Genomic DNA, 57671 nt, shown 5'->3' on the forward strand with positions numbered 1-57671 from the left:
GACACTAAGGAAGAAAGGTATAAAATCTGTCCTAAATTAAAGAAAGAATATTTAGCTTTAGTAGAATAATAAAAACAAACTTTTTAACTTAAAAAGTACACTTTATGGCACATAATGAAGAATATAGCCTGTTTGAAGATGTGTGTAGTTTCGTTGACGATGCTGCACAACATATGAAATTACATCCAGGACTATTAGAACAAATCAAGCAATGCAACAGTATTTACAAATTCCACTTCCCCATCCGATTGGAAGATGGCTCTTATCAAGTGGTGAAAGGCTACCGAGTGCAACACTCTCATCATAAGCTTCCAACTAAAGGTGGTATTCGATTTAGTGAGATGGTAAATGAACAAGAAGTAATGGGCTTGTCAGCATTGATGACTTACAAATGTGCGATGGTAAATATTCCATTTGGTGGAGCCAAAGGAGGAGTAAACATTGATCCCTTACAATATAATGCTGGGCAGCTTGAAAAAATCACAAGGAGATATACTTCTGAATTGATCAAAAAGAAATTTATCGGACCTGCTATTGACGTACCAGCTCCTGATTATGGAACTGGCGCAAGAGAAATGGCCTGGATAGTAGATACTTACGAAGCATTCAACCCTGAAGCTATTAATGCTAAAGCTTGTGTGACTGGTAAGCCGCTTTCCCAACACGGAATTGAAGGAAGAACAGAAGCTACTGGTATGGGGGTATATATCGGAATCAGAGAAGCAGTAAGTGTTGAGGATGATATGAAAGAGTTAGGCTTAAAAACAGGTCTGAAAGATAAGAAAATCATTATTCAAGGATTGGGTAATGTTGGATTCTATACTGCTAAATATTTAAAAGAAGCAGGTGCCAAAGTTATAGGAATTGCAGAATGGAATGGCGGTATTTGGGATGAGGAAGGAATAGATATTGAATCCTTAAAAAATTATCAATCAGCAAATAAAACTTTTGATGGCTATGGTAAAGGAAAGTTTATTGAAAATTCTGTTGAGATAATGGAATACCCTTGCGATATCCTAATTCCAGCAGCTTTAGAAAACCAAATTACTAGCGAAAACGCTCCAAGAATTCAAGCTAAAATAATTGGTGAGGCTGCTAATGGTCCAATTACTAAAGAAGCTGAAAAAATACTACTAGATAAAGATATTTTGGTCATACCTGATATGTATTTAAATGCAGGTGGTGTGACAGTTTCTTATTTTGAGTGGTTGAAAAACCTATCAAGAGTTTCATTTGGTAAATTGGAGAAACGCTATGACATGGAAAAATATAAGTTCTTGGTAGATAGCATTGAAAATGCTACAGGCGATGCCTTTAATCAAGAACAAAGAGACTCAATCATTAGAGGAGCAAGCGAGCGTGATTTAGTAAATTCAGGTTTGGAAGAAACCATGGTAACTGCCTATCATGATATGAATCAAAAAAGAAAAGATAAAAAAATCAAAAGCTTAAGAACTGCTGCTTTCATTTTAGCAATTGATAGAATAGCGGTTAGTTATACTGATATGGGAATATTCCCTTGATCAATCATCTTTAAAATCTGTCAGGTTAAAGTGAACCTGACAGATTTTTTTAGGATTTTCCTTCTTGGTCCAAACGGACGCTTGAACTAGTAGCAGACTCTTTCTAAAGCATTTTTCATATTATCCAACCGACACCCCTATAATCCCCTCCAGGAGATAATTATCACAGATTTTATTCAGTAGTAAATAATATGTTTCATCACTATTGTTTACAAGGAAAAACAAAAGGCTCGAAATAATCAATTTAGCAAACAGAAGGATTTCTATGGACTTTCCTTGTCAGCTGGGGAGAATAAATGGGCCTTATTTCATCCCAGGTTGTTTTATTTCATAGCCAGTTTTCTCCTTTTCTTCTTTTACCATTTCTTTCACATCTTCTAGCAGTTTTTTAGCATCGTAGATAATACCGTCTTTAATGGTGTATTTCACTCCTCCAGCTCTAATTACCTCATTATCTTCTGTCAATTTAATAGCGCCCGTTCCATAAAGCACCTTCAGATTTTCTAATGGGTTTTCCTCTACAATGACAAAATCAGCCATTTTACCAATCTCAACTGTCCCTATTTTATCTTCCATTCCTAATGCTTCTGCACCATTCAAAGTAGCCGACATCATAATTTCTAAAGGATGAAAACCCGCTTCTCTCAATAATTCCATTTCACGGATATAAGCAAATCCATATAGCTGGAAAATAAAGCCCGAATCGGAACCAGTGGTGACTCTTCCTCCTCTGTTTTTGTATTCGTTTACAAATGTCATCCACAATTGATAATTTTTTCGCCAGCTGGTTTCTTCCTCTGTACCCCAATAATGCCAATATGATCCATGCGATATTTTGCTGGGTTGATAGAATTCCCATAGCGATGGTAGCGTATATTCATCATGCCATTCCGCTCGACTGGTTCGCATCAAATCACGACTGGCTTCATAAATATTAAAGGTAGGATCCAAGGTCAAATCAAGTTCCAATAATTCATTCATTACCTCATTCCATTTATCAGAATAGGGCGGTGCAGCCTGCTCCCATAATTTTCCTGCTTCGGAAAAACGGTCTTGTTCATTTCTGTAATTATAATCTAGTTTGTAATGTTGAACTGTTCTGTCCGTGAATAAAGCTTCTGGTAATCCATACCAATGTTCCATGGTGGTCAAGCCTGCTTTAGCTGAGTTCAAAACATTCCAACGCGCTACATCCATTTGTGCATGATGCATAGCAGAACGTAATCCTAAACTTTTATTTTCTTCTAATGCGGCTTGCATGATTTCAGGTCTTGCTCCAAAAAACTTAATTCCATCAGACCCCTTTTCAGCATTTTCCTGCACCCATTTTCTGGCCATTTCAACAGTACTTATGGGCGATTTACTTCCTTGCCCGAATTCGGTATAAGCCACAATTCTTGGAGCTGTAATTTTATTTTTAGCAGATTTTGCTTTGTGCTCCAAAACCCAATCTATCCCATTTCCTGAATATGGATCTCTTATAGTGGTAATTCCATGACCCATCCATAATTTAAAAACATATTCAGCAGGAGTTCCCTGAGCTTCTCCACCAATATGGCCGTGCATATCAATAAAGCCAGGCATTAAGTACATACCAGAAGCATCTAATTCTTTGCCCCCCTTTTGTAATTCTGGTCTTTTATCTTCATTTATTTCCACACCAGGATAGCCCACAGTCTTAATTTCAACAATCTTATTTTGCTCCACTACTATATCTACAGGACCAACAGGAGGAGCACCATTTCCATTTATTAAGGTGACGCCCCTGATAATTAGTTGAGGCCATGGGCCTTCTCCTTCTGTTCTTTCAGGAGCATCTTTAATTTGTGCCAAAATTGGAAATTGAATCAGTACAATGAATAACGATAAAATTAGCTTTCTCATAAATATCTCTTTTTCTAAGAATTCTAATATAGGAAAGTTTAAATGAAGAAGAGGTCGCTATTTGAAGAGTGGATATTTTAATCGATGGAAGTTTACTGTCCTCATTATAAAATCCATTTTCCAATATAGAAAATCAAAAAACAAGCTTCCAACGAAAAGCCCATCGCCAACCTAATTCGTAATTTTTAATTTCTGCTAATTGTAAAATCTCTTTCCATTCTTGTTTGGTGAATGCTCTCCAAACTGAAAGACAAGCATCATTTTGCACCATAGGAGATTTGCTGAAAAGCCGAGTAATCCATTTTATAGAATAGTAAGCAAAGTGATGCCTATGCAGGTCATTAATGATTACTTTATCGGATTGATCACGAAACTGTTTTAACAATTTGATAAGATCATTTTGGGGGAAATGATGAAGGAAAAGTGTGCATGTCAATACATTAAACTTTCTGTTTTTAAAGGTCTCTGAAAAAATATTTTCAGCATGAAAAAATATTTCAGGATAGTCTTTGCAATGCTCCTCTGCATAAGAAATCACATTAGGATTAGCATCAAAACCATGTAATTGAACTTTAATTTTTTGAGTTCTACACCATCTAGCAATTTTCAAAAGCATTTCTCCGCTCCCACAGCCTAAGTCTGCAATTTTCCATTCTTTGTTAGGCTGTGATCTGAAAATTTCTTTAACTGCCTTCAGGGTTATCGCATTCCCTCCTAACCAATGATTGATAATATCCAATTCTTTTAAAGCACGATAAAGAGAAGGGCTATCATCAGATAAATCATCCATGATTTCTTCTTCTTCCGAACGATAGGATAGATCAACTTTTTTCATAATTCCACTCGCTCTAAGAGCATGCTTTCCATGGTCAAGCCTGGTCCAAAGGCAAAGCTTAAGACTTTATCATTTGGTTGGATTTTATCCCTCATCTCATCCAAAACAAAAAGAACAGTGGGCGATGACATATTCCCAAACTCCCGTAAGACTTTATACGCAGAATCATTTATTTCAGCAGGTAATTTCAACCCTTTTTCTACAGCTTGCAATATCCTTTTCCCGCCAGGATGTATGGCAAAATGGTTAATGTCTTTTATGGTTAATTGCAGTTTTTCCATTAGTTCTTCACCTAATTTAGCAATATTTTGAGCAATTACCTCAGGAACATAACTACTTAGCCTCATCTCAAAACCTAAATTTCCGATATTCCAAGCCATCTCCTGCTCAGAATTACCTTCCACTATACTTCTAAAAGCTTTTATTTCCAATGCTTGTTCCGTTTTTTCATTACTAACCACTACAGATGAAGCCCCATCTCCAAAAAGAGTGTTTGCTAATATATTATCTTCTGAAAAAGTAGATTGAAAATGAATGGTGCATAATTCCACACAAACGATCAAAACCTTTGAGTCCTTCTCAGAGCGGGCTATATGATGAGCTGTTTTTAATGCATTAAAGGCAGCAAAGCATCCCATGAATTGAATGGAAGTCCGTTCAATATTTGGATTCAATCCTGCATTTTTAATTAATTGAATATCAAGTCCAGGTGCAAACATACCTGTGCAACTCACGGTAATTAAATGTGTGAATTCATTCGCATTGTACTTTTTAAAAACTTTCTCTAAGCTTTTTTGTGCCAAGGGCAGAGCATGTTTTGCAAATAATTGCATTCGGTCTGCTGTATTAGGTAGCGATTTTCCATTATCTAATTGGGGATAAAATAACCAATCTTTATCATCTGAAAATTGATAATCTGGAATTACGGTATGTCTTTTTTGTATGCCTGACATCCTAAAAACAGCTTTTAACTTTCGGCTATTCTCTTCGTTTAATTGCATGGCTTTCTGCATAAAGCCCGCTATATCATTTTGAGTAATGTTTAATTCTGGATTGGCAGGAGAAATCAGGTTGATGTATGGCATAGATAGCATTTGATTGTTTATATTAACCGAAATATTTGACTTTTGTTACCATGAAAAAAGCTGTTCACATCCTTAGGCATTTAAGGATTCCTTTTTCTTTCTTTCTATTGCCCGTATATATCTTCGCTTTAGGAATCAGCCCAAATATTGCAGGGGACAGAATTCTCTTAACATTCGTAATATTGCATTTTTTCATCTACCCAGCTAGTAATGCTTATAATTCCTATTTTGATAAAGATGAAGGTAGTATTGGCTTGATAAAAACGCCACCTCCTGTTACCACCGGATTATATTATACAAGTTTGATCTTCGATTTCATAGGCTTTGCTTTGGCATGGCTAATAAGTATGGAGTTTGCACTTCTAGTCTTTATTTACGGATTGGCTTCGAAGGCTTATAGCCACCCTGGTGTTCGTCTTAAAAAGTATCCTTGGTTAGGTTGGATGGTTGCTGGCTTTTTCCAAGGAGTATTTACTTTTTATATGGCTTATGTGGGTATAAATGATTTCGGATGGGAAATAGCTTTGAAATGGAAAGTCATTTTACCTGGTTTATTAACTTCCGCATTTTTATGGGGCTCTTTCCCAATGACACAGATCTACCAGCATAATGAAGATGATAAAAGAGGAGATTATACCCTCTCTCTATTATTAGGTATAAAAGGTACGTTCTTATTTACTTTGGTTACTTTTCTTCTAGCTACCTTAGGCTTTGAGTATTATTTTCTGAATTACCACACTGAAAAAATGGCCATTGCCTTTTTATTATTCATGGCACCTACCGTTCTCTATTTCTTAATTTGGTTTGCGATTGTACACAGAAATGAAAAACATGCTAATTTCGGATGGACTATGGGATTAAATCTTATTTCTGCAATTTGCCTAAATGCATTTTTCATTTATTTCTTTTTGCAGACCAGCCATTTGTATCAGTTGAATATGTGAATAAAGATTTTAAGATAATTGAAAGCCGATCATTTTAATTCGAAAATACAATAAAGCCTAATTGTAAATTAAGACCCAAGAAAAATGTAGGCTGCCAAGATGTAAATTCAATACCTGGCTGAATAGCCAAGTCAAAGTTCAATCTTTTAAAGAAGCTTCTTTGCAATCCATAGGATAACATTAAATCTAATACAGCAGGACTATTTCCGATTCTGTCTGAATTACTATAAAAAAAACTTTGATGGTAAAACCTTGCGGTAAATCCCACATAGTTTGCGGAATTGTAATTGATATTTTTATCCATTGCTGCCCTTTTATCTAAGTTATGATAAAACCTAGGTTGTACAGAGATTTGGGGTGTTAAAACATACCATGGACTTACACCATATATTGCTTGGGAAGTTGTCCCACCGCCACCAAAAACCCGTAGCCCAATGATGTTATATAGTGAAATATGATGGCCCAATTTCTTTTCATAAGATATTCCTATACCGTTTGGCGAGCCTATCTCAAACTTTATTAAATTCTCACTCACAGTAGCGGACTCTCCTTTTATAAGTGCTGCGGGTTTGTCTTGAGCTTTTAAATCAATTGTACTAATCAAACTAATAGCAAATAATATGATTGAATATCTCTTCATTTTAAAAAATTAATAGTTATAAAAATGCTGGTTCGTTTTACACTCTAAAGATGATAAAAATTAACTTAATCATTAAGAGAAAAGTTAAATTTCTAAACTTATACCATTCTCTCCGTATACTATGAGATAACTATAAACACAAAATTATGAACATATTAGTAATTGGAGCCAACGGTAAAATTGGACAGAAAATAGTCAATAAAATTCATAGTAATTCACCGCATGATGCCATCGCAATGGTGAGAAAGGAATCACAAAAAGATCAATTTGAAAAGAAAGGAATCAAAACAGTTATAGGTGATCTGGAAAAAGATTTCAGTCACGCTTATGAAGGAAATAATGCAGTAATTTTCACCGCTGGAAGTGGTGGCCATACAGGTGATGATAAAACCAAAGCGATTGATCAACAAGGTGCAATCAAAGCAATTGATCTAGCTGTTCAACATAAATATATTCGCTTTATGATGGTGAGTGCTTTTGGTGCTGACTTTAATCCATCTGAATGGCCTGAAAAAATGGCAAGTTATTATAATGCCAAATCAGCAGCAGATGATTATTTGCAACAGACTGGTTTAAATTATACGATTTTTAAACCTGGGGCATTAACTGATGATGAACCAAAAGGTAAAGTTGATTTTGGTGAAAGAACTGATGAAAGAACTGGTTCCATTCCGCGTTGGGATGTAGCTGATGTATTAGTAAAATGCTTAGAAGCCGAAAATACTTATCGTAAATCACTTGAATTACTTTCGGGTCCGCATAGAATTGAAGAAGCGATAGAAAACGTTAAATAATTAATTATAACTTTTCCAAAGCTCACAACTTTGGAAAAGTTTTTTACTTATGGCAGAATACCTCCCTCATCATTTAAAGGTGATAAATTTGCTATTTACCTTTTCTTTTTCTCGTTGAGAGGTCTTTGCATCTCCACGTCTCTCGATTAAAATGCGGGACAGGTTTTGCGAGAGTTACCTCAAGCTTTTGGCTTGCATAGGTTTTCGGCTTTGCTGAAATGAAGGAACTAACTCAGAACCTCATGCAAAATTCGAAGTGATTTAATTTCTTTAAAGGAATGACTGTGGATTTGATAGAAATGAATTAAAATTTTTAGCAATTGCTGTCTTTGTTCTCCATTGATTTTCAAATCATATGTTATATCATTTGCTAATAACTCCTCCAATTTCACCAATTCATCTGGTCTTAATTTAATCTGATGATAATGCGAAACTTCATCCAGAATTTCAACGGCACCAGATGGCTTGAATCCTAAATAAGTAGATAGCTGAGCTAGAAACTGTAAATGAAAATTGATATAATCCTCTTCCTTTTGGTCAAAATAAGTGAGGCTATCATGAATAAAACCGAACATCATAGGATTATCCTCTTCCTCCCCACGTAGAATATGATTTAGAAACTCCGCTAAGAAAATACCAATTGAAGATTTAATAATTTCATAAGGAATAGAGCGATAAGGCGGATTCACTTTAATTTCCGACATGCGGTTGATGCTGCTATTGGTCTTTTTATAAACCACTAAATCAAGCAAAGTTAAAGGCTGGAAAATAGCCATTTTATGTTTGGCTTTTGCCTTACGGACGCCATTTTCAATATAGGATTGTATACCGAATTTTTCTGTATATACCTGAATGATGAGCGAGCTTTCACCATATTTTACATGTCCGAGTACTATGCCTTTGGTCTTGTGAAGCATTTAGTTTCCTTTAATTCTATTGCAAATTAAGATGAATTTTGAGATTAAAGTGATAGTCTAAATATATGAGGATTTATTTAGTCCAAACAAACTCAGCTAAACTCTTAGCTCGCCTTAAATCAAGGAGAGACCATGAAATTTTTCGCTAAAGCGAAAAAGCTTTTGCTTTTTTTGTTTCCTTTTGTGGTTAAAAATTAAGCTTGTTAAAATATACTACTGGTAGCAAATTTCCACCACAAAAGAAATAGAAGAACACAATAGAAAATAACCAAGGTTATTTTTCGTCATCCAATATACGTTTCAATCAAGGAAGTAAAGCAAATTTAGTTTGGTAAGTTTCCGTCCCATCTGGGTTGATAGAAAAAACCAAATACACACCACTTTTAGCTCTGAAGCCTGAATAATTCCCTAAATCCCATGAAAATGTTCCACCATTAGCTTTCCCTTTATGAATAAGGTTTCCTGCTATGTCGGTTATCATCACTTCATTGTTATAAGCCAAACCTCGGATAGTAACCGTATTATCAGCTGATAGCCTTACTGGGTTTGGAAATACCTCCACATCAGTATGGAATGCACCCGCGCGGGTGGCATCCGTTCGGTATGAAAGAAATTGAGATGATGAACTTATGAAAAGCTCTCCATTTAAAGGATTGACCACCATTTGCTGAATATCATTATTCACAATTGGGCTATTTGATCTTCTCAAATGCAGGATATTTCGTTCTGTATCTTCATCAAAAAGCCATAAGCCATCTCGGGTACTCATCCATTTTCTATTACCTCCATCTATGGTTATATGATTAACAGGAATTCCATCGAAAAGGAAAAAGCCTTCAAATATCGGTTGGGAAGCATCCACATTTTCATCTTGCAATACACCTTGAAAGCGATTAAAAAAAGCAACTCCACTTTCAGTAGCAATCCATAACTGCCCACTTAAACCCATTGCCAAATCCTTAATTTGATTATTCGGCAGATTCCCATTTCCCAATACGGTGTTCAGCCTTCTTTCTTCACCGCTCTCAGGATTGAAAACAAAAATGCCTGAATTAGTGGCAAGATAATGGTCTCCATTTGGGACAATCAAATAATCATTAATTCTATTTTTGGCTGGCAAATTCATTTCTAAAACATCACCAGTATCAGGATTGAAAAGAGCGTATAAATTATTCTCTGTTTTTACCAATGCCCAATAACTAGCTTGCGGACTTTCCGCTAAGCTGACCCATTCCGTAATGATTGAATCTCCCAAATTTAGTGAGCTGATGTTTTCTGTGTCCCAACTAAATAACCCTTCTGCCTCACTAAGGAAAATACCATTTCCGGAAATGAGGTCTAAAGCAACATCCCTGAAAAGTGGTAAGTCTTTTCCTTCAGTGTCTTTTCCAGTATATGCCCATTTGCCATTTTCAAAATATGAAAAGCCTCCTGTACTTTCTGCTAAATGAAAAGTAAATTGTTCTAATTGATGGAGACTTTGGGTTTTACCTTTTGTTCCTTGAGGTGTTAAAGTTTCAGTTGCTCCATCCTGATAGCGGATTAAGCCTGAGGTTTCTTCAGCAAGGAAAAACTGACCCCCGAAAAAATTAAAATCATGGATTTGATTTGTTTCTGTAACAGTAAAAGCAAATTCAAATTTGCTCTCTTTTAACTGGAAAATCTGATTAGTTAAAGATAAATAAAGCTCATTATTTACCACTTTTAATTGCTGAATAGAAGCATCTGTTCCATAAATACTTTCCCAATTATCATTTTGTATTTGATAAACGCTGTCATTTTCCGCCCAACCATAAAGGTTTCCCTCATAAAAAACTGTTTTCAAAAGTGATGTTCCTTCATTATCAATGGAATCTCTATTCCAATTTTGAAAATCCTTTAGGTTTATATTTCCCGATAAATCACCAGTCAATAATCCTTGGGCTGTACTCAGATAAAGTTTCTCGTCATGGGTACTAATATCATTTATTTTGATTGTTTCACCATTCACTGCCAAATCAAGAAAGGCATTTATTAATTCGTTTTCTTTGGAATTGTACAAAACCACTCCAAAATCTGTAGCCAGATAAATAATATCAGATACTAATACTGCTCCATTAATCATTTTATCTCCTCTCAGATCGGATTCATAAATTTCTCTGAAAGTGGTGATGCTTAAATCTTCATCCATTACATCCATTAAACCATCTTCATAGCCAATTAATAGTAAATCATTCGTCACTTTCAGCATGCTGATGTTGACACTGCTTAAACCATCTGTAGTACTTAAAGTATTCAGACTTCCATCTTCGGTGTCGAAATAAAAAAGTCCGTTACTAGTAGCGCAGAAGACTTTACCATCAAAAACAGCCGTTATTTCAGCAGTAGAGTAATCCGCATGATTTCTCCAACTGCCCATTGGAATATCCTGAGCAGAGATACTCCATGAAAAGAAAATAAGTAATAAATAAGAGATTGATTTGAGCATGGTTCTTCTAATGCATTGAATTATGTTGTCAAATATAAGGATTAGTGGTTAAGTTATTGCGCCCGCTAACCCCCAAAAGGGACTCCACGGATTTACATAAGTAGAAAATAATAAATTTTACCTCTATTATATTTCATTTTTATATCAAAAATTCAATCGAATGATACAATATCAAATTAAAAAACTGAAGAAACTCAGTGCGCATTCCCCTTTTGGGAGTTAGGGGGCATTAAAACACTTCCTACACCTCGGTTCATATTTATCTTTCTCACCTAGCATAACTTTTTGCTTTTCTTCGCTAAGGCGGTAGGAGTAAGAGGCAATTCCTCCACATTTCACGCAGATGGCGTGAACTTTGGTCACGTATTCTGCCGTTGCCATCAATTCAGGCATGGAGCCAAATGCTTTTCCACTAAAATCCATATCCAAACCTGCTATGATGACTCTTTTACCTTGATTTGCCAATGTATTCACAACCTTCACTATCTCCGCATCAAAAAATTGGGCTTCATCAATCCCAACTACTTCTGAATTTCCAGAGAACAATAATATATCTTCTGCAAAATCAACTGGAGTGGAGCGAATTTTAGTTTTATTATGGGAAACTACTTCTGATTCATCATAGCGGGTATCAATTTTAGGCTTGAAGATTTCTATTTTTTGTTTGGCAATAAGTGCACGATTAAGCCTTCGGATAAGCTCCTCCGTTTTCCCGCTAAACATAGAACCACAAATCAGTTCTATCCAACCTTTCCCCTTACCGCCTTCTTCTCTTCCTATATGTGGTTCTACAAACATGTTTTATAATTTGCTTTTACGTTGTCTTAAATATATTACTGGTCCGTTTGTCACCGACCAAGGATGAGAATTTGAAGTCTCATCCTTGCTAGAAACCCTAAAAATAACCAAGGTTATTTTCTTTTATGTTCTCTCTCTTGTCTCTTTTCCCGATAAATACGAGACAAGTCGTAGTGAGAAATTGCTACCGATTGTAAAGATTACAAACTTTGCTTTTTAACCACAAAAGATTCAAAAGAAAACAAAAGGCTTTTCGCTGTAGCGAAAAACTTGGTACTGTCATATGTCATAACTAAATAGCATTCACCTTCACACTTTAGATATTGTACCCTAAAGGAAGATGGCATTTTAGTCCGAATATTCCATATGCGGAAATTTATTTCGTTCCGCTACTTTTATTTTTATATCACCCAAAACTACCGCCTGACAAGCCAATCTTTCATTGTCCGCCAATCTTTTCTGATTTCTAAACCTTTCTTCAGCAGCCGTTAATTCCCCCAAGTTTTCCATTCCCTCCTCCACTATCATTTTGCAAGTGGTGCACCTTCCTTTTTTTCCACAGGCATGCATCCAATCGATAAAGTTTTCGTGTATAATCTCTAACGCTCTTTTTTCTGTGCTATTAGTGATTATCTTGCGTTCATAAAGGTTGGATATCTCAATTTCAGGCATAAGAATAAATTGCAAAAAAAGTAAATTAAATAATGGAGAGCAAATTAAATCATCAGGCAATTGATGCTTACAGCAAAGCACTAGCAAAACAACTGAGTCAATCTTTCTTCAGTAATTCATCTCACATCAGCGGAAAGGAAATTTTAGAGCTGAGCCCCAACAAACAAATTAATTTGATGGTGCTCAAAAATCTTTTCAGAAAATGGAAAAAAGAGAATGCAAAATTGCAAAGCCCTTATTTCGATTACCATAGCGATGAGGTGAAAAAAGCCATGAAAGATTTCATGAATACGCTCTCTCGTCATATTTATGTTAAAAAAGAACATTTTGAACCTATATTAAAGGAATCAATCAAAGATAGCGTTTTGTTAGCTTTCTCTCCCTATGATTTCTATTCAAAGGAAATAAACCAAAGAGATGACAGCCGCTTGCGCTTATCCGATTTAAAAGATTTGAAAAAATACATCAAATTCAATGATTTTCTATTGGATGGATTAATTGAGAATTTTGAAGCACATAAAGAAAAAGTAGTTTTTAATGATGCTGCTTTTGAGATGTTCAATGAAGTTTGCAGTAATTCTGAAGAACAACCAGCCGATATTCAACCTCTTTTAGCTGAATTTTCTAAAACTTTACCACTTTCTTTAGCGGATATTTATTTGGAAGAAGAAAAAGTGGAAGCAGGTATGTTGAATGACTCTCTTCAAAGCAAAGAAAAACAAACACTTGCCGATAAGCTTTCCAAAAGTGGCGGAAAAAGCATGATGAAAATGCTGACCCTCAACCAGCGTTTTATGTTTGTCAACGAATTATTTGAAGGCAATCAAAATCAATTTCTATCTGCGGTGGAACAAATTGATGGAATGGACAACTATAAAGAAGCTTCCTCCCATGTCAAAAAATCCTTTGCCGATAAATATAGTTGGGATATGGAAACAGAAGAAGTACAGGAGTTTATGGAGTTGGTGGAGAAGCGGTTTGGTCAATAATTGGCTTGGTAAGAGGTACGAGCTGGGAGGCTCCCCAGCACTATGAGCTTGCACCAGCGGCATTTGATTTATACTAATGCCTGACATAGTACTTTAGTAATTTGTTACCTAAAAATAAATAGAATCCGCCAGAGGCGGTAGTAGTTTCCACTTGTGAGACGCTAGCGGAAGAAAATTATTTTCTATCTCCATCCTCTGGATGGTGATAAATACTTGCGCCTATGGCGCTGGATCGAAAGACTGCAAAGTTTCTTTGTCTCCAATCACCTCGTCAAAACTTGCATCCTATGCGCATCCAGCTTTATCAACACAAATAGCAAGATAGTAAATGACCATAACGAAGAACCTCCATAACTAAAAAACGGTAATGGAATACCAGCTACGGGAAAGAGCCCAATCGTCATACCGATATTAATTCCGAAGTGGAAAAAGAAGATGCCTGCCACGGCATAGCCGTATATTCGGGCGAAATTTGATTTTTGTCTTTCTGCTACTACAATTATTCTAACCATGAGCACCAAAAACAAAATAATTAAGACAAAGCTTCCTGCCCATCCGTGTTCTTCTCCTATGGTGCAGAAAATAAAATCAGTGCTTTGTTCGGGTACGAAGTCAAATTTGGTTTGCGTTCCTTCCAAAAAGCCTTTACCAAAAGTGCCTCCTGAACCAATGGCAATTTTAGATTGTGTCACATTCCAGCCATAGCCCAATGGGTCAGCATCTGGGTTGACTAATGCTTTCAACCGGTTTTGCTGGTGAGGCTTCAATACATCTGAAATCACATAATCCACACTTTGAATTACGCCAATTACTAAAACAGCTGCCAAAATGGTAATCCCTATGTTTTTAAGGCGTTTATTGTTAATCACCACTATAATAGTAGCCAATACAATAACTCCTATTGTCAAATAAATTTGGTCTACTAGCAATGTCAAAATGAAAATCAATGCAGCCGACAAGCCTGTAATCACATAAAAAGAAGGGAGCCCTTCTCTGTAATACACCAAAATGAAGCTGATAAAAACTAAGGCTGTTCCTGCATCTCCCTGCATTATGATTAAGCCCATAGGAACCAAAACAAACAGAGAAGATTTAATTTGACCTTTAATTCTATCAAGGCGGACATTATTACTACTAAAATACTTAGCTACAGCCAAGGCAGTTGCAAATTTAGCAAATTCTGAAGGTTGAAGCCGAACAGGTCCTAATACAAACCAGGATTGATTTCCAGCTATTTCAGTACCGATAATTAACACCAAGACTAATAAAACCAGGACCACAGCATAAATGTAATAGGCAAAGGAATCAAAGAACTTATAGTCGAGTATCATGATGGCTATGATGATCACTAAAGAACCTGCAATCCAAATTAATTGCTTACCCGAGTTGAGGTCAAAACTGAAAATATTTTGTTCTTGTTCTGCATCATAGACCACAGCATAGATATTGAGCCATCCTAAAATAACCAGTATAAAAAATACGGCTATCAACAACCAATCTACCCTATTCCAAATGCCATCCTGTCTTCTCATAAATTATTCAAATACGCTTTGGTCATCACATAATTTTCTACCCAAGCTCTGTTGGATGCTACTTCACCTTTTATGTATTTCTCAATCAATAATCCGGTGATGGCAGCAGCAACTCCTCCTCCCCATCCCGCATTTTCTACATAGACAGAAATCGCAATTTGAGGGTTTTCTTTGGGTGCAAAAGCCATAAAAGCAGAGTGATCAAAGCTATTTTTGTTTTGTACAGTTCCTGTCTTTCCTGCTATTTCAATATCTTTAACTCTTGCTACCCTAGCAGTACCATCTACAATTTCACCCATCGCATCCACCACTGTTGTGAAGTGAACAGAATCAATCCCAGTATCTAGTCTATCATACTGTAGTTTATAGTAAGAATCGGGTGTTTCAATTCCTTTTACCATATGTGGGCGAACATAAAACCCTCTATTTGCTAAAATAGAAGCTAAATTGGCTACTTGTAATGGTGTAGTCAATAATTCTCCTTCTCCTATACTTAAAGAATATATGGTATAGAAATTCCAATGGTCTTTTTGATAGTAATAATCATAGTAAGTAGGCCCAGGTACCATGCCTGAGCTTTCATTTGGAATATCGATTCCTAATTTTCGCCCAAAGCCAAGATCACTTAAATAATTATTCCAAGTAGTTAAGCCCACCCTTGCATCTTTATTCATGCCTTCCACTTTTCCTTGCTGAATAATTCTTTTGAACGTTTGATAGAAATATGGATTGCAGGAATATTTAATAGCACCATGCAAATCTTCATTGGTATGGGAACCATGGCAATTAATAATACCTCTATTGCATACTATTCGGGTGGAAGGCACAACTACTCCCTCTTGCAATGCGATTAGAGATTGAACCAATTTAAAAACAGAACCTGGGCGATATTGCGCCATAATTGGCCTGTTAAAAAGTGGCTTTAAAGTATCTTTATTCAGCTTACTGAAATTTTTACTATAATTTCTTCCTGCTAACAGATTGGGATCATAAGACGGGCTATTGACAAAAGCTAAGATCTCTCCTGTTGAAGGTTCAATGGCAACTATACTACCAACCTTATCATCCATCAGGTATTCAGCATATTTCTGCAAATCCAAATCGATGGTGGAAACCAAATTATTTCCAGGAACTGAAAGTGTATCAAATTTACCATCATTAAAGGAACCTTTTTCAATTCCTCTAACATTCACTAACTTATATTTTACTCCTCTTTTTCCTCTAAGTTCTTCTTCATAAGCCGCTTCAATTCCTGAGATTCCGATAAAATCACCTTGTTTATAATAATTGGTAGTATCTCTTTCCAATTGTCTTTTACTTACCTCACCTATATACCCAAGTCCGTTTGCTAAAACAGGCTCAGGATATTTTCGAACAGTACGGGCAACAGGATAAAATCCTTGATATTCTACTAAGCGAGTTTGAATTTTAGCAAATTCTTCATTGCTCAATTGTGGATAAAAAAGGGATTGTTTGATGTAGGAATATCCTTTAGCCTTTTGGATTTTCGCTTCAAATTCCTCTTTAGTGATATCCAACAAGTTACAAAAAGCAGTAGTATCCTGAACCTCCACTTCTTTTGGCACTACCATAATATCATAAACCGGAGTGTTATGAACAATGATTTTATTGTTTCTATCCAGAATCAATCCTCTGTAAGGATATTGCACCACCTTATTAATCACATTATTTTCAGCCGCTAGTTTATAACGACTTTCCATTACCTGAATAGAAAATAATTTCGCCAGGAAAATAATTCCCACCAAAACGATTAAAAATTGAATGATGTACTTCCTGTTTTCTATCATGAAAACCTCCCTTTAGAATAAAATAGATATTGTATAATCACCAACACCAATACGGTCAATAAAGTGCTCATCAACACTTTAGAAATCACATAAAAAAACATATGAAATCCACCTGCTTCTATAAAGAATACTACTGCTAAATGTAAAAACAGTAAGGGAAGTGAATATGCCAAAAACCATGATAAGCTTAGGTCTTTAATGGCCGGGCTATCAACATTTTCATATCCACCTCTTGGAGTAATTGCATTCAACCATATAGGGCGTAGAAAGGCAATCAACGTCATGGCTGCCATATGAGTTCCTAAACTATTATAAAAAATGTCAATGATTAGCCCTGTGAAAAAAGCTAAGAGCAAAAGGTAGTTACGAGAAATTCCCAAAGGAAGCAAAAGCAAAAATCCTACATATACAAAACAGAAAGCACGGTTGTACAACACAAAATTTTGTGCAAACATAATTTGAGATGCCACAAAAAGCACCCAAATCAAAATCTGTTTGAAATTATTACTACTGTTCATATTCTGTTTGCAGTTCCTGTTCCAAAGAATCTTTTTCTTGCTTCAGCTTATTGCCAATTACATATACATAATCCAGACTAAAGAAATCCGCTGAAAGTGCCACTTCTATATCGTAGAAAGTAGCTTCCTCATCAATTTCTACACTTTTAACCGTTCCTAGTTTTACCCCTTGCGGGAAAATGGCATCATAACCAGAGCTTACTACTTGCATTCCTTCCTTCACCTTGATATGGCGAGGCACATACTCTAATGAAATTTCAGTTGGATCTTCGCCTGACCAGTTTGCCGTACATAAAGTCTCCGTTTCATCTATCAGTACTGAAATCAACAAGCTGCTATGCAAAGCTGAATAAGCTGTGGAGAAATTAGAGGACACACTTTTTATTTTCCCTACCACACCTTTTGTATTGATTACGCCCATTCCCTCTTCAATCCCATCTTCGCTTCCTTTATTTAAAGTGAAATAATTTCTGAATCGGTGCACAGAATTATTGACCACTTTCCCCGTGATAAATTCATATTGACCAGAAAGCTTAAAAGGAATATTTGCTGAGTCTAAATCTACTTTGACACTATCCACCGCCAGGCGATTTCTTAAGCGCTCATTTTCCTCCACCAAATTTTTATTGACTTTAGCGAGTTGGAAATAATCCTGCACGGCTTGCTTGTTTTCATATACATTTCCCGCAAAAGCGCTTGAGCTATTAAAATAGGACGCACTGATATAGTCATTATGATTGACTACCAGCCAACCACTTATGACTTCCAATAGCAGAAAGATAAAGAAAGCTCGGTATTGATAAATAAACTGAAATAACCTACGCATTTACCTTTAGGGTTACAGGCAAAAAAATAAACCGCTTTAAAAAGGAAAAAGGAATGCCTTTTATAGGATTCCCTTTTCCAAAAATATTTTGTATTGAATAATTCATTTAACTCATTAAAACTGCTTTGTAATGATTTAAATTTTTCAACGCAATTCCTGTTCCACGAACTACCGCTCTCAACGGATCATCCGCCACATGAATCGGTAGCTTTGTTTTAAGTGCCAGTCTTTTATCAAGTCCCCTTAATAAAGCACCACCACCAGTTAAATGAATTCCATTGTCATAAATATCGGCAGACAATTCGGGCGGTGAAATCTCCAAAGCTTTCAGCACTGCTTCCTCTATTTTAGAAACTGACTTATCAATTGCGAAAGCAATCTCAGAATAAGATACTTTAATTACTTTCGGGATACCTGTCATCAAATCACGTCCGCGGATTTCATAATCTTCAGGACCGTCATCCAATTCGGTTAAAGCAGCACCTACTTCAATTTTAATTTTCTCTGCAGAACGCTCTCCTATTAAAAGGTTATGCTGTCTACGCATATAATCTAAAATGTCTTTGGTGAAAGTATCACCTGCCACTCTGATGGATTGATCACATACAATTCCTGAAAGGGCTATTACAGCAATTTCCGTAGTACCTCCACCAATATCCACTACCATGGAACCAATGGGTTGCTCGATGTCAACCCCTATACCGATACTTGCAGCAATTGGTTCATGAATCATGTAAACCTCTTTTGCTCCTGCATGCTCAGCTGAATCTCGAACAGCTCTTTTTTCCACCTCAGTAATACCTGAAGGAATACAGATCACCATTCTATGAGAAGAAGGCATGAAACTTCTTTTTCCGCCATCAATCATTTTAATCATTCCACGAATCATATGCTCGGCAGCATGGAAATCTGCAATTACTCCATCCTTCAAAGGACGAATTGTCTTTATGTTTTCGTGAGTCTTCTCATGCATCTGCATGGCTTGGCGCCCAATGGCCAACACTTTGTTAGTAGCTTTATCAATGGCAATGATGGAAGGTTCGTCCACCACTATTTTGTCTTTATGAATAATTAAGGTATTGGCTGTACCCAAATCTATGGCTATGTCACTTGAAAAGAAATCAAATATCCCCATGGATGTTCTTATATAATATATTTAAAAATTAACGCTTTGGAAATTTACAAATTACTTTGATAAATTAAGCGGTTCAACGAAAATATTTCCAGATTTATCTAAAGTTTCGCTTTTAATGTTTAAAATGTCTTATGCCTGTGGTCACCATTCTCATGCCATGAGCATCACAATAATCAATGCTGTCCTGGTCCTTAATCGAACCTCCAGGCTGAATCACAGCAGTAATTCCTGCCTGATCAGCAATTTCCACACAATCAGGAAATGGAAAAAAAGCATCCGAAGCCATTACCGCCCCGTTTAAATCAAATCCAAAATCTTTGGCTTTCTCTATTGCTTGCTTCAAAGCATCCACTCTGGAAGTTTGACCTACTCCGCTAGCTAACAACTGACCGTTGTTAGCTAATATAATTGTATTAGATTTTGTATGCTTACATACCTTAGAAGCAAATAATAATGCTTTTTCCTCCTCAGCAGTTGGCGCTTCTTTGGTCACCACTTTCAAATCTGATTTGCTATCTGTGTGTAAATCTCTGTCTTGCTCGATTACACCATTTAACAAGCTTTTGAATTGTTTTTTAGTAGAAAGATTCGTTTTCTTTTTCAATAAAATCCTGTTCTTTTTACCCTTTAATACTTCTAATGCTTCCGCAGAAAAATCAGGTGCAATTAAAATTTCAAAGAATAAAGAATGCATTTCTTCCGCTGCTTCTTTATCTACTATTTGATTCGTAATCAAAACCCCGCCAAATGCAGAAAGCGTATCTGCTGCAAAAGCCTTTTGATAAGCTTCCTTTACTGAATTGCCCAAAGCCATTCCGCAAGCATTGGTATGTTTCAAAATAGCAAACGCTGTTTCTCCTTCGAACTCTTCAATTAAGGAAACGGCAGCATCTACATCTACTAAATTATTGTAAGATAATTCCTTACCATTCAACTGATCAAAAAGCTCTTCCAAATCACCAAAGAAAACGCCTTCCTGATGAGGATTTTCTCCGTAGCGTAAAGTTTTATTTTCAGATATGCTATGCTTAAAGCCCTTGATGGTTTCTTCTTGATTGAAATAGTTGAAAATTGCAGTATCGTAATGAGAAGAAACATTAAAGGCATGTCCTGCAAAAGCTTTTCTGTCTTTCAAATCCGTGCTTCCATCTTTTTCTTGTAAAACTTTTTCCAAATCTGCGTATTGATTTTGCGAAGCCACAATCACCACATCTTTAAAATTCTTAGCCGCTGCTCTAATTAAAGAAATCCCTCCTATGTCAATTTTTTCAATGATATCTTGCTCGCTTGCTCCGGAAGCAACTGTTTGCTCGAATGGGTATAAATCCACAATCACTAAATCAATTTCAGGAATGTCATATTCTTGCAATTGTGCTTTATCCGATTCCAAATCTCTTCTTCCCAAAATTCCACCAAATACTTTTGGGTGCAAAGTTTTGACTCTTCCACCTAAAATAGAAGGGTAACTTGTTAAGTCTTCAACAGCGATGACTTCGGCTCCTTGTTCTTCAATGAACTTTTGGGTACCTCCTGTACTGTATATTTTTACACCTTTATCTTTCAAAATTTGAACGATGGGCTCTAAATTATCTTTATGAAAAACTGAAATGAGTGCCGATTGTATTTTTTTGACTGACATTATCCTAGAATTATTTTTATGCAAAACTAATTGATTTAAAGCTTTTTCGCCTACGCTTTAAAAACTTTATGACATTAGGTTTAATATTTTTTTCAGATTAAAGCCATTTTTCTAATCTTTCAATCCTTAAATGTGTTAAGTATATCAGGCGAAATATAATTTTCGCTTTTATTAAAAAATAGAATTTGAATGTCATTCTTTGATCAAATCATAAATAAAATATTTCCTAAAGAGAAAAAAAATGTAATTCTCACCAATGAGGTTTTGAAGAGAAGTCAGCAGGAATTTGACTCATATGATGAATGGCATGCTTCTGATGTGAGTAAGGAGATTTTGGATAAGATATTCAGAGCTTACCATTTGAAGAAAACTGATATTAAAGACCCTATCCCTATTGCCCTTTTGGAGAGTGATAAAGCCAATGGTTTTGCCATAGCGAATTGTAGCAGTTTACTTGACTCAGATTATAAAATGCTTTTGGAACACTTCAAAAAACAAATTTTATCAATAGGATACAGACAATCTGGCTCGAACAGAAAAGTAACAGCTGAACAAGACCGAGTTATTACCAAAGAGTTTTATTATTTGAAACCGCCTATTCAAATGGAACCGCCCATTGATCAAAGATATGGTAACATTAGTTTGGAGCTTATTCTTTATGATGAAAAGCCTCATTATTTAAAATTAATGGCAAGTGTGTATTCTGACCGATTGTATTCAGAGCCAGAAAGCTTTTCGGATTTGGTAGAGAAGCTTTTTGAGAGGGGGGAGTAAATTCTAACTTCCATAAACATCCTCCAACGCTTTATCTAAATCCTCAAATTTAAACCTAAACCCTGAATTCAAGGTTTTTTCAGCACTTACCTTATTGCCACCCAATACCATTTGTGCCATTTCGCCTAAGATTAATTTCATGGCAAATGAGGGTACATTTGGTAAAATTAAAGGCTTATTCAAGGCTTTAGCCACGGCTTTAGTGACTTCTTTGTTGGTAGCTGGATTAATGCCTACACCATTGTAAACTCCTGTTAATTTATTCTCCATAACGTGCAGAAATAATCTAGCTAAATCCACAATATGAATCCAGCTCATCCATTGTTTGCCTGAGCCTAATGGTGCACCTGCATATAGTTTAATAGGTTGAGCTAATTGAGGAAGTGCCCCGCCTTTATCTGATAAAACAATTCCAATTCTTATTTTAGTAGTAGGAATTTCTAAAGTTTCAAATTGATCCACTGAAGCTTCCCATTTTATAGTGACCTCTGCCAAAAAATCATTGCCAGCAGCAGATTTTTCATCCATCAATTTATCTCCTGTATCCATTCCGTAATAACCAATGGCGCTAGCACTTATGAAATGCTCTGGAGCTTCAGCTGGCATCTTAGCTATAGTTTTATGCAAAAGGGAAGCAGATTCGGTTCTACTTTTGATTATTATTTCTTTTCTGTCATCTGTCCATTTTTTATCAGCAACCCCTGCACCAGCCAAATGGATTATTACATCCGCAAAGCGAATGGCCTCTTCTTCCATTTCTTGCTTTTGGATGTCCCATTCAAATTGTTGGTAAGGATAGTCATCTTTTTTATTTCTGGTTAGATGCGCTACATCATAGCCTTTACCTTTCAAAAGAGCTGAAATTTCAGTTCCTACTAAGCCTGATCCTCCTGTTATTAATACCTTTTTCATAATCTTTTAATCTAATCATTTTTAACTCATACAAAGCAAATAAGTTGGAATAAAAAGAGTGGATGAAAACAAGGCTTGATTTTTGTTATCTGGTCTTGGGTATTTATCGTTTAGTGAAGCTTATATTAAACCTCTTCGCTTTTTCCTTCGCCTATTGGTAAAGAAAATAGGACTTAACTAAACAACATTGTTGCTAAATTTGCTATATCATATTGCTTATATTTACGTTTTAAGGCTTAAAGAATCAAATTAACATGCTAAGATTTATTATATTTTCTACTTTACTTATTTTCAAAATAAATTCTTCAATTGCTCAGTATCAAACTGTAGCTACAGAGCACTATTTATTAGGTGTAGATGTGGAAGGCTATGAAATAAACTTACCATTTTCAAAAGAGAAAGTAGAAGAAAGCTGGAAAGAATATGCAGATGCATTTGGTAAAAGCGAAGAAACCCAATCACATATAACCTATCAGACTTTGTTTAAAGAAGATGTTTATTCTGAAGATGTTTTAATCTATAGTCAAATAAAAGGAAACAAAGAGCAGAGCACTATTTGGACAGGAATTGACCCACAAGGAATCCCGAAGGATATTTATCCAAAATTACAGAAGGAAATGGAGCAATTTGTTTACGATTTCAATATTTACATGAGAAGAAATCAGGCTCAAAAGAAAATTGATGAATCGGAACAAGCAGCATCATATTTAAGCAAGGAATATGAAAGCCTGAAAAAAGATGAGCGTAAAACCCAAAGTAGCCAAGAAAGAACCAATAGTAGAATTCAATCTTATGAGGAAAAATTGGTTGAGTACAGAAAAGATTCTACTGAAAATGCACAAAAACTAGAAACTTTATCTAGTGAAATTGACAGCCTATATGTCGAAATAGAAAAGATTAAAAAAGTGATGGAAACTTTCCGTCAAAAAATGGATGGAATTAAATAAACCATATCCTCTTCATTTATTGATCCTGTAAGCTTTTAATGTAATTCCATCAAACCCTACCATTTAAACATCCAAATTCGTCTTAGTGTAATTTCAGATGCTATTGCACTTAAATTGTGTTCTATTTACCATTTTACAGTCATCACTATATTGAAACTATTATCGAAATGATTAAAAATATCCTTTTACTCTTAATACTACTTTTATCATCAGTTGTAACAATTAAAGCAAAAGAGGATGAAAAAAAAGAAATACGGGAATTGGAAACAGAATTTGTTGAAGACATTACACCAACTATAGACGGTGAATTGGATGACAAATTTTGGCAAGGTATAAATGAGACGGAAGCCCAGTTTATAGCTTTTGTTCCAGAAAATGGAGCTCAATCTAAACAAAAGACTTATATAAAAACTGCTTACACAGATTTCGGAATCTATATTGCCGCAAGAATGGAAGACACTAGTGGAGAGCCTATTCGTCAAGAATTAGGAATCAGGGATGATGATAGTAGAAATGCAGACCAATTTGGAATAATTTTAGATACTTATCAAAATGGACAAAATGCATTTTACTTAAAAGTAAGTGCCGCGGGAGTTCAAACTGATATTTTCATCAACAGAGGTAGAAGCGACTACAATTGGGATGCGGTATGGAAAAGTGAAGCAAAAATAACTGAAAAAGGCTGGCAAGTTGAAATAGAAATTCCTTATTCAGCAATCCGATTTCCAAAAGATCAAAAGCAAGATTGGAATATCAATTTCATGAGAAAAATACAAAGCAAGAATGAAACTTCCTATTGGAACTATGTGGACAATTCCATTGATGGATTAGTGAATCAATCTGGAGTATTAAGGGGATTAAACGGAATTAAACCTCCCTTGAGATTATCTGTTTCTCCTTATATAACTTCTTATTACAATAAGCACGGCAAAGAAAGCGGAATGGATATTACGGGTGGAATGGATTTAAAATATGGTCTTACTGAAAGCTTCACTTTGGATATGACTTTAATTCCTGATTTTGGACAAACCGTTTCTGATAATTTAATTTATAATTTAGGCCCATTTGAAGTTCAATATGCGGAGAACAGGGCGTTTTTTACTGAAGGAACCGAGCTTTTCAACAAAGGTGGATTGTTCTACTCCCGAAGAGTTGGACAATCATTTGGCTCAGTGGAATTACAAGATTCTGATTCTTTGATTTCTAGACCTGCTGAAGCTCCATTATTAAATGCTTCTAAAATTACAGGAAGAACCAAAAGCGGGTTAGGTATTGGTTTTTTTAATGCCATTACCAACAAAACATTTGCAGAAGTTTATGATAAGGAAACAAAGCAAAAAAGACTTGAACAAGTAGATGATCTGACCAATTTCAATGTGATGGTAGTGGATCAAAGCTTGAAAAACAATAGCAATATTAGTTTGATTAACACCAATGTTAAACGGTTTGATGGAGGGAACAATGCAAATGTAATAGGGTCTGATTTTCGATTAAGAGATAAAAGCAATACTTATCAAATTGATGGTTTTGGTGCTTATAATAACATCCAAAACCCCGAAGGATTTGTAGAAGATGGATATAAATATAATGTCAGCATTGCCAAAATAAGTGGGAAGTACCAATACGAAATAGGAAGAAACGTTGAAAGTGATACTTACGATCCGAATGACATGGGCTTTTTACGTAATCCAAATGAAATAACCCATTTTGGCGCTGTAAGTTATAATCAATTTCAGCCTACAGTTCTTTTCAATCAATACAGAATTCGCATGGGTTCTAATTACAGCCAATTATATGAGCCTAAGTTGTATCAAGATTTTGGCACCTGGACGGATTTTTGGGCACAATCAAAAGATTTTCAGTCTTACTATCTCCGCTTTAATTACAGACCATTTAAGACCTTTGATTTTTTTGAACCAAGAGTAGATGATGCGAAGTATTTTAGAACTTGGAATTACAGTACAAACTTTCAATATTCATCTGACAGTAGAAAAGCATTCATGAGTAATATATCAGTAGGGATATGGAATGCCCCTGATAGAGAACAGTTTGATTATTGGATTAATTTTTCTCCACGCTTTAGAGTCAATGACCAGTTATCCATTAACTATGGATTGAATTTCAATAGACAATTTAGTTCTATTGGTTTTGCTGAGCATTTTAAAAATGAGGAAGGAGATGTTGAACAAGTAGTTTTTGGTGAAAGGGATATTGATGTTATGTCAAATGTATTGGGAGTAAATTATACCATAAATAGTAAAATGGGTTTAAATTTCCGCTTAAGGCATTATTGGAATAAAGTTGATTATTTTAATTACTTCAGCTTGACAAATGACGGTGATCTTGAATCAATAGCTTACACTGGAAAAGATTTAGCTTCGGATGCTTATGAAAAGCATGATGTGAATTTTAATGTATTTAATATTGATGCGGTTTACTCATGGCAAATTGCTCCTGGTAGTTTTGTAAATGTTGTTTGGAAGGATGCTGTTCAGGAAGTTAACAAAATGGTAGACATGAATTTTTCAGATAATTTTAGAAATGTATTATCTACTGATCATCAACAGAATTTAAGTGTACGATTGATTTATTTTCTAGATTATACACAGATAAAAAGAGACTTAATCAACCGAAGTTAATTTACACAAATCTAAAGACCACAAAAAAAAAGGAGCTTAAAATTAAGCTCCTTTTTTATTTATTTGATTCTAATGAATCTGATAACCATCTTAGTAAACTAAGATTGGATCAGCATTTCCATCAGGATCATTATTAACAGTTCCGTCAGTAGTGTTTCCTCCTAACAATAACACACCTGCTGCATGAGGGGCAGCCATAGAAGTACCACTGATAGTATTATATCCTCCACCTTTCCAAGTAGAATTGATTCCAACACCTGGCAGGCAGTAATCTACTGGAGGGTTAGCATAGTTAGAGAAAGATGCAAAGTTATCATTGCTATCCATTGCAGAAATAGTGTAAACATTATTTCCATTAACTCTAGCTGGAGAAGAATTATTAGCATTTGTGCTTTCGTTTCCAGCAGCTAATACCATTTTAATTCCATTTTGAGCAGCAGCTAAAACTGCAGCATCTAATGCATCAGAAGTTGGTCCGCCCAAACTTAAATTAGCAACATCACCAGGATTTCCGTTTGCAGCAACGTGATCAACACCAGCGATAACACCAGAGTAAGAACCACTACCTCTAGAATCCAATACTTTTACAGGAATAACAGTGGCACCGGCAGCAACACCTATAACACCAACATTATTATCTAAAGCTGCAACAGTTCCGGCAACATGAGTACCATGTCCGTTTCCATCATCAGTGCTTTTACCATCTCTTCCAGAAGTAAATGCATTAAATCCTCTTGAAGCATCCACGTTTAGATCTTCGTGATCTAAATCAATACCAGAATCAATTATCCAAGCAACAGAAGAACCTGTGTAAGATACTCCACCATTTACTCTAAGGATACCATATGGAGTTGACTGTGAACCAGTGTCACCACCGCCATCTCCACCATCGCCATCACAAGGACCGCCATTAGGCGTTCCACATGGTGGAGCCAATGTTACAATTCTGTCTGGCTCGATTTGAGCAATTCTTTTATCAGAACGTAATTCCTTTAATTCTGCATCATTCATTCTTAATGCAAAACCTTTTACTGTTTCAGAAAAAACAGCTAAAACATTTTCTTTTGAAATGCTTTTCTCTGCCAATAAATTATTGGTAGTGCTAACAATAGCTTCTTTTCTAGCTGCGGGAGAAGCTAATCCGCGCATGGTTAGGTTGGTAGTTGTTTCACTGTAAGTTACAATGTACTGGCCTGGTATAATTTGGCCATTTACTGCATCACTTACCTCAATAAGATCTGCAGGGTCATTGATTTTCATTTCATCCTGCTGAGTACAAGCTGTGAAAAATACAGCTGTGATCAGTAAGGATAAAACACTTTTTGTTAATCTTTTTAGTGAAAACATAATGTAAGTATTTAGTTTAAAATTAATTTTCACAAAAGAGCCTTAATTGATCTTCCAAAACAAATATAAGTAGTGAAAATATGATTTATTAAGAATTATTACCTTAATAATGCAATTAAAACAAATTATTATTAAACATAAATCAAGCTAGTACGAAATTATATAAAAACACCGTTTGAGTGTGCGCTAAATTTATACGTGCGGTATCCATTGATTTTTAAAGGCATAATTCGGGATTAAATGGAATATATTGATTGAGGATATTTTTAGAAACACAAAGAAAATATGTAAGAATATCCAGATTAAGTTAGAAAATATAAGAATACTTATTGGTTTACTGCGAATGTAAGTAGGGATTTATATTAAAATTTCTAATGACTATTTTGAGAATTTTTAAAGCAAATGGTATTTAAAAAATGGGTTATTAATGTAAATTTGAGCTTTACACGCATTAGAAGACTTCATCAAACCTTCAGTCTAATTGTTATTCATTTATTTTGAAATCAATATTTAATGAAAGATAAAATATATACATATTTTGACGTACTTAATCAACATAGTATCATCTCTGCAACAAATCTTAAAGGAGAAATAAATTATGTAAATGATCAATTTTGCAAAATCTCAAAATACAATGAAAGCGAACTAATAGGTGCTCCTCACAGCATAGTAAATTCCGGATATCATCATAAAGAATATTTTAAAAACCTTTGGCGTACTATTGGCAGAGGAAAAGTTTGGCAAGGAAATATTTTGAACGAGGCTAAAGATGGATCCACATATTGGGTAGCTACTACTATTGTTCCGATTATTGATCAAGGAAAAGTCAAGGAATACTTTTCGGTAAGGATTGAAAAATCTGAAGAAATTCGACTTGAAGAAGAGAGAAATTTTCATGAGAGAAGGTTTTCACAATTATTCAATCATATCAACGAAGGCGTAATAGGCATAAAAAAGATTGATGGCAAATTCATCATTACAGATTTTAATCGTGGTGCAGAAAAATTAGATAAAACAAGCAAAAAAGATGTTCTAGGAAAGGAAGTTTCGAGTATTTATCCAGGTACAGATTCCGGTGGTTTTTCGGATTACATAGAAGAAGCTTTTCAAAAAGGGCATGCTAGTTTTCCTATTTTACGATATCAAGATGAGCGAATAGACTCATGGAGAAAAGGGGAGTTTTATAAATTGCCTAATGAAGAAGTAGTTTGTGTTTATAATGATATTTCAGAGGAAATTAACCAACTGGAACAGCTAAAAAAATATAATGAAAAGCTGGAGGAAATTGCATTCAAAGCTTCTCATGAAGTGCGCGCTCCCGTTGCTAGTATTTTAGGATTAATGCAATTAATCGATTTTAATGATCTATCGGAAGTAAATAAAACTGCATTGGAATATATGAAAGATTCTGTTGAAAAACTGGATCATACTGTACGTGATATAGTAAAAGTTAGCTATGATACAGAAGAAGGAAAAGAACTCTTTGCTAAACTATCGGATTTAAAAAAGCACTATCATAAGGCTTAGCTTTCAACTTCCTTATAGCCTAATTGCAAAAGGGCATATGCTAATCCGCTACTAAGCAGTATTGCAAAAATTACAAATAGAAAAATATCCCAAGAATAATTATCCCCAAGAAAAATAGCTTTATAGGCTTGTACTAATAAAACAATGAATAGCATCAACGCACTTATTAAACTCCCAATTCCAAAATAAATGGCTAATCCCCCATTGACTTTTTTTTAACTTTTTGGACATGATCCTAATGCTTAAAATAAGGTTGATATACTAGAAATACTTTAAAAGTATGGTTATTGAGTTAAAAGTAAAAATGTAACAATGAGTCGAGAAGTCTTGAACAAAAGTGTTTGAATTAATTTCTAACTACAAGTATAAAAATGATGTAACCAAATTGCCAACTAACACTTTTTATAGAGAGCACCTTTTGTCATTAAATTTAAAAAACCAAAAACAACTGAAAAATGAAGACAATGAGTGCAACTAAAAATAGAGTTAATCGATAATCATTATTCTTGACAAAGAACAGATAAGTAATTAATAGTAAAATATTTAAGGGTATAAGGCCTCCGAAAACTCTAAATAAACCATAATCAATGTATATTTTGACCTCTCCGTTCTTACTTTCTAAAAATCTCCCTTCTTTAAATATTGTGGTTCTGTTTAGAATGAATGGATTATTGAGATCAACTTTATCCATTTCATCCTTCCTGAACCTGAAGGTCATTCCATTATTTAACAGCGCTTTGTAACTATAAATCATTTTTGCTTTTGAAATGGTTTTTATGGTTATGATTTTTGTGATTTTCACTTCCTCGGATACAGAGGGTAAAAAATAATCTATAGCTAGCAGACAGTTAAAAATTAAAATTATGAATACAAAAAGACGGAACCTGACAAACAACCATTTAAACATTTCAGCATTTTGATTGGCTTCATGAGCTTTTTTTTCTCTTTGCCTTCTATGGTAAGCTCGTCTTTTTTGTTCATAATCACTTGAAGGATTACTGGAATGAGCCTGGTTTTGATTCTGAATTGGCGGCTCAGGATGTTTCTTCAAAAAATAATAAGCTGAACTGATTTCCTTAAATCTTTCTCCCTCATCTAATTGATAAACATCAGGATGGTATTGCTTGGCTAATTTCCTGTAAGCATTTTTAATTTGTTCTGGGGAAGCTCCTGGATTTAATCCTAAAATCGCTATGGATTCGCTATAATTTAATTTTAACCTAGCCATCTGACTTCGCAATATAGAAGTAGCTCAAACCTAAAGCAAAGCCAATTCCTGTGAAAAGAGAAATATTGTTGAAAAAATAGCCAATCAACATTCCAGCCAAAGTACTTAGTGTAATTTTAAAGAATGGATTTTGCCAAATCTTTTTCATTCTGACATTAGCCTGTAAACAGGATACCGTTTATGGGATTTTTCGTAATGCTTTGAACGCTTGAAAATCCAGTCCAGTTGAGCATAATTATTAGATGAAAATGTAGAATCTGATTCTTGTTTTTCATAAAATTCAGCTTGTTCTTCTGAAGGTAAATTAGCTAAAATTTCTGTGGCCTTAGGCTCAAAAACATAGGATGAAAAACCTTCTTTCTGCTGTAAAATGCTATCGAAGAAATTCCAATTGAAAAATGAATCCTGAGCTTCAGGCTCTAATGTTTCTACCAAATATCTCTTCGATTTTTGACGAGTGTCTATTAAATAATCACCTTTTCTGAAAGCTATTTGCTGAACAGAAGATTTTACTTTGGTGTCATAATGTAGATAATGACCTTCATAAGGATTGGATACAGTTTGAAAATCATCAACATGATAAACTTCAACCGAAATGACGGTATCTTTCTTTAGCACTTCCATCTTCACATCATTTGTTTTCAGTCTATTGATCACTTCAAACCAAGCTTGTGGTATAACATAATAATTAGGAACTCGAACAGATTTTTCTACTTTATAATGGTTGTAGAAAGGAATATCTTTCTCGAAAGTATCATTTCTGTCATATTTCAACAATGAATTTCCTGTTAGCTGACTTTCTGGATAGCTTGTGCTATAGCCATCAAGTGTAATCATTTTAAATTCATCCTTATCATTTTTCCAAATGATGGGTAATGAGTCCGCTTCTAGAATCTGCTCTCTATCATCCGATTTTAACTTTTGGATTTTAGCTCCTTCTTTGGCCGTTAATTCAGCAGCGATGGTTAAGAAATCATATATATTCTCTACTCTTGTTTTATAATCTTTCCACATATGATCTTCCGTCATAAAGCCAAAAGTTTGAAACAAAGTAGTATAACCTGTGGAATAACGAGGAGCATCCCAAAATTGAGTCCATCCATTTTCAGGCGTATTTCCTTTTACATTGATATATTCGATCGGATTTCTGCCTTTTGCTTCCATCTCTTCAAAAATCATAGGCTCAAACTCTTCTTCAAGATATTCCCCCAATTGCCCGCCTAATTTATTATGCTGAGTTGTTAAAACCGTTACTACATGCTGATGGTCGGTACCGTTGGTCACGTGTGTATCTATAAAAACATCAGGATCGAGTTGGTGGAAGATTTCTGCAAAAGCAAAAGCATTTTTGGAATCCATTTTGATGAAATCCCTATTCAAATCATAATTCTGGGCATTTCCTCTGAATCCATAAGCTTCCGGTCCGTTTTGATTAGTTCTGGTCGTACTATTCCTGTTCAGCGCTCCACCAACATTATAAAAAGGAATTACAGCTACAATCACGCTATCCAAAAATGAATGTTGGCTAATATTTTGCGCCCAATTTCTCAATATCATCATCGAAGCATCTATTCCGTCAGATTCTCCTGGGTGAATACCATTATTAATGAATAAAATTGGTTTACCTGATTGTTGTATTTCACTAAAGCGAAACTTTTCATCTTTATTAAAAACTACTAAATGTAAAGGCTCTCCACTATCTGTTTTCCCCATTTCCCTAATATCAATCTGAGGAAATTTTTGCGCTAGTTTTTTATAAAAATTAATCCCTTCTTGATAGGTAGCGGTTTCCGTTCCGTTAGATTTTTCAAAAGCTGTAGTTAATTCTTGAGCATTTGAACACAATGAACTAAAAATAAATAAGATGAAAATTAGAATACGCTTCATGTTGAGTATTTTGAGTTGAAATTTAAAATTACGAAATCAGAATTGATTAGTCTTAATTTGTCACACTTCATTTTCATAACAGATATATGCGTCTGTCTGCCAAGGCTATTATGTTAAACTTTGGAAGCTTATTTTTTACTGCAATCCTGAAAAATAGCTAAAGTTATTTTCTTTTGTGTTCTCTTGTATCTTTTGTGGTTAAAAAATAATGTTAGCTCTTCCCATTATCGACAGCAAATTCTCACCACGACCTGTCCCGTATTCATTGGGAAAAGAGACATCAGAACACAATAGGTTTTTCGTTAACAACGAAAAACAGGAACTACTTTAACTTAATAACAATATGCCTACTTGGGTGTACAAGTACAAATCGAGAGCGTATATTTAATTTTAATAATAAGATTAGAAAGTATTAAATAAGAAAAACAGCTTTTTTACCTTCTTCCTCCTCTATTACCGTTTTTCTTTCTGTTCGCAAAAAATTCTTGTTTTCTGCGTTGCTTTTCTTTTTCAAATTCTTTCTTCTCGGCATTGGTCATAGGACTGTCCGTTTGTGGATATGGACTATCTTTCACAACCGGGATTTTCTGATTGATCAGCTTTTCAATATCCTTCAGATAATCGTTTTCTTCTGGTTCACACAGCGAAATAGAAACGCCAGCCTCACCTGCTCTACCTGATCGACCAATTCTATGTACATAAGTTTCCGCAACATTCGGGATATCAAAATTGATTACATATTGCAATTTATCAATGTCAATTCCACGGGCAGCAATATCAGTCGCTACCAAAACTCGAATTTCCTTATCTTTAAATTGATTGAGTGCTTTTTGTCTTTGATTTTGTGCTTTATCACCGTGAATGGCAGCAGCCGTAATATTTTGTTTTTTCAGTTCTTTAACTATTCGGTCTGCACCATGTTTGGTTCTATCAAAAAGTAAAACCTGATCCATTTTTGGATCTTTTAAAATATGCAATAATAAATCTTTCTTAGTGGATTTATTGGTGTAATATAAGTATTGCTGAATGGTTTGTGCCGTAGATGAAACTGGAGTAACGGCAATCTTTTTAGGATTATTCAATATCTTTCTTGAAAGCTCCACTATTGTGTCAGGCATGGTGGCTGAGAAAAATAGTGATTGTCTTTTTGGCGGTAATACTGCAATGACTTTTCGGATATCATGAATGAAACCCATATCCAACATTCTATCGGCTTCATCTAAAACGAAATATTGAATGTCTTTTAGGTTAATAAAGCCTTGATTCATTAAATCAAGTAATCTACCAGGAGTTGCAATCAATACATCCACTCCATTTCTGATGGCAGCAGTTTGTTTGTTTTGATTTACCCCACCAAAAATCACGGTATTTTTGATAGAAGTATATTTCCCATAAGTGGTAAAACTCTCCCCTATTTGAATGGCTAATTCACGGGTTGGGGTCAATATTAATGATTTGATTTTCTTTGAATTTGATTTTTCATTTTCAAGATGCTGTAGAATAGGAATTGCAAAAGCTGCCGTTTTTCCTGTTCCTGTTTGAGCACTCGCCATGATGTCATTTTTATCTAACAAAAGTGGAATAGCTTGTTCTTGAATAGAAGTAGGTTCTGTATAATTTTCTTCTTTTAGCGCTTTTAAAATGGGCGCAATAATATTCAGTTCTTCGAATCGCATATTTAGGATTTAATTGTTCCTATCAACGAATAAACGACAAGGAACTTTAGGTGTGAAAAATTAAAAATCAAAGGTAGGCATTTAAGCTGTGTAAACAGCAGCTTTTGCTAATTATAAAATGAGGTGTTGACTTGGCAATGCTCAGTAGTAAGCTTGTATTTGAATTATTAAAGAGATTAAAGCATTCCGATTTCATTGATGCTTTGATCAGGAATTTTCTGTCCCAAATCCCAAAGTTCTATAATCCTATCTTCACTAAATTTAAAAAAATGAACCAAAACAAATCCATTATCATCAGGATACTGTTTTACATAGGAATGAACCGCTACCAAATCCTCATCTTCCAATGACCTCAAAATTTTCAATTCCTTTTCAGGATTGGCTTTGGCATCTTCTTTCATAGCCTTTTGCAAGGATTGTGCATCAGCTTTAAAATAAGGATTATGATGTATAAAATTTTTAGATACATATAATTCGAAAGCCTCCTCAATTTTAGTTTCGCTAATTAATTTTAAAAAATGGGCTGCTTTTTCTTTTATAGAATTCATGATAGTGACATTTCATTTTTGATTTAAAATCAATATCCATATAATTAAAATATAAAGACATAACGGTCAACTAAATTAAACTTCTAGCCGTTAATAATTATACATTAAAAGAAAATAAAATGAACATAGAATTTATTGCACAGACAATAGTAATTACTTCAGCTATATTATTTCCCTTTGTCACTGGTTTCATCCAGTCAAAAAAGCAACAGAAGAAATTGGTTTATCAAAAGGTGAGAAGTTAATACTTCTCATTTTTTTTATAATTCAATTTTTATTTGCTCCTGAATTTGATTTAAATGTTCTGTCTTTAAGGGTTTGCTAAAAAACCCTTTTACTAAATCAATATTTTCGGCTTTTTCAATATCTACTCTATCAGTTGATGAGCTAAGCATAAATACAAAAGTGTTTTTTCTGGTTACAAACGCTTTTATTTCCTCCAAAAACTCCCATCCATTCATAAGAGGCATATTGATGTCAAGAATAATAATATATATTGTTTCTTCGGAATACTCATTCTTTAAATGTTCTAAAGCATATGCACCATCCAAATAAGTATCTATTTCCTGAAAAAAAGAAGAGTCTTTCAGTAAAAGATTTGTTAACATGATGGAAATTTCATCATCATCCACTATGAATGTCTTTATATTCATTCCTCTCCTTTGTTAATTTCAATTTGTTGTGACATATCCACAACCCCCTTTATGATTACATCTAGTTCCTCTGCCGATTTTTGAATATGTTCGTAAAAGTTTTCCTTTTGGTTTTCTTCAATTTTTCCATCACGCAATACGCTAACCAACCCCATTAATCGAGCCAAAGGAGCTCTTACCACATGCGATTGTGTCCAAGCAATATCCTTCAATATTTCATTTTGCTTTTCTACTGCTTCAATATGTCTATTTCTTTCGGTCACATCATTTACCAATATTATTTGCGCTTTCTTTCCTTTGTACTCAAAACTATTGGAACGGATTTCTACTGTTATTCGCTCCCCATTTTTCTTTAAATGAGTGAATTCACCATGAAATATATTCTCATGTGGTTTCCTTTCCATTTTCCTTGATCTATTCAATGCTGGCATATCCTCCTTTGGACGAATTTGAGTAATATCCATTTCAAGGAATTCCTCATAAGAATATCCATAATGTTGAATGGCTGCATCATTAACATCTAAAAACTTAAGAGTTTCTTGATCGAAAACCCACATTGGAAGAGGGCTAAAATGAAAAAGATCGGAATAACGTTGTTCGGATTTTCTAAGATTTACTAATATTTTATTTCGCTCAATATTATATAGAATGCTTTTATGTAATACTGTGCTATTTAAAACATCCTTCAATAGGTAATCAGAAGCACCTAATGCCAAAGATTTAATAGCAAAATCTGCATCAGGATAACCTGTTAAAATAATTATTGGCTTGTTTTGAGAAAGTAAGTGAACCGCCTTAAGTAATGGCTCACCGTCTTTATCAGGCAAACTCAAATCCAATAAAATTATATCAATTTCATTCTCAGGCTCGGATAAAATCTGTTTAGCATTTTTAAAATCTTCTGCTTTAAAAAGTTTTTTAATAATATTGGTATCTTCCAAATAATCTGCAATCAGGACATAATCACCAAGATTATCTTCAACTACTAATACATTATATCTGCTTTTTGTCCCTTTCATATTAAAAAATCATTTTACTTTCTTGGGAAGGCTAGCAATACTAAACCAGAATTGCTCGATGCTAGAAATGGCTTCCATAAAACCTTTTATTTCAACTGGTTTAGTAACATAGCAATTGGCATTGTATAAATAAGCTAAATCGATATCTTTTTGAGATGAAGAGGTGGAAAATACAACGATAGGAATATGTCTTTTCGATTTTACAGATTTAATTTCTTGAAGTACTTCGTGACCGCTTTTAATCGGTAAATTTATATCCAGTAATACCAAATCTGGTTCTTTACTATTTTCATATCCTTCCCTTTGTAAAAGTATATTTAAGGCTTCATTTCCATTTTTGGCAACTTGCATGGTATGTACAAATTTACTTTCCTCAAAAGCTTCCTGAGTTAATAATATATCCCCTTCATTATCTTCTACTAAAAGTAAATGGATAGATTTCATTTGCGTATATTTATATATAAAGGTTTTGATTGCCCCGTATTTAATGGGAATAATTCATTATTTAAATTTATCTAATTGCAATTAAAATTTGTTTTTAGACATTAACCTTCATTTCACAATTCCTTTAAAACCCTAAAGCTATAAAAAATAGTAAAGCATGAACTATCACTCTAATAATTGATATTACATTCTAATTTAAGCACCTATAGACAGTATAAAACATTTAATTTAGACTTCAAACTTTACATCCAAATTACTTATTCTAATGGTATAGTAAAAATATGAACTTGCTCAATTTCAATGACTTTTATCATATAAAATACAATATCAGATGACATATTCATAATTACTATTAGAAAATTACAAAATATTTGTTAATTATTATGTCATTTTACTTAAAATGTATGAAACAGATTTCTTGAATTTAATCACTAAAATTACATTTAGTTAGAGGAAATTAAGATTTAGGTATGGTAAAATAAAATGTACTTCCATTTCCTGCATTTGAATTCACCCAAATACGTCCATTTAAATTTTCAATTATCTTTTTAACGATTGCCAAGCCCATTCCAGTACCTGAATATTCATTTTTATTGTGAAGACGTTGAAAAATATTGAAAATCTTATCGAAATATTCTTCTTCAATTCCAATGCCATTGTCTTTAATGGAGAATTTCCATTCATTTTTTAACTCCTTTGCTCTGATAATAACTTTTGGAGGAACATCAGGGCGACTATATTTTAAGGAGTTTGAGATTAAATTACTAAATAATTGAATTAGTGGTGTTGGGTGTCCATAAAGTTTAGGTAGATTTTTAAACTCAACGTTGGCTTTAAGCTCATCCATTTGTTTACGTTGTAGAAAACATACTTCATAGACAACTTCGTTTAAATCAACTTCTGTATTTTCTTCTTCTGTTTTGCCAATTTTGGAATAGTCAAGCAGGTCTAAAATAATTTGACGCATTCTTTTAGCTCCATCTACAGCAAAATCAATATATTGATTGGCTTTTTCATCTAGTTGATGTCCATACTTTTTCTCTAACTGAGTTAAAAATCCTGAAACCATTCTAAGTGGTTCTTGTAAATCGTGAGAGGCTACATAGGCAAATTGTTCAAGTTCAGCATTTGAAATTTCCAAATCACGCGCATGCTTTTCTAAAGCTAGGTTAGCTAATTGTACCTCTTCCTCAGCTTTCTTTTTGTCAGAAATATCAACAATGATCGAATCCCAGGTGATAGTTCCATCAGGCTTTCTAGCAGGACTTCCGTACCCTTCATGCCAATAGATGTTTCCATCAGGGTGATGATACCTCCAGTTAGTATGCCAATTATTTAAGCTGGCGGCTGATTTCATTATCGCATCTTGTAGCTGAGGTAAGTCTCCACCTTCTTCAATGCCTTTCCAAATAACTTGATTATTTTGAATGCACTCTAGAGGACTGTAGCCGAATATATCCGTAGAACGTTTACTTACGAAAGCCATGAGATCACTTCCGTCTGGTTTTAAATGGTACTGGAAAATTACACCGGGGATGTTATTGGAAAGATTTTCTAGGCGAATCTCTGCAACTTTTCGATCATTTATGTCTTGAAAGCTACCATAAAGTCGAACACATTTACCATCTCTCATTTCAGCATTACCAATTGTCCTTACCCATTTTTCATTTCCTTTGTGGGTTATGATAATGGCCTCGAAGTCAAATGATTCTCCATATTCAGCTGCTCTTTCTATTGCTTCAGAAACCTTTCCCCGGCTTTTAGGATGGTAAAAGTTAATGGCATCTTCTAAGTTTGGAATATAATCCTCAGTTACTTCATGAATAGCTCTTTTAATTGGCGACCAGAAAAGCTCTCCTGTTAACTGATTGTATTCCCAACCCCCTACTTTTGCTAATTTAGTGGCATTTTCAACAGTTTGTTGCAATTCTATCATCTCGGTTACATCTCTCCCATAGGTGAACACAAAGCCTTCTTGACCAAAAGCATCAGAGGAAAACCATGAGATCCATTTATAGAAGCCCTTTTTGGTTTTATAGCGATTAATAAAATTATTGGCGTGCCGTTTACCCGAAATAGTATCGCCAAACTCTTTAATAGTGTCCATTAAATCATCAGGGTGAATAAATTCAGTAAACGGCCGAGAAGTAAGCTCTTTTTCAGAATATCCTAATAAATTACAAAAAGCAGGATTTACTTTTACGAAATTGCCATCAGGTGAGGCAATTGCTAATATTTCAGGAGCGCTTTCAAAGAAAAGTGTGAGTTCTTCCTCTTGTTGTTTTCGAATTATTTCAGCTCCCAGATAATGTTTTAAATTATTATAAAACATCACATTTTGATCGTATGATTTTAATTCTTCATCTGAAAAAAGCACCATTACCCCAATAATTTTTTCGCGGTAAAAAAGTGGATAAGCAGTGGCAGATTTTAAATTAGCTTTTTTTGCTAATTTTTGTCGAATAAAACTTGAGCAATCATCAATTTCATTCCAGACTTCATTATTGAGCGTTTTCCAAACAGTTCCTGGTAAGCCTTCTCCGAGTTGGAAAGAATTCTTTGTGTTCTCATCATAAAAAACCTCTTTATCACCACTTTTTGCATAACAAGCCGAAAGATGAAGGTCTTGTTGATTATGGCTCATTAACCAAATTTCTCCAGCTTGAAAACCACCAAATTGACTTAAAAATTTAATGCATCTATCAAGAATTTTAGGTAAGCTTTCTTCTTTCTTAAAGAACTGAGAGAGCTTGTATTGAAGTTCTTTTTTTATTTGATCTTGCTTGTATTGGGTTTGATCTCTTAAAGCACCTATCATTCTTATGGGGTGACCATTCTCATCTCTTAATAAATAACCTACCTCTTCAACATAAGTAAATTGATCATTTACATCTTTAAACCGATATTCGTAGGACCATTTGGATTTATCTGGATTTGCCATAAACATATCCAAGTCTTGTAATACCTCATCAAGGTCATCTGGATGAATCCATTTAGCCCAGTCTCTTAAGCTAAAACTACCTTCATTTATTTTGTGACCAAAAACACGGGTTAAACTGTTGCCCCAATAAAACTGATCTTCTTTTATATTCCAGTCATAAATAGCATTGTTGGTAGCCTTGTTGATATATTTAAATCTTTCATTACTTTCCTGAATGCTCTTTATATAAGTGAAATTTTGAAGAATAAGTGAAATAAGCCTTGCTGCTCTTTCAAAAATATTGATCTCTAAATTCTCTGGTTTTTTAATGGTATCATGGTAAATAGCAAAAGTGGCTATTACACTTCCTTTATTATTAAAAATGGGTTCAGACCAGCAAGATTTAAAGTTATATTTTATGGCTAAATCCGTATAGCCTTCCCATCTTTCATCATTATGAGTATCTTTTACAACTACTTGTTGCTTTAAATAAGCAGCTGTACCGCAAGAACCTTGGTTTAAACCAATGGGTAAGTTTTCTATTTGTTCTAAATATTCTTTTGGTAGATTAGGTGAATTAAAGTTTTTAAGTCTGTTTTTTTCAATTGATGTTACAGATGTTTTCATTCCATGAAATAAAGAATCTATTCCTATTAGATAATCATGCAACAATTCTTGAATTGATTTTTCTGCTTTAATACTGCCTTCCATCAACTCCTTTTCAATCTCATCGAGTTTATTGCTTAAATATTGCTGACTGACATCTTTAATAGCACCTACAGCACGAATTGCTTTTCCTTTTTCATCTCTTAATATGACTGCTCTGTCTTCTACTCTAGCATAGCCTCCATCCTTTTTCCTATAACGATAGTTTTCCTTCCATTCAGTGACATTTGGATTGGAAAGTGCTGCTTCAATTCCAGTTTTGAAAGCATCATAATCATCGGGGTGAACTAGGGAGTCATGCATTTCCAAATTGCTTAACTTTTTGGAAGAACTGAAACCATATTTATTGCGATATCCTTCGCCTAAAAACAGTTCGTTTTTTGCAACATCATAATCCCAGATGCTCTCAGAACCTGCCTTCATGATTAACTCAAGCCTTTCTTTACCCTCTTTTAATTTCTCTTCTATCTGAATTCTTTCTGTTACATCTCTTGAATTAGCTACAACACCCTGAACACTAGGTTCTTTTAGTAAATTAGATAAACGAGATTCCAACCATCTCCACCCTCCTTTTTTATGCTTAAAGCGAAATGGTGACAATTGTACATGCTTTTGTTTTTCCAGTTTTTCAAATTCTTGGATTGCCCACCTTTTATCATCCGGGTGAATAAAATCAAAAGCATTCTCACCTATAAATTCATGTGGTTCAAAGCCCAAAATATAGGTCGAAGTTGGGCTAACATATTTATAGTTTCCATCCAAATCTAATATTCCAATCAAGTCGCCTCCTTCTTGAACTAGAGATTTAAACCTGCTTTCACTTAATTTTAATTGCTCTTCTGCCTTAAGTTTATCTGTAGCATCTCTTGCCACACAATTCATAAGTTTTTGTTCTTCATCCCAATAAGCAGACCAAACAACGGGTACTACATGACCTTTCTTATGTTTATATCGATTTTCAAAGTTCCTGTATTGCTTTCCTTCTTTTATCTCAAGAGCGACTTTTTTGGTTAACTCTATATCTTCTTCTATTAAAAAATCCACATAGGGCTTTCCTTCCATCTCTTCTGGTTTATAGCCCCATAATTGCTCAGATGAGCGGCTGACCATTTGGAAAACCCCATCTTCATCAATGATACAAAGTGTATCTAATGAACTGTCCAGTACTTGTTGTAGTTTTTGCTGGCTTTTATTAAGTGCAATGTTGGCTGTATGAGTTTCTGTTACATTAAGTGAGGTGATAAATATACCATTTACCATATTTTCTTCTGATAAAATAGGTTTGAATTTCAACTCATAATACCTTTTCTCCCCATCAAGTGAAATCTTTAGGATAGTCTTTGCTTGTTGTTTTTTCCAAACTTGTTTTATGATGGCGTTTAATTCCTCTTCTTGATCCTTTGTTGCTAATTGTGTTAATTTAAGCCCTTTTTTGAGTTCCTTTTTAAATAATAAATCATAATGTGTTTTCATTTGATGGTTATAGGAAATCACATTTAGCTCTTGGTCGATATACATAAAAGCTTCATCAGTATTGCTAATAAGCAATTCCAATTCATGTAACAGCTGTAGTCTTTTACTTATATCCGTACCAGTACCAAAAATGCAAAGCTCGCCCTTGTACTGAATAGTGGAAGCAGTAAAAAATAAAGGCACCTCTCCATTATTTTTGGTAGTTAACCAGGCTTCCAGCTCAGTATATCCATTTTCCAAAACTTCTTTAATGTGATTTTCAACCTTATCTTTTTCTTTACCATTATAGAGGTCTGGTGGTGAAAGAGAAGCGATTTCATCATGGCTATAACCAGTAATTTCTTCCAACTGATTGTTCCATAATAAATGCTCTCCCTTTTCATTAAAAAGGAAGAAAGCTGATGGTAGATTTCGTATGATGTCTTTAGTAAGAGTGTTTTGTTCGGCTAATTGTTCTTGTGCTTCCACAAAATCACTAATGTCTTGAAATACTCCGATAAGTTTAATTGGATTTCCTTTCTCATCTTTAAATACATTGGCCTTTGTTCGTACATGAATTATATTCCCTACTTTTGTAAGCAGTCTTTTTTCAATGAAGTATTCCACATCATTCTGTAAAACATCTTCCATTAAGGCAGTAGCCCGTTCTCTGTCTTCCGGATGGATTATTTCTACTCCTTTTTCAAAAGTGACTTCAAATTCTTGTGGTTTATAACCCAGCATTTGAAAAACACCATCAGACCAGCTTAACCTATCTTCTATCAAATCAAATTCCCAAGTACCAGATTTGGTTAAGGATTCAATTTGGGCTAGTAAAAAATTACTGTCAGAATCCTGGTGTTCTTTATTATTTGAATTATTCTTTGCCATATAAATAACACAGTGGTAGGTAAAAGCCCTTTTCAATATTCAATATAACAAAAAAATATAAAGCAACTGTGCTTTTAGCAAAGTAAGGTTTGATTCTATAAGGAATGTAAACTATTTAATTCAATAAGATTTAAAACTAAAAAAGCTACCTCTTTCGAAGTAGCTTTGTGGAGCATAACGGATTCGAACCGTTGACCCCCACGCTGCCAGCGTGGTGCTCTAGCCAGCTGAGCTAATGCCCCAAAATTAAATAGACGGTTGACAATTGACAGGATACAATAAATCAACGGCTTGCAAATCTATGGAAAAAATTCATTTCTAAAAATACCTTCTCGCTTTCCTGAATTTCTTTTTATAATAATCTGTATAGATATTAGCTTCCACCACTCCTACGCTTGAAGAAGCATGGATAAAGCGTACATCATTTTTGCCCCTGACTTCGGTAATTAAGCCCGCATGTGTAATTCTTCTGCGTCTTTTTCCCATAGCAAAAAAGACAACATCGCCTTCTTCAAGCTGTCGGAATTTTACCTTTTCTCCAACTTTTGCTTGGTCTCTAGAAACTCTTGGGATATTAACTTCTCCTGCTTTAAAACTGACGAATAATAAGCCTGAGCAATCCATTCCAGAACGACTTACTCCGCCCCATTTATAGGGTGTCCCAGTATAGGAGCGAGCTGTTTGTATAATGGTATCTAATCTTCTTTCCCTGATCTTCTTTTTCTTGCTTGTTACACAGCCCGAAAGGAAAATCACAATCAGTAGGAATAAAATCAGCTGGATGGAATATATTTTCCTAAATTTGTGTTGAAGCATAATTCTTAGTCAGAAATCAAATAATTCATGGATACTGTTACAAATCAAAGCATTTTTGAGGAATTGGTAAACATTGTAGGGGCAAAAAATGCCTTTTTGCAAGATGAGGACAAATTTAAATATTCCCACGATGAAACCGAAGACTATTCCTTCATGCCAGATGTGGTGCTAAAACCTTCAACTCCTGAAGAAATTAGTGCCATTATGAAGAAATGTAACGAACATCTGATTCCTGTTACACCTAGAGGTGGTGGAACTGGCTTAAGTGGTGGTGCTTTGCCCACCAAAAAAGGGGTGGTCATCAGCATGGAGAAATTTAATACCATAATATCTATTGATGAATTGAATTTACAAGCTACTGTTGAGCCTGGAGTTATAACGGAAGTATTCCAAAATGCTGTTAAAGAAAAGGGATTATTTTATCCGCCAGACCCCTCAAGTAGAGGGACTTGCTTTTTGGGAGGAAATTTAGCTGAGAATGCTGGCGGTCCAAAAGCCGTAAAATATGGCGTTACCCGTGATTATGTTCTGAACATGCAAGTCGTTTTGCCAAATGGCGAAATCATTTGGACTGCAGCCAATGTGTTGAAAAACAGTACAGGCTATAATTTAACTCAATTGATGTGCGGAAGTGAAGGCACTTTAGGAATCATCACTAAAATAGTTTTCAAATTAAGACCTTTCCCTAGAAAAGATGTTACTTTATTAGCTCCTTTCACTAGTAATGAAGAAGCCTGCCGTGCTATCGCGGCCATTTTCAAAGCTGGAGTTGCACCTTCAGGTATGGAATTTATGGAGCGTGATGCTATTGTAAAAACTCAAGATTATATTAAAAATGAAATGGGTGAAACCGTAAGTGTTGATTTACCAGATCACATAAAAGCCCATTTGTTGATTGAACTTGACGGAAATGATGAGGAAGTGATGATGAATGAAGCTGAAATCATTCTAAATGTGTTGGAAGATTTTGACACTGGCGGAGAAGTGCTATTTGCGGATACTCAAGCCAGAAAAGATGAGCTATGGAAATTAAGAAGAAATGTAAGCCCAGCAGTGAATGCCTATTCACTTACGAAAGCTGAAGATGTGGTAGTACCAAGAGGAAATCTGCCAGCATTGATTGTTTTCATCAAAGAAGTGGGAGAAAAATATGGCTTTAATTCTGTATGCTATGGCCATGCTGGAGATGGGAACCTCCATATCAACATCATGAAAGAAAACATAAGTGATGAATATTGGAATAAGGAAGTGAATGAAGGTATAGGGGAAATCTTTGAGGAAGTAGTTCGGTTGGGAGGTACGCTATCTGGTGAGCACGGAATTGGAATTGCTAAAAGACCTTATATGCAAATGGCAATGGGAGACGTAAAACTTGACCTGATGCGAGGCATTAAAAAAGTATTTGACCCTAACAATATTTTAAATCCTGAAAAAATATTTTAAAAATTCCGAACAAGTACAACAGTTATTCGTTTTTCGGTAGTATTACTTTTAATATTGCGTGTAAAATTACGAATGGTGAATAACTTACTATCTTCTATAAAAATTGAGCTTAACCCTCATCTTTTTCAAAAAGATCCTGAATCTTCTGAATTAGGGAGAAAAATACTTTCTCAATCTTTGCAAATGATAGATGAAATGGGCTTAGAAAGCTTTACCTTCGGCAAGTTGGCTAAAGCATTATGTACTACTGAAAGTTCAATTTACCGCTACTTTGAAAGTAAACATAAACTCTTACTCTATTTTTACAATTGGTATTGGAGTTGGATAGATCTTCAATTAGCTTTTCATACCCATAATTTACCAACCCCAGAACTAAAGTTAAAGCGATCAATAGAAGTAATATGCAAGCCAATTGAAGAAGATAAAAACATTAACACTTTCAATTTTGAGCAACTTATTAATATTGTTATATCCGAATCATCAAAAGCGTACTTAACAAAGGAAGTTGACAAAGAGAATCAATATGGCTTATTTTTAACCTTTAAAAAGGTCTCCAGACGCGTGGCTGATATTATGTTGGAGATTAACCCCGAATTTAGTTTTGCCAATACTTTGGCATCAACAAGTATAGTGGGTATTTTACATCAGCAATATTTTGCAGCACATATGCCTTCATTGTCTGATATTCAGTCAGATAATGACGAACTATCAAATGTTTTTTACCAGATTATACTTAAAAACCTAAAGAACTAAAATGGCGGAAACGTATAAAGTCCATCCTTTCAAAAGGTTTATCAACCTGTTAAAGCCAGAAAAAAGCTTTGTCTTTACGATATATGTCTATGCCGTTTTTTCGGGTCTGATCAGCTTGTCACTTCCATTAGGGATTCAAGCTATTATCAACCTTATAATGGGAGGGCAGGTAAGTACTTCATGGATAATCCTGGTCTTTTTAGTGATTTTAGGTATTATTATCAATGGTATTTTACAAGTCAGGCAACTTACTATAAATGAAGTATTACAGCAAAAAATATTTACAAGGGCATCATTTGAATTTGCCTATAGAATTCCGAGGTTTAAAATTGATCAGGTAAAAAATTCTTACCTGCCAGAGTTAATCAATCGGTTTTTTGACACTATGTCGGTTCAAAAAGGGCTTTCAAAAATTTTGATAGATTTTTCAACAGCCTTCTTTCAAATAATTTTTGCTTTACTCTTAATTTCCTTCTATCACCCCTTCTTTATTATATTTTCTTTCTTTTTGATTTTGTTAATCTTTCTAATAGTTCGATTAACTGGCCCAAAAGGGCTTAAAACCAGTTTAAAAGAATCAAATTATAAATATGAAACAGCCCATTGGCTAGAGGAGCTTGCCCGAAATGTTGAAAGTTTTAAAATGGCAGAAGATTCAAAATTGCCTTTAGAAAAAAACGACAAGAATACAGAAAATTATGTGAATGCCAGAAGGTCGCATTTTGATGTTATCATTAATCAATTCTCATTAATGATTGGCTTTAAAGCCGTTGTAGCAGCTGGATTATTATTGATAGGAGGCTTTCTAGTAATTGAACAGCAAATGAACATCGGTCAGTTTGTGGCAGCTGAAATTATCGTAATTCTTATTATTAATTCAGTTGAAAAAATGATTTTTACAATTGAATCAATTTATGATGTGCTGACTGCAGTAGAGAAAATTGCCGTTGTAACGGATAAGCCATTAGAAGAATTTTTGTCAGGAAGCCATTCCTTAATTAAATCTGATGGTATGGCTATTAAATTGAAGGACATTAATTTAGCTGAAGAAGATTCTGAGCATGCCTTTCTTAAGAATATAAACCTGGATATAAAATCAGGAGAAAAGATTGGAATATCCGGCTCCTCAAATGCAGGAAAGTCTATAATGTTGCAATTAATTTCTGGCTGGTATAATAATTATAAAGGCAATATAATGTTTAATGGAACTGCTCTTAGAGATCTAAACATTTCCGAGGTAAGAAGAAATATTGGTGACTGTATGAGCTCTGGCGGGATTTTTCAAGGCACTATAGAAGAAAACATTAGTATTGGTTCACCTATGAGCAGTTTGGAAGAAATTCAAAAAGCGTCCAAAATTACTGGCTTAGATGAATTCATGGAAAGCGAGCCTTTAGGTTATCAAAGAATGATTTTTCCAGGTGACCGAACCTTCCCAAAGAAAATTAAACAACAAATTTTGTGGACCAGAGGTATCTTGGGAAATAAAACGCTTATCCTTTGGGAGGATATATTTGGAATGATCTCCCAAGATAAAAAACATGCGTTTACAAAATATCTTAGCAGAAAAGAGAATCCACAAACTGTGATAATGGTGAGCAATGACATGAGAATATTAGAAAATTGTGATAGGGTGATTGGAATGGAAAATGGTGAAGTCCTTTATGATGTAGCGGGAACTGGAGTAAAAAATCATGATTGGTTTGAAAAAATAAGCTTGAATAAAAATGCTTAACATAAGTCCATATTCTATAAAAGATAAGGTCAATACTGACAAGTACCGATCTTTTGGTCTGTTCAAAGAAATAAGAGCTGATAAGGTTTTAAAACGCCTGTTAATAATTTTCTTTTTGTTGTTTCTTGGTGTCTCTTTCTTGCCTTGGACTCAAAACATACGTGGAAACGGACAAGTCACAGCTCTTTCGCCATCTCACCGTCCCCAAGAATTGAATTCCATGATTGATGGGAGAATAGAAGAATGGTATGTTCAAGAAGGAGATAGAGTAGAAAAAGGTGATACGGTTCTGTTTATTAGAGAGATAAAAGATGAGTATTTTGATCCTCAATTACTTGAAAGAACTCAAGAGCAAATCACTGCTAAAAGACAATCTTTAGGTTTTTACCAGGAAAAAATTGAAGCCTTAGGCAGTCAAATAAAGGCCATTGAAGAAAATAGAGGTCTTAAATTGAGACAAGCTAAAAACTACCTTAGACAAGCTGAATTAAAAATTCAAGCCGACAGCATTGATTATGAAGCTGCTCAGATCAATTTAAATATTGCTGAAAAACAATTCAGCAGACAAAAAGAACTTTACGATGAAGGTTTAAAATCATTAACTGATTTAGAATTGAGAACTTCCAAATATCAGGAAGCTTTAGCCAAAAAAATCAGTATGGAAAGCAAATTGCTAAGTAGTAGAAATCAATATTTGAATGCTAAAATTGAGCTGAATTCCATTTATAATGAATATACAGATAAGCTTCAAAAAGCACGCTCTGAATTGTTCAGTACTCGATCTATGTTGCAAGATGCACAAGCAGAAGTAGTAAAAATGGAAAACCAATTGACCAATTACCAAGTTCGATTTGGTTTTTATTATGTTACAGCCCCACAAAATGGCTATATTACTCGAGCTGTAAGCACTGGAATTGGTGAAAATATTAAAGCGGGTGAATCATTAGTTTCGATTATGCCAGCAGATATAGAATATGCAGTTGAAATGTATATTATGCCAAGAGATTTGCCTCTTTTTAATGTTGGAAATGATGTCAGATTAATTTTTGACGGATGGCCTTCTATTGTTTTCTCAGGTTGGCCGATTGTAACTTACGGTACTTTCGGAGGCGAAGTAGTGGCTATAGATCGGTTCATCAGTTCGAATGGAAAATATAGAGTTTTAATTGCACAAGATCCTGAAGAACCTGAATGGCCAGAAGCCTTACGAGTTGGCGGTGGCACCAGTGGATTAGCATTATTGGATATTGTTCCCGTATGGTATGAGATATGGAGACAAATAAATGGTTTTCCACCAAATTTTTATACTCCTGAAAACACAGGACAATCTAGTGAAGAAAATAAATTGGAAAGAAAAGCTAAAAAATGATTAGCAAATTAAAACATATAATCATTTCAATAAGCTACCTGTTTTTATTTAATTCTTACTTACAGGCTCAGGAAACTTTGATTTCAGATCAATTAAGCGAACAGGAATTCCTTTCATTAGTAATGGAAAACCATCCACTTATTCAACAAGCCCGAAATTTAAGAGAAATGGGTGATTTTGCCGTGCTGGCAGCCAAAGGAAATTTTGACCCAGAACTCTTCTCCAAAAACAAGCAAAAATATTACGATCAAAAAAACTATTATCAGTATAGTGAATCAGGAATTAGCTTACCAACAAGGACTGGAATTACTTTTCAAGGCGGATATGACTGGACAGCTGGCGAGTATTTAAGTAATGAAGCTACTTTACCTAATGATGGTTTGTGGTATGCTGGTGTAAGCGTTCCCGTTTTACAAGGTTTATTTATTGATGACAGAAGAGCTGCACTTCAAACAGCCTTTGTAGATAGAAGAGTATTTGAAAATGAAGCCCAACTTTTGCTTATTGATATTTTGTTGGAAGGAAGTAATTACTACTGGCAATTTGCCAAATTTCAATATCAAAAAAGAGTAATTGAAGATGCTATTGAATTGGCTACTGATAATTTTCAAAACTATAAGACTTCTTATGAACAAGGAGATAAACCTGCAATTGATACGTTGGAAGCTTCCATTCAGCTTCAAAATCTGACTATTCAAAACCAGCAGTTAGCCGTTGATTTAGCAAATGCTAAGCTGAATCTATTTTCATTTCTATGGGGAAAAGAGCAGCCAATAGAAGAATCCGAATTGAAAGCATCCGCGATCAACAATATTTCTCAAAATAAAATAGACAGCCTACGGGCTAATTTACCAATTTTCATACAAGAGCATCCTGCAATTAGAGAAAGTGAGTTTAAAATTCAGAGACTTCAAATTGAAAATCGATTAAAGAAGGAAAAGCTTAAGCCAAAATTGAATTTAGAATATAATCTATTGCAAGACCCTGCTGGTAATATCTCTGAAATTCAGGGTTTGGATAATTATAAGTGGGGCCTAAGCTTTAGCATGCCTTTATTTTTAAGACAGTCCAGAGGTGAGCTGAGAATGAACGAAATCAAACTGGAAAATACCAATTTTGAGTTGCAACAAAAGCAACTTTCCATTCGAAATAAAGCTAGGCAATATGAAAACACATTTGAAAATATTACACAACAGCTAGAGACTTATCAAAATATTGTGATCCAGTATGAAAGTCTTTTAAAAGCCGAATTAAGAAAGTTTGAAATTGGAGAAAGCAGTATATTCCTCATAAACTACCGTCAGATGAGCCTAGTCAATGCCAGAATGAAATACATTGAACTACAGGCCAAATACAGATTATATTACCGTCAGTGGTTGCATAGTTTGGGAGCTAAGCCTGAATTGTGGGTGGAGAATTAATAAAGTTTAGAAATCATCAATTTACAAAATGAATAAGCCGATTAATTTTATCCGTTTTTTTTAGGTCGGTTTTATCATTTTATCGAACGGGAGTTAAATGGCTAAGAATTTCCCTCTGTTTTTTATCCGCAATCAGATGGTTGTAGTTGCTCCAAAACGACTCATCATATTCGTAATTTTTGGATAACAAGTCTTTGGTTTTTGGGATTGTGGCAGATTCTTGAAGTGGTTCAAATTGCTCTTTCAGGCCGGTAACTAAAAAATTGGATGAATAATCATACACTACTTTAGCATTTTTACTCTCTACAGTCCATATACCATTATTTATAATTGCGCTAAGAATTTGTTTATTTTTGTAATCTTTAAATTTAATCACAATATCATTTTTTCTCCTATAGTTTTTGTAGCGAACGATTTGGTCATCAATTTTTCCCCAACCTTTATTGCGAACTTTATTAGCTCCTCGTTCTGACAGCTTTGCATGAATCTCTATAAAAGATAAATCTTCTGAATCGAGGTAAAGTTTACCTTTATACTCACTACCTTTTGTGTCGTTATAAAAACGAATTACGTAAACCCACTTATCGGAATAACTTTCTAATCCCATATATTCAAATTCTTGTTCAAGGAATTTGAATTTTAAAGGTCTGTACAGTATAAAATGGGGGTTGGTAGAACTTTTTGTATTTTCAAATTCATCTATGCTTTTTCTGGCCTGATTAACCGATATTTTAATGTCATCATTTAAAAAGAGTGATCCAAAATGTTGAATGCTTAAATCCGCTTCAAAAAATCTTCCCCACTTGTCATTTTGTGCTCCATATTCACGATAAAATGCACTTAATTGAAGGCTATCTTGCCAATGATTACTGTCAAATAATTTTAGGGCTTTCGTTACTGAATCTTTTGCATTGAACATACTATAAGGGGTTACCCTTATCTCCTTTAACACCATCCCCCTATTGCTTAACCTAAAAGTATCAAGCTCCAATGTTTGGCAAATGGCGTTCATGAATGTTCCCTCACCAACATGGGAAATTAGTAGTGTATCTGATTCTGAATCAAGATTGATTTTGAAATAGCCATCGAGATTGGTGATTGTGCCCCTTTCCTCATTTGATTTCAAGCGAACTGTGGCATAGGGCACTGCTTCATTATTCTCTGAAATCACAACACCTTGAACAGTAACTTGACTATTTGCATATTTAGGTAATGATAATGCGATCAAAATGATAACAGCAATTTTTACTATCGACAACATAAATTATTTAAATTTCATAATTAAAAGTGACTTACTAGTTTTTGCAAAAATTGCGAGGCGCAATATAATTGATCCAATTCCCCTGAACAATTAGGGGAAAAGAAATGCATTAAAAAGCCTAAATAAATTGATGATACCAATCGAAAAAATATTGATTATCTTCGCAGCATGTGCGGCATAACAGGAGTATTTGCATTTAATGAAATTGGTAGGTTTAACCTTCCCAATATTTCATTGGCTACGGAAACATTAGAACACCGTGGACCTGATTTCCAAAAAGTTTTTGTGGGTGATTTTGTGGCTTTGGGTCATAGAAGATTATCCATTATTGACTTAAATCCACAGGCAAATCAACCGATGTCCGCAGAGGATGGTCGCTATCAATTAGTATTTAATGGCGAAATTTATAATTACAAACTTCTGCGCCAAGAACTTGAAAGCAAAGGAGTTCAATTTAAAACAGAATCTGATACTGAAGTTTTATTGCAATTATTGATTCATGAGGGAAAAGATGCTCTAAATAAACTTAATGGTTTTTTTGCTTTTTCCTTCTATGATCAACAAAAGGAAGAAATGCTGGTAGCTCGAGATAGGTACGGAATCAAACCACTTTATTATTTGGAAGATGAAGACCGTTTTATTTTTGCCAGTGAATTAAAAGCTATTCTCAAATTTGGGATTGAAAAAACCATAGACACCAATTCTCTCTATACTTATCTACAATTAAATTATTTGCCAGCTCCTATGAGCATGGTGAAAGGCGTAAAGAAATTAATGCCGGGTCAATATGCAGTTGTTAAAAAGAAATCAGTTGAAATCAATTCCTATTATGAATTGAAAAATACTTTTGAAAAGGATTTTCAAGGCAATTATGAAGACGCCCAAGTTCAACTGAAAGCCTTAATGGAAAAAGCTGTTGAGCGAAGATTAGTTGCAGATGTTCCTTTAGGCACATTTTTAAGCGGTGGGGTCGATTCTTCCATCATATCAGCAATTGCCTCTAAAAAAGTAGATGGATTGCATACATTCTCCATTGGCTATAAAGGAAATTCATATTTTGATGAAACCGAATATGCTAATGCTGTGGCAAAGCATATTGGCTCTAAACATCAAGTGTTTTCTTTAAGCTTAGATGATTTGTATGGCTATTTGCCCAAAATGCTTAAAAGTTTTTCCGAGCCTTTTGCCGATAGTTCTGCTTTGCCTGTTTATGCTTTAAGCCAACTGACCAAAGAAAATGTTACGGTTGCTTTATCAGGAGATGGGGCAGATGAACTCTTTGCAGGATATAATAAACATGCTGCTTTATACAGACTCTGGCACCCCGGAGTTAAAGAAAAAATGGTTAACGCATTACGTCCACTATGGAATATATTACCCAAGTCCAGAAATAATCCATTTGGAAATATAAGTAGACAATTAAAGAAATTTGCTGATGCCTCTCAACTCGATATTCAATCACAATATTGGTTGTTGGCAAGCTTGCAAAATGCACGAAAAAGTACAGATTTATTATCGAATGCCGTTTTAGAAGACATTGATTTTGAGGGGTTCGATTTATGGAAAGAGCAATTGCTTTCAACTCTCAACACTAAATCTATCAATCAATCTTTACAATTAGATCAAGAATTGGTTCTTCAAGGAGATATGCTACAAAAGGTAGATTTAATGAGCATGCAACATGCGCTAGAAGTTCGGGTTCCATTTCTAGACCATGAATTAGTAGCTTTTGCCAACAGCCTGCCAGAAGAATTCAAAGTGAATGGCAAAAGGAAGAAAATGATTCTTCAGGATACTTTCAGAGATATTATGCCTGAAAAAATTTATAATCGACCAAAACATGGTTTTGAAGTTCCTCTATTAGATTGGCTCAGAAAAGACTTAAAATTAGATATTGAAAACAAATGGCTGGACAAAGAGCGAATTGAGAAGCAAGAGGTTTTTGATTGGGAAGGCGTTCAAGCACTAAAAAAGAAGCTGTTTTCCAGTAATCCTGAAGATAGTCACGCCCATATTTGGGCACTGATTGTTTTTCAAGGGTGGTGGGAAGGGTATATGGATTAAGTACAATCTTACTTTTGCTACTATATAACTAAATGTATGCAGGCGTCTCAGATGCTTAAAATGTCTCGCAAAGCCGCAAAGTTTTCGTTAAGGAGGGTTCTCTTGAATAATGAAAAGTATGTCTAAATTAGGCTAATGTAAAAATCTGTCCATTATTTCTAAAACCTCAGATTTCACTTTAAATCACCAATTTTGAGATTTCAAAAAAATGGACAGATTTACATTCGGAATTAAATTTTGTGCTTTTATACCTTTTCTTTTTGCTTGAACAAAAAGAAACAAAAATTCAAGACAAAACAATGCTTCAACGCTTCGCCCAACGCTGGCCCGCTGTTTTGTCCTCCCGCCCGCTCCCTCTGAGCATATTTCATTTGGCTTGAAAGCTTTGTAGTATTTATCAAGAGTGCCTAAGGAAAAATAGTCCTAAATCATAGATGTCAACTATCATTTTTTTTTTGCGTTGCGCGGTCGTTGCGCCTTTGCGTCTTGGAGAGAGTTACCTTTTCGGTCTTTCCGAAATAAAAGTCTAAGTCTAATTTAAGAATTGAATTACTGAATCAATTTCTTATTTTCCTCTAAACCGTGTTCAAACTGCAAAGTAATATGCCCAATGGAGAAATTGGTATGCAATAATTCTTCAATCTTTTTCTGAATTTCATGCGTATGGCTCACATTTAAATCTTCCTTTAAATCTACATGCGCTTCCAAATGAATAGTATATTCGTCCAATTGCCATACGTGGATATGATGGATGTTTTTTACTTCTTTTAATTGTTCAACTTCCTTAACCAATAATGGGATGTTGATTCCTTCTGGTACAAATTGTAATAAGATTTTTGTAGAGCTCCACAACAATTGCCATGAAGTAGCAATTAAATAAACCCCAATTAAAATAGATAAAACACCATCTACCCAAGTGACGCCATAATATTTCATCGCTAAACCTCCACCTAAAACTGCTACAGAAAATAAAGTATCGGAAAGCAAATGCAAGAAAGCAGATTTCATATTCATGCTATTCTTTGCGTCTTTTGCTAAAAACACAACACTTAATCCATTGGCAATTATAGCAATCCCCGCTAACCAAATCACTAAGTCATTATTTATTTCAAGCGTTTGGGTTATTTGTAAGCGTTGAACACTTTCCACAATTATATAAATTGCTACGGCAATAATAAAAGCAGAATTAACGAAAGCTGCTAAAACCTCTGCTCTTTTATAACCAAATGATTTGCTGTAAGTAGCTTCTTTCTTTGCTAAAACAATTGCTACTAAGCTTATTGTAAGCGCAGCTACATCACTGAAATTGTGCATGGCATCGGAAATCAATGCCATGGAATTTCCCACAATTCCACCGATTATCTGAGAAACTGTAATGATAACATTGAGCAATATTACCCACTTAAGCCTGCTTTCTTTTTTCATGTGTATATGTTTATCGTCTATGATCACATGGAATTCAAAAAATTTTATTCATCCTCGGTTGGTATGTTGAGGATTCTAAAATTTATGCTCATTTCATGTGTATATGATAGATTTTAGTTGCCATCCCGATAAATCGAGACAGGTAATGGAATTCATAAGAAATATTCCTGCCTGCATGTTGGCAGGCACCAGTCAATTTATAAAAATTTGCCCTCGAATATTTATGCTTATTTCATATAAATCAAAAATAGGTAATCGCCATTTGAAGTGCTAACCTCAAATTGAATTTTCCAAAACTATGAAACGAAAAAGCCACTTAAAATTTCATCAAGTGGCTTTCTAATTATGTATTAACTGTAAATTATTTGTCCAACTCTAATTGTAAAGATTGTGGTGTTGTTTCTAACTCTCCAATCTCAATTTTTGAATCTCCTTTTACAGTTATTGTGGCTTTAATAAAATCCTCTTCCTCGGCTTTATAGATATTATCCACGTATTTTTGAGGATTTCTATCAATATAAGGGAACCAAGTACTGTGTATTTGCACCATCACTTTATGTCCTTTTTTGAAAGTGTGAAGAATATCTTGCAGTGCTATTTCTACTTCATCTTCCTCATTGGGAACAAATGGTTTAGGGTCAGCAAAACTGTCTCTAAATCTTCCTCTGAAAACTTCCGCTCTTACCAATTGCTGATAATTTCCCATCACAATATTTTCGGGATTATGCTCATAGCTTTCATGCGCACCAGGATATACATCAATGATTTTTACTATGAAATCAGCATCAGTAGAAGAAATGGCAACTTTCAATTTAGCGGCAATTTCCCCTGCTAAGGTTAAATCATCTTCCAATTCATCCGATTCCCAAACCAAAACATCTGGTCTTCGAGCAGCATGTTGCTGGTCATCCGTCATATATGCACGAGGCGTAAATGATAAAGGCTCCGTAAAGGAAGTATAAGGAACTGGTTTGGCTGGATCTGAAACATAACTGAACTCGTCTTCATTGCTGCCTTCATCATTAATTAAGAGTTTTCCGTTTTGAGCAAATCCTAAAGAAGTTTTTGGGATTTGTGGTGGCCAAACATCGAATTTTTGCCATTCTTTCAAACCAGTATCAAACATATAAGCTTCTGGTAAATTAGGTTTTCCTTTTCCATCTCTCAAAAAATGATTGAAAAAAGTTCTTTCTATTTCTTTCTGGTAGAAAGTAGAAATACTATCACCAAAATAAATATGATTTACAGCTTGAAAGCCTTTTTCCCTAGCCCAATCACCATGGCTCCATGGACCAAAAACGATGGTGTTATAAGCATCAGGACTAGTTTTTTCAATAGTCTTGTAAATATTTAAAGGGCCATATAGATCCTCTGCATCGTACCATCCACCAACAGTCATCACAGCATGGTCAATATCATCCAAGTGTGGAATAATACTTCTTTTCTGCCAGAACTCATCATAATTTGGATGCTCTACCGTTTGTTCCCAGAACTCATTATCAAAGTGTAACTTTTCGGTAATGTTTTTTAATGGCCCCATGTCAAGATGGTAATCATAGCCATCTATGGCATTAGCAGTTCTCATTCTAGCAAAAGCTTCACTATACCAAGATTCTGTTGTTGGCTCTTCTGTTTGGTAACCAAAAACAGGATAGGCTGCTGTATAACTTTGCAAATAAGCTCCATTGTGATGGAAATCGTCAAAGAAAAAATCTCCAATTGGTGCTTGAGGTGAACTTGCCTTTAAGGCTGGATGAGCATCTGGTAATGCTGCAGCTGTATAAAAACCTGGGTAGCTAATGCCCCACTGCCCCACTTTTCCATTTGTTTTTCCTTTCAAATGTTTCAATAACCATTCTATTGTATCATAAGTATCAGAACTTTCATCAGCTTCTTTTTTGTGCTTATTTCCGGGAATATTAGGAGTCATGTTGGTGAATTTACCTTCCGACATCCATCTTCCTCTCACATCCTGATAAACAAAAATAAATTTATCTTCCATTAAATATTGAGATGGTCCTAAAGAACGCTTATACTGATCAGGACCATAGGGTGCAATACTGTAACATGTTCTCTGCATCATGATCGGATGCTTCCCTTTTTCTTTAGGTGTGTATATGGCAGTATAAAGACGAGTGCCATCTCTCATAGGAATGTAAACTTCCTCTTTGTTATAATTCTCCTTTACATAACTGTTTTCTTCTTCTTGAGCCAAAGCAGAAGGACTTAAAAACAGGCAAAAGCCGATAAATAATAAAATATGTTTCTTCATTTTGAATAAAATTTATTTTAAATGATAAGTTAGCAAATAAGTCTTTTAGATGGATGGGTTGAGGTTAAATTTTGATGGGTGGTTATTACTTAAATTACCATCCATAAATTTCCTTAAACTGTTTTCCCCTTCAACCGTTTGCCAATAAGTTGTAGCAGATATAAATTTAGATGAATCATATTTTAGCAGTTCAAAACCTAAGTAAAACCTATAAATCAGGAGAGAAATCATTAACAGTACTTTCGGATATTAATTTCGAAATAGAACCGGGCAGCAGTTGTGCCATTATTGGGCCATCTGGTAGCGGTAAAACTACTTTACTTGGATTATGTGCTGGATTGGATGAAGCCGGAACAGGCTCAGTTACCCTAGATGATAAGCAATTAGAAAAATTATCTGAAGACGAAAGAGCTGCTGTTCGAAATGCTTCAGTAGGATTTATTTTTCAAAGCTTTAATTTATTACCCACTCTTACTGCTTTGGAAAATGTGATGGTGCCATTGGAATTATTGGGCAAGAAGAACGTTAAACCAATTGCTGTTGATTTGCTTCAAAAAGTAGGCTTGGGGGACAGAA

At 34.7% G+C, this 57671-nt stretch carries 45 protein-coding genes and 1 tRNA gene (2 of these 46 only partly in view); 16 read left to right on the top strand and 30 right to left on the bottom strand.

Features of this window, described 5'->3' with window-relative positions; all coding sequences use genetic code 11:
- Both QYS49_RS02740 and QYS49_RS02745 read left to right on the top strand, forming a co-directional pair.
- A protein-coding gene (locus QYS49_RS02740; RefSeq protein ID WP_308350107.1) for a 3-hydroxyacyl-CoA dehydrogenase family protein crosses the window boundary here: on the top strand, positions 1 to 69 show its 3' portion. It extends 603 nt beyond the left edge of the window; only the last 69 of its 672 coding nucleotides appear in the window; its start codon lies beyond the left edge, outside the window; its stop codon occupies positions 67 to 69.
- A 35-nt stretch (positions 70 to 104) separates the two neighbouring features.
- The gene (locus QYS49_RS02745) at positions 105 to 1523 is read left to right on the top strand and encodes a Glu/Leu/Phe/Val family dehydrogenase (RefSeq protein ID WP_308350108.1); all 1419 of its coding nucleotides are present in this window, start codon (positions 105 to 107) and stop codon (positions 1521 to 1523) included.
- A gap of 303 nt (positions 1524 to 1826) precedes the next feature.
- Here QYS49_RS02745 and QYS49_RS02750 read toward each other — a convergent pair whose 3' ends face one another.
- The 3 genes from QYS49_RS02750 to QYS49_RS02760 all read right to left on the bottom strand — a co-directional run bounded on the left by QYS49_RS02750 (position 1827) and on the right by QYS49_RS02760 (position 5327).
- Positions 1827 to 3407 (bottom strand): amidohydrolase family protein, encoded by a 1581-nt coding sequence (locus QYS49_RS02750; RefSeq protein ID WP_308350109.1) that lies wholly within the window; start codon positions 3405 to 3407, stop codon positions 1827 to 1829.
- Positions 3408 to 3540: 133 nt separating this feature from the next.
- Complete coding sequence (locus QYS49_RS02755; RefSeq protein WP_308350110.1) at positions 3541 to 4242, bottom strand: methyltransferase domain-containing protein; 702 nt, start codon at positions 4240 to 4242, stop codon at positions 3541 to 3543.
- The gene (locus QYS49_RS02760) at positions 4239 to 5327 is read right to left on the bottom strand and encodes a type III polyketide synthase (protein WP_308350111.1); all 1089 of its coding nucleotides are present in this window, start codon (positions 5325 to 5327) and stop codon (positions 4239 to 4241) included. The genes QYS49_RS02755 and QYS49_RS02760 overlap by 4 nt, the downstream gene beginning before the upstream one ends.
- Before the next feature lie 50 nt (positions 5328 to 5377).
- On the opposite strand from QYS49_RS02760, the gene QYS49_RS02765 reads away from it, so the two are divergent.
- Positions 5378 to 6271 (top strand): UbiA family prenyltransferase, encoded by an 894-nt coding sequence (locus QYS49_RS02765; protein ID WP_308350112.1) that lies wholly within the window; start codon positions 5378 to 5380, stop codon positions 6269 to 6271.
- Between the two features lie 34 nt (positions 6272 to 6305).
- On the opposite strand, the gene QYS49_RS02770 is transcribed toward QYS49_RS02765, so the two are convergent.
- Positions 6306 to 6911, bottom strand: a complete 606-nt coding sequence (locus QYS49_RS02770; protein ID WP_308350113.1) for a hypothetical protein — start codon at positions 6909 to 6911, stop codon at positions 6306 to 6308.
- Positions 6912 to 7057: 146 nt separating this feature from the next.
- Here QYS49_RS02770 and QYS49_RS02775 point away from each other — a divergent pair, with 146 nt between their 5' ends.
- Positions 7058 to 7705, top strand: coding sequence for an SDR family oxidoreductase (locus QYS49_RS02775; RefSeq protein ID WP_308350114.1), 648 nt, complete (start codon positions 7058 to 7060; stop codon positions 7703 to 7705).
- Positions 7706 to 7932: 227 nt separating this feature from the next.
- On the opposite strand, the gene recO is transcribed toward QYS49_RS02775, so the two are convergent.
- The 4 genes from recO to QYS49_RS02795 all read right to left on the bottom strand — a co-directional run bounded on the left by recO (position 7933) and on the right by QYS49_RS02795 (position 12559).
- Positions 7933 to 8622, bottom strand: a complete 690-nt coding sequence (recO, locus tag QYS49_RS02780; protein ID WP_308350115.1) for a DNA repair protein RecO — start codon at positions 8620 to 8622, stop codon at positions 7933 to 7935.
- A gap of 304 nt (positions 8623 to 8926) precedes the next feature.
- Positions 8927 to 11089, bottom strand: a complete 2163-nt coding sequence (gene porZ / locus QYS49_RS02785) for a type IX secretion system anionic LPS delivery protein PorZ (RefSeq protein WP_308350116.1) — start codon at positions 11087 to 11089, stop codon at positions 8927 to 8929.
- Positions 11090 to 11308: 219 nt separating this feature from the next.
- Positions 11309 to 11887 (bottom strand): thymidine kinase, encoded by a 579-nt coding sequence (locus QYS49_RS02790; protein ID WP_308350117.1) that lies wholly within the window; start codon positions 11885 to 11887, stop codon positions 11309 to 11311.
- Positions 11888 to 12235: 348 nt separating this feature from the next.
- Positions 12236 to 12559 (bottom strand): 2Fe-2S iron-sulfur cluster-binding protein, encoded by a 324-nt coding sequence (locus QYS49_RS02795; protein ID WP_308351565.1) that lies wholly within the window; start codon positions 12557 to 12559, stop codon positions 12236 to 12238.
- A 32-nt stretch (positions 12560 to 12591) separates the two neighbouring features.
- On the opposite strand from QYS49_RS02795, the gene QYS49_RS02800 reads away from it, so the two are divergent.
- A complete protein-coding gene (locus QYS49_RS02800; RefSeq protein ID WP_308350118.1) occupies positions 12592 to 13548 on the top strand; it encodes a DUF8457 domain-containing protein in 957 nt (318 codons plus the stop codon).
- Between the two features lie 263 nt (positions 13549 to 13811).
- On the opposite strand, the gene rodA is transcribed toward QYS49_RS02800, so the two are convergent.
- The 6 genes from rodA to purH all read right to left on the bottom strand — a co-directional run bounded on the left by rodA (position 13812) and on the right by purH (position 21006).
- Entirely contained in the window at positions 13812 to 15080 is a 1269-nt protein-coding gene (gene rodA / locus QYS49_RS02805) for a rod shape-determining protein RodA (protein ID WP_308350119.1), read from the bottom strand.
- Positions 15077 to 16888, bottom strand: coding sequence for a penicillin-binding protein 2 (gene mrdA, locus QYS49_RS02810; protein WP_308350120.1), 1812 nt, complete (start codon positions 16886 to 16888; stop codon positions 15077 to 15079). Before mrdA ends, rodA begins: the two co-directional genes overlap by 4 nt.
- The gene (locus tag QYS49_RS02815) at positions 16885 to 17406 is read right to left on the bottom strand and encodes a Rod shape-determining protein MreD (RefSeq protein WP_308350121.1); all 522 of its coding nucleotides are present in this window, start codon (positions 17404 to 17406) and stop codon (positions 16885 to 16887) included. Before QYS49_RS02815 ends, mrdA begins: the two co-directional genes overlap by 4 nt.
- Complete coding sequence (gene mreC, locus QYS49_RS02820) at positions 17396 to 18232, bottom strand: rod shape-determining protein MreC (protein WP_308350122.1); 837 nt, start codon at positions 18230 to 18232, stop codon at positions 17396 to 17398. Before mreC ends, QYS49_RS02815 begins: the two co-directional genes overlap by 11 nt.
- 106 nt (positions 18233 to 18338) lie before the next feature.
- Entirely contained in the window at positions 18339 to 19367 is a 1029-nt protein-coding gene (locus QYS49_RS02825; RefSeq protein ID WP_296621029.1) for a rod shape-determining protein, read from the bottom strand.
- A gap of 112 nt (positions 19368 to 19479) precedes the next feature.
- Entirely contained in the window at positions 19480 to 21006 is a 1527-nt protein-coding gene (purH, locus tag QYS49_RS02830; protein WP_308350123.1) for a bifunctional phosphoribosylaminoimidazolecarboxamide formyltransferase/IMP cyclohydrolase, read from the bottom strand.
- A 189-nt stretch (positions 21007 to 21195) separates the two neighbouring features.
- On the opposite strand from purH, the gene QYS49_RS02835 reads away from it, so the two are divergent.
- The gene (locus QYS49_RS02835) at positions 21196 to 21780 is read left to right on the top strand and encodes a hypothetical protein (protein ID WP_308350124.1); all 585 of its coding nucleotides are present in this window, start codon (positions 21196 to 21198) and stop codon (positions 21778 to 21780) included.
- A gap of 3 nt (positions 21781 to 21783) precedes the next feature.
- Here the strand turns inward: QYS49_RS02835 and QYS49_RS02840 are convergent, their stop codons facing one another.
- On the bottom strand, positions 21784 to 22692 hold the full coding sequence (locus QYS49_RS02840) for a TIGR01777 family oxidoreductase (RefSeq protein WP_308350125.1): 909 nt from the start codon (positions 22690 to 22692) through the stop codon (positions 21784 to 21786).
- Positions 22693 to 22946: 254 nt separating this feature from the next.
- On the opposite strand from QYS49_RS02840, the gene QYS49_RS02845 reads away from it, so the two are divergent.
- Both QYS49_RS02845 and QYS49_RS02850 read left to right on the top strand, forming a co-directional pair.
- The gene (locus QYS49_RS02845) at positions 22947 to 23639 is read left to right on the top strand and encodes a hypothetical protein (protein WP_308350126.1); all 693 of its coding nucleotides are present in this window, start codon (positions 22947 to 22949) and stop codon (positions 23637 to 23639) included.
- Positions 23640 to 23806: 167 nt separating this feature from the next.
- Entirely contained in the window at positions 23807 to 26278 is a 2472-nt protein-coding gene (locus tag QYS49_RS02850; protein WP_308350127.1) for a DUF5916 domain-containing protein, read from the top strand.
- 90 nt (positions 26279 to 26368) lie between these two features.
- Here the strand turns inward: QYS49_RS02850 and QYS49_RS02855 are convergent, their stop codons facing one another.
- Entirely contained in the window at positions 26369 to 27625 is a 1257-nt protein-coding gene (locus QYS49_RS02855; protein WP_308350128.1) for a S8 family serine peptidase, read from the bottom strand.
- 513 nt (positions 27626 to 28138) lie between these two features.
- On the opposite strand from QYS49_RS02855, the gene QYS49_RS02860 reads away from it, so the two are divergent.
- Positions 28139 to 29152: a PAS domain-containing protein gene (locus QYS49_RS02860; RefSeq protein WP_308350129.1), complete on the top strand. Its 1014-nt coding sequence runs from the start codon at positions 28139 to 28141 to the stop codon at positions 29150 to 29152.
- 430 nt (positions 29153 to 29582) lie between these two features.
- Here the strand turns inward: QYS49_RS02860 and QYS49_RS02865 are convergent, their stop codons facing one another.
- From QYS49_RS02865 to QYS49_RS02915, 11 genes are all read right to left on the bottom strand, one after another.
- Positions 29583 to 30380 carry a J domain-containing protein gene (locus QYS49_RS02865; protein WP_308350130.1) on the bottom strand — a complete coding sequence of 266 codons (798 nt, stop codon included), beginning with the start codon at positions 30378 to 30380 and terminating at the stop codon, positions 29583 to 29585.
- On the bottom strand, positions 30373 to 30528 hold the full coding sequence (locus QYS49_RS02870) for a hypothetical protein (RefSeq protein WP_308350131.1): 156 nt from the start codon (positions 30526 to 30528) through the stop codon (positions 30373 to 30375). The genes QYS49_RS02865 and QYS49_RS02870 overlap by 8 nt, the downstream gene beginning before the upstream one ends.
- Entirely contained in the window at positions 30525 to 32267 is a 1743-nt protein-coding gene (locus QYS49_RS02875) for a M14 family metallopeptidase (RefSeq protein ID WP_308350132.1), read from the bottom strand. The genes QYS49_RS02870 and QYS49_RS02875 overlap by 4 nt, the downstream gene beginning before the upstream one ends.
- Before the next feature lie 434 nt (positions 32268 to 32701).
- Positions 32702 to 33943 carry a DEAD/DEAH box helicase gene (locus tag QYS49_RS02880; RefSeq protein ID WP_308350133.1) on the bottom strand — a complete coding sequence of 414 codons (1242 nt, stop codon included), beginning with the start codon at positions 33941 to 33943 and terminating at the stop codon, positions 32702 to 32704.
- A 176-nt stretch (positions 33944 to 34119) separates the two neighbouring features.
- Positions 34120 to 34491, bottom strand: a complete 372-nt coding sequence (locus tag QYS49_RS02885) for a nuclear transport factor 2 family protein (RefSeq protein WP_308350134.1) — start codon at positions 34489 to 34491, stop codon at positions 34120 to 34122.
- Positions 34492 to 34751: 260 nt separating this feature from the next.
- On the bottom strand, positions 34752 to 35144 hold the full coding sequence (locus tag QYS49_RS02890; RefSeq protein ID WP_308350135.1) for a response regulator: 393 nt from the start codon (positions 35142 to 35144) through the stop codon (positions 34752 to 34754).
- A complete protein-coding gene (locus QYS49_RS02895; protein ID WP_308350136.1) occupies positions 35141 to 36163 on the bottom strand; it encodes a PAS domain S-box protein in 1023 nt (340 codons plus the stop codon). Before QYS49_RS02895 ends, QYS49_RS02890 begins: the two co-directional genes overlap by 4 nt.
- A 9-nt stretch (positions 36164 to 36172) precedes the next feature.
- The gene (locus QYS49_RS02900; protein WP_308350137.1) at positions 36173 to 36607 is read right to left on the bottom strand and encodes a response regulator; all 435 of its coding nucleotides are present in this window, start codon (positions 36605 to 36607) and stop codon (positions 36173 to 36175) included.
- A gap of 457 nt (positions 36608 to 37064) precedes the next feature.
- Complete coding sequence (locus tag QYS49_RS02905) at positions 37065 to 42536, bottom strand: PAS domain S-box protein (protein ID WP_308350138.1); 5472 nt, start codon at positions 42534 to 42536, stop codon at positions 37065 to 37067.
- Between the two features lie 168 nt (positions 42537 to 42704).
- A tRNA-Ala gene (locus QYS49_RS02910) sits at positions 42705 to 42778 on the bottom strand.
- Positions 42779 to 42854: 76 nt separating this feature from the next.
- Positions 42855 to 43352 (bottom strand): C40 family peptidase, encoded by a 498-nt coding sequence (locus tag QYS49_RS02915; protein WP_308350139.1) that lies wholly within the window; start codon positions 43350 to 43352, stop codon positions 42855 to 42857.
- Positions 43353 to 43379: 27 nt separating this feature from the next.
- On the opposite strand from QYS49_RS02915, the gene QYS49_RS02920 reads away from it, so the two are divergent.
- The 5 genes from QYS49_RS02920 (at position 43380) to QYS49_RS02940 (ending at position 50073) form a co-directional block, all read left to right on the top strand.
- Positions 43380 to 44795, top strand: coding sequence for an FAD-binding oxidoreductase (locus tag QYS49_RS02920; protein ID WP_308350140.1), 1416 nt, complete (start codon positions 43380 to 43382; stop codon positions 44793 to 44795).
- Positions 44796 to 44867: 72 nt separating this feature from the next.
- Complete coding sequence (locus tag QYS49_RS02925; RefSeq protein ID WP_308351566.1) at positions 44868 to 45548, top strand: TetR/AcrR family transcriptional regulator; 681 nt, start codon at positions 44868 to 44870, stop codon at positions 45546 to 45548.
- Position 45549: 1 nt separating this feature from the next.
- The gene (locus tag QYS49_RS02930; protein ID WP_308350141.1) at positions 45550 to 47283 is read left to right on the top strand and encodes a peptidase domain-containing ABC transporter; all 1734 of its coding nucleotides are present in this window, start codon (positions 45550 to 45552) and stop codon (positions 47281 to 47283) included.
- Positions 47276 to 48652 (top strand): HlyD family secretion protein, encoded by a 1377-nt coding sequence (locus tag QYS49_RS02935; protein ID WP_308350142.1) that lies wholly within the window; start codon positions 47276 to 47278, stop codon positions 48650 to 48652. The genes QYS49_RS02930 and QYS49_RS02935 overlap by 8 nt, the downstream gene beginning before the upstream one ends.
- Positions 48649 to 50073 carry a TolC family protein gene (locus QYS49_RS02940; protein ID WP_308350143.1) on the top strand — a complete coding sequence of 475 codons (1425 nt, stop codon included), beginning with the start codon at positions 48649 to 48651 and terminating at the stop codon, positions 50071 to 50073. The genes QYS49_RS02935 and QYS49_RS02940 overlap by 4 nt, the downstream gene beginning before the upstream one ends.
- A gap of 79 nt (positions 50074 to 50152) precedes the next feature.
- Here QYS49_RS02940 and QYS49_RS02945 read toward each other — a convergent pair whose 3' ends face one another.
- Complete coding sequence (locus tag QYS49_RS02945; protein WP_308350144.1) at positions 50153 to 51334, bottom strand: carboxypeptidase-like regulatory domain-containing protein; 1182 nt, start codon at positions 51332 to 51334, stop codon at positions 50153 to 50155.
- Positions 51335 to 51502: 168 nt separating this feature from the next.
- On the opposite strand from QYS49_RS02945, the gene asnB reads away from it, so the two are divergent.
- Positions 51503 to 53398 carry an asparagine synthase (glutamine-hydrolyzing) gene (asnB, locus tag QYS49_RS02950; RefSeq protein WP_308350145.1) on the top strand — a complete coding sequence of 632 codons (1896 nt, stop codon included), beginning with the start codon at positions 51503 to 51505 and terminating at the stop codon, positions 53396 to 53398.
- A gap of 549 nt (positions 53399 to 53947) precedes the next feature.
- Here asnB and QYS49_RS02955 read toward each other — a convergent pair.
- Together QYS49_RS02955 and QYS49_RS02960 are read right to left on the bottom strand one after the other, a co-directional pair.
- Positions 53948 to 54823, bottom strand: a complete 876-nt coding sequence (locus tag QYS49_RS02955) for a cation diffusion facilitator family transporter (RefSeq protein WP_308350146.1) — start codon at positions 54821 to 54823, stop codon at positions 53948 to 53950.
- Between the two features lie 361 nt (positions 54824 to 55184).
- Positions 55185 to 57095 carry a CocE/NonD family hydrolase gene (locus QYS49_RS02960; protein WP_308350147.1) on the bottom strand — a complete coding sequence of 637 codons (1911 nt, stop codon included), beginning with the start codon at positions 57093 to 57095 and terminating at the stop codon, positions 55185 to 55187.
- 170 nt (positions 57096 to 57265) lie between these two features.
- Between QYS49_RS02960 and QYS49_RS02965 the strand changes: the two genes are divergently transcribed.
- A protein-coding gene (locus QYS49_RS02965; RefSeq protein WP_308350148.1) for an ABC transporter ATP-binding protein crosses the window boundary here: on the top strand, positions 57266 to 57671 show its 5' portion. The gene runs 287 nt beyond the window's last position; 406 of the gene's 693 nt are visible here — the first part of the coding sequence; the start codon lies at positions 57266 to 57268; its stop codon lies off the right edge, out of view.

Origin of the sequence: Marivirga salinae, from assembly GCF_030503855.1 — a bacterium.
Lineage (GTDB): Bacteria > Bacteroidota > Bacteroidia > Cytophagales > Cyclobacteriaceae > Marivirga > Marivirga salinarum.

Coding starts and splice junctions, on each gene's coding strand:
- QYS49_RS02745 (WP_308350108.1), top strand. CDS start 105: ATGGCACATAATGAAGAATATAGCCTGTTTGAAGATGTGTGTAGTTTC.
- QYS49_RS02750 (WP_308350109.1), bottom strand. CDS start 3,407: ATGAGAAAGCTAATTTTATCGTTATTCATTGTACTGATTCAATTTCCA.
- QYS49_RS02755 (WP_308350110.1), bottom strand. CDS start 4,242: ATGAAAAAAGTTGATCTATCCTATCGTTCGGAAGAAGAAGAAATCATG.
- QYS49_RS02760 (WP_308350111.1), bottom strand. CDS start 5,327: ATGCCATACATCAACCTGATTTCTCCTGCCAATCCAGAATTAAACATT.
- QYS49_RS02765 (WP_308350112.1), top strand. CDS start 5,378: ATGAAAAAAGCTGTTCACATCCTTAGGCATTTAAGGATTCCTTTTTCT.
- QYS49_RS02770 (WP_308350113.1), bottom strand. CDS start 6,911: ATGAAGAGATATTCAATCATATTATTTGCTATTAGTTTGATTAGTACA.
- QYS49_RS02775 (WP_308350114.1), top strand. CDS start 7,058: ATGAACATATTAGTAATTGGAGCCAACGGTAAAATTGGACAGAAAATA.
- recO (WP_308350115.1), bottom strand. CDS start 8,622: ATGCTTCACAAGACCAAAGGCATAGTACTCGGACATGTAAAATATGGT.
- porZ (WP_308350116.1), bottom strand. CDS start 11,089: ATGCTCAAATCAATCTCTTATTTATTACTTATTTTCTTTTCATGGAGT.
- QYS49_RS02790 (WP_308350117.1), bottom strand. CDS start 11,887: ATGTTTGTAGAACCACATATAGGAAGAGAAGAAGGCGGTAAGGGGAAA.
- QYS49_RS02795 (WP_308351565.1), bottom strand. CDS start 12,559: ATGCCTGAAATTGAGATATCCAACCTTTATGAACGCAAGATAATCACT.
- QYS49_RS02800 (WP_308350118.1), top strand. CDS start 12,592: ATGGAGAGCAAATTAAATCATCAGGCAATTGATGCTTACAGCAAAGCA.
- rodA (WP_308350119.1), bottom strand. CDS start 15,080: ATGAGAAGACAGGATGGCATTTGGAATAGGGTAGATTGGTTGTTGATA.
- mrdA (WP_308350120.1), bottom strand. CDS start 16,888: ATGATAGAAAACAGGAAGTACATCATTCAATTTTTAATCGTTTTGGTG.
- QYS49_RS02815 (WP_308350121.1), bottom strand. CDS start 17,406: ATGAACAGTAGTAATAATTTCAAACAGATTTTGATTTGGGTGCTTTTT.
- mreC (WP_308350122.1), bottom strand. CDS start 18,232: ATGCGTAGGTTATTTCAGTTTATTTATCAATACCGAGCTTTCTTTATC.
- QYS49_RS02825 (WP_296621029.1), bottom strand. CDS start 19,367: ATGGGGATATTTGATTTCTTTTCAAGTGACATAGCCATAGATTTGGGT.
- purH (WP_308350123.1), bottom strand. CDS start 21,006: ATGTCAGTCAAAAAAATACAATCGGCACTCATTTCAGTTTTTCATAAA.
- QYS49_RS02835 (WP_308350124.1), top strand. CDS start 21,196: ATGTCATTCTTTGATCAAATCATAAATAAAATATTTCCTAAAGAGAAA.
- QYS49_RS02840 (WP_308350125.1), bottom strand. CDS start 22,692: ATGAAAAAGGTATTAATAACAGGAGGATCAGGCTTAGTAGGAACTGAA.
- QYS49_RS02845 (WP_308350126.1), top strand. CDS start 22,947: ATGCTAAGATTTATTATATTTTCTACTTTACTTATTTTCAAAATAAAT.
- QYS49_RS02850 (WP_308350127.1), top strand. CDS start 23,807: ATGATTAAAAATATCCTTTTACTCTTAATACTACTTTTATCATCAGTT.
- QYS49_RS02855 (WP_308350128.1), bottom strand. CDS start 27,625: ATGTTTTCACTAAAAAGATTAACAAAAAGTGTTTTATCCTTACTGATC.
- QYS49_RS02860 (WP_308350129.1), top strand. CDS start 28,139: ATGAAAGATAAAATATATACATATTTTGACGTACTTAATCAACATAGT.
- QYS49_RS02865 (WP_308350130.1), bottom strand. CDS start 30,380: ATGGCTAGGTTAAAATTAAATTATAGCGAATCCATAGCGATTTTAGGA.
- QYS49_RS02870 (WP_308350131.1), bottom strand. CDS start 30,528: ATGAAAAAGATTTGGCAAAATCCATTCTTTAAAATTACACTAAGTACT.
- QYS49_RS02875 (WP_308350132.1), bottom strand. CDS start 32,267: ATGAAGCGTATTCTAATTTTCATCTTATTTATTTTTAGTTCATTGTGT.
- QYS49_RS02880 (WP_308350133.1), bottom strand. CDS start 33,943: ATGCGATTCGAAGAACTGAATATTATTGCGCCCATTTTAAAAGCGCTA.
- QYS49_RS02885 (WP_308350134.1), bottom strand. CDS start 34,491: ATGAATTCTATAAAAGAAAAAGCAGCCCATTTTTTAAAATTAATTAGC.
- QYS49_RS02890 (WP_308350135.1), bottom strand. CDS start 35,144: ATGAATATAAAGACATTCATAGTGGATGATGATGAAATTTCCATCATG.
- QYS49_RS02895 (WP_308350136.1), bottom strand. CDS start 36,163: ATGAAAGGGACAAAAAGCAGATATAATGTATTAGTAGTTGAAGATAAT.
- QYS49_RS02900 (WP_308350137.1), bottom strand. CDS start 36,607: ATGAAATCTATCCATTTACTTTTAGTAGAAGATAATGAAGGGGATATA.
- QYS49_RS02905 (WP_308350138.1), bottom strand. CDS start 42,536: ATGGCAAAGAATAATTCAAATAATAAAGAACACCAGGATTCTGACAGT.
- QYS49_RS02915 (WP_308350139.1), bottom strand. CDS start 43,352: ATGCTTCAACACAAATTTAGGAAAATATATTCCATCCAGCTGATTTTA.
- QYS49_RS02920 (WP_308350140.1), top strand. CDS start 43,380: ATGGATACTGTTACAAATCAAAGCATTTTTGAGGAATTGGTAAACATT.
- QYS49_RS02925 (WP_308351566.1), top strand. CDS start 44,868: ATGGTGAATAACTTACTATCTTCTATAAAAATTGAGCTTAACCCTCAT.
- QYS49_RS02930 (WP_308350141.1), top strand. CDS start 45,550: ATGGCGGAAACGTATAAAGTCCATCCTTTCAAAAGGTTTATCAACCTG.
- QYS49_RS02935 (WP_308350142.1), top strand. CDS start 47,276: ATGCTTAACATAAGTCCATATTCTATAAAAGATAAGGTCAATACTGAC.
- QYS49_RS02940 (WP_308350143.1), top strand. CDS start 48,649: ATGATTAGCAAATTAAAACATATAATCATTTCAATAAGCTACCTGTTT.
- QYS49_RS02945 (WP_308350144.1), bottom strand. CDS start 51,334: ATGTTGTCGATAGTAAAAATTGCTGTTATCATTTTGATCGCATTATCA.
- asnB (WP_308350145.1), top strand. CDS start 51,503: ATGTGCGGCATAACAGGAGTATTTGCATTTAATGAAATTGGTAGGTTT.
- QYS49_RS02955 (WP_308350146.1), bottom strand. CDS start 54,823: ATGAAAAAAGAAAGCAGGCTTAAGTGGGTAATATTGCTCAATGTTATC.
- QYS49_RS02960 (WP_308350147.1), bottom strand. CDS start 57,095: ATGAAGAAACATATTTTATTATTTATCGGCTTTTGCCTGTTTTTAAGT.